This is a genomic window from Caproicibacter fermentans, assembly GCF_009746625.1.
Taxonomy (GTDB): Bacteria; Bacillota; Clostridia; order Oscillospirales; family Acutalibacteraceae; genus Caproicibacter; species Caproicibacter fermentans.
This window is the reverse complement of record NZ_VWXL01000081.1, coordinates 1-49271: the sequence shown is the minus strand read 5'-3', so window position 1 is coordinate 49271 and position 49271 is coordinate 1. Positions and strand designations below refer to the sequence as shown.

Genomic DNA, 49271 nt, shown 5'->3' with positions numbered 1-49271 from the left:
CTTCTTTCTGCAGCTATATTCGATATCCGTAAAAGTTTGTTGCTTTTTCATTTCTCTGCACCGCCTGTGAATTGATAGTTCTATTTTACCAGAGTTCTCCTCTCTTCGGTAGAGGGGCGGATTAAATAAGAGGTTCCCTAATGTACAGGCCACCGCCCACAAGCAATGCCAACATGGGCCATCCCCACAGAAAGTTTGCCAGGTATGTAAGTACCGAAGATATATGATCCAATTCAATCTCCTCCCTGTTTTTTCTCCATGACAAGAGTTTACAATAAACAAAACTCACAATCAGGACATTAACCTTTTAATTTTTAGTACTTTGAATTCAATCAAATAAAGGATGGACCGCAAAAATATACAGTTAGACATAAATATAAAATCATAATCCCGTATAAACTGTATAAAAGGTGCTATGACTATTTCATAAAAAAGATCTTTAAATACAATAAATTATAATCAAAATGTCCTATTATCAACTTTTGAATCAATTATATTTAAAAGGAAAGGGTTTGATCATAAATTAACAAAATGGAAAACGATCGTTACAGCGAAGAATAACAGTACAAAATTCAATTTAACCGCGTACTGTTTTGCGGAGAGGAGTTTTACGTGCCGGAAATAGTGGAAATGCAAACGCCTTACTGCTCAAATCTGGACAAACGCAAACTATGCAGTTTCGACCTGGAAGTAATTGAAGGTCCAACCAAACCCTTGCTCCATGAGGCCTCCCGCTTTCTTTTAATTAACAAAGGCAAGGGAAAAATTCGGATTCAAAACACAGAATATGATCTGGAGCCCGGTTCGTTTGTAGCAATACTTCCGTGGGAAATTAGTGAAGTCCCAGAAGTCAGCGAGACGCTGCAATATTACATTCTTGTCTATCGGTTTGACATGATCAATGAAATTATTAAATCCTTCTATAATTCAGATAATCAGCCGATGGACGTGATCCATATGATTTGCGAGAACCAGGTTGTGCATTGCGATAAAGAGCAAATGGCGGAAGTACAAAATATTTTTTCCATCATTCGCAACGAAGTCGGCGTTGAGTCAACCATAGAACCCATTCATCCCAAAGCACTAAGCAATATTTATATCAATAATCAACTCGTCAATTTGATTGTATTGTTTATACGAATAGGAGAAAAAGACCAACTTTTCAGCCAAAGGGAAGCACAGAATCTCAATATAGATCGCTGCGGCATTTTTCGTTACATATACACTCATCTCAATAAGAAACTGAATTTAAAAACACTTTCCAAAACTTTTTACCTCAGTGAATCGTCCATCAGTCTGTATGTCAAACAGGTTACCGGCCTTTCTTTTTCCAATCTAATTGATGAAATGCGAGTTGCGAAAACCATCAATTATCTGTTGTATACTGACTTTACACTGGAAGAACTGGCGGGAATTCTTGGCTATGTTGACGCTTCCCATGTATCCAAAGTATTCGCAGCGCGAATCGGCATGAAAGCCAATGAGTACCGAAAAACCTATCAAAAAGTAAGTGATATTTGCAAAGTGCGGGAAAGTCAAAAAGCATATGCGATTGTAGCCTATATTTATCGGAATTCCAGGGATGAGCTGACAGCAAAAAGTGTCGCGAAAAATTTTCATATCAGCGTGATCGATCTTCATCAGATCTTAATGTATGAGGTGGAAAAAAACTTTGAGGATTTTTTAAATTACATCAGAGTTAACCAGTCCTGTAAACTCCTGCTTCAGAGCAATAAAAGCATTATTGATGTCGCAATCGAAGTGGGTTATAACACAGAAAAAACATTTACACGAAATTTTTTAAAATTTAAAATGATGACACCTGGAATTTTTCGCAATAATGTTACTTATCAGCAGACGGGACTTTCTGTCGACGCCGAAAAGATTTTGACCGAAAGGGGGCGCGGACAAAAACCTGGACTTACAATAGAACGGGGGTAGTCCATGTATTCGTATTAAGATCGCTCGAAAGCAGTTCATTTCCATGAGGTTGGGATACCCATCAACGTAACATGCTGCGGCAATACTACAAAAACTAAACTTTAGCCCCGACTTGCATTTCGTCAAGTCGGGGCCTCTCTCTGTTATCAAGGGACTGCCAGGTTGGACGCTTACGTCTTTTAAAAGATACTATCTGCTGTAGGTTTAACTATAAAGCTTACCATTGAATTCGCTCAATCCTCAATTTATAATAAAGATGACGGAAAGATTGAGAAAAATTTAGGGAAAGGTGGGATTATATGGATCGGATCATGTTGATTGAGGATGATTCTGTAATTCGAGAGGAACTCTCCATTCTCCTGCAGAGCAATGGATATGAGATTGTTCTTCCAGATAGTTTTACAGCAATTTTTGAAGCTGTTAGGCGATATATTCCTCATTTGATTCTGCTGGATATTAACCTACCAGGTCAGGATGGTTTTCAGGTATGCTCAAAGATTAGGACCTTCTCCGCTGTACCGATTATCTTTGTCACAGCGCGAAATACTGATATGGATGAATTGAACGGTATCATGTTGGGAGGCGATGACTTTATCACAAAGCCCTACAATACCTCTATCCTGTTGGCCCGCATCGCTTCTCTATTCAAGCGTGCTTACCCATCCAAGGAGAAGGATGTCATGGCATATCGGGGAGTTATTTTGCATTTGGAAAGTAGCCGGGTAGAATATCAGGCCCAGTTGACCGAACTAACAAAAAATGAGCTCAAAATTCTGGCTTTTCTCTTCCGGAATGCGGGTAGAATCGTTCCCCGCGCTGACTTAGTGGAGTATCTTTGGGACAATCAGCTTTACATTGATGACAACGCACTCAGCGTGAACATGACCAGACTTCGTGAAAAGCTTAGGCAGATCGGTTTAACGGATTTTATCCAGACAAAACACCGCCAGGGGTATATGATATGAGATATGTGGATTATGTTAAGGACCAGATTCCCTGCATACTCACCCACATCATTTCCATGCTTGGCTGCTTAGCCTTTCTTTCTGCGGCAAGGGTAAATAATGGGATCATAGAAATTTTAATTGCCGTGTGGTTTCTGGTTGCCTTCGTTTATCTAAATACTCGGTATTTTTTCCGCAACCGTTATTTCAAGCGCCTCTTGTCTATGCTGGACCATCTGGATCAGAAGTATTTGCTTTCGGAGGTCATGGATTGCCCTGCGCGTGCAGATGATCAAATTTATTATGCAATCTTGAAAGCTTCAAATAAGTCAATGCTTGAACGGGTCTCTCAATCAGGGCGAGAGAAGAAGGAATACAGGGAATACATAGAACAATGGATTCACGACATTAAAACACCGATTGCCGCAATGCAGTTGATCTATGAAAACAACAAGTCAGGTTTAACAAAAAAGTTGCTGATTGAACTGGAAAAAATTCGTAATTATACAGAACAGGCACTCTACTATGCGCGGAGCGATACTGTAGAAAAAGACTATCTTGTGAAAGAAATCGTACTGTCGGATGCCATTCATAAGGCAATTGCGGAAAACAAACAGCTTCTACTGCAAAGCCATGCTGCCGTTCAGATGGAAAACTGCGAACGAATCGTCTATACGGATGAAAAATGGATTAGCTTTATTATTAGTCAGATAATCTCAAACGCGGTAAAGTACAGTGAAGAAGTCCCTTCTCTCTCGTTTCAGGCCTATTCGGAACGTAGCAGGGTTACTCTTTGCATTCAGGATAACGGGATTGGAATATCGGAAAGCGATCTTCCGCGAATTTTTGATAAAGGCTTTACCGGTAAGAACGGCAGGGACAGTCAAAACTCCACCGGCATAGGGCTGTACCTGTGTAATCGCCTGTGCGAAAAGCTCGGTATCGGAATTACCGTGACCTCAAAGTGCGGACAAGGAACATCAGTTGGACTGGATTTTCCAAAAGGTGATTTTTTTGAGGTGCGGGAGTAATTTCCACCTGCTTTTCATCCATCTGAGATCTTACAAAACTGTAAGGCCTTTGTAAGAAAAATTGATACATTTTTCTTCTTTCACTCATTAGAATTAAGAGGAGGTGAAAAGAATGGAACCGCTTTTGAAAATCGAGCATGTCGAAAAATACTATGGAAACAAGGGGAATATCACCAAGGCTATTGATGATATCGACTTCGAAGTCCAGAACGGAGAATTCATTGCAATTATGGGTCCATCCGGTTCAGGGAAAACCACCTTACTTAATTGTATTTCCACAATTGACACTGTCAGTGCCGGTCATATTCTTCTGGGCGGAGCTGATATTACGGAAATCGAAGACAGAGAATCAGCTCGGTTCCGCAGGGAGAATCTCGGTTTTATTTTTCAGGATTTCAACCTGTTGGATACGTTGACAATTCGAGAAAATATCGCAATGACTTTGACGATCAATAAAACGCCGCCCAAGGAGATTGACCGACGAGTGGAACAAATGGCCGAAAAGCTTGATATTCTTTCTATTATGAATCAGTTTCCTTACCAGGTCTCTGGCGGACAAAAACAGCGTTGCGCTTGCGCTAGAGCTTTAATCCATCACCCAAAGCTGATTCTGGCCGACGAACCAACGGGGGCGCTGGACAGTCATTCTTCTCAGATGCTTCTGACGACCATGCAGACAATGAATCAGGAACTTGAAGCGACTATTTTGGTGGTCACTCATGATGCATTTACCGCCAGCCATGCAAAGCGAATCCTGTTTCTTAAGGATGGCCATATCTTCACTGAGATCCTCCGGGGAGGTCAATCCCGCAAGCAACTGTTCGGGAAGATTCTTGATGTTATGACCTTGTTGGGAGGGGATCTTTCCGATGTACGCTAAAATGGCATTTCGAAATGCAAAACGCTCTGCAAGAGATTATCTGATTTATTTGTTAACATTAGTTCTTTCTGTGGGCCTGTTCTATGGCTTTTTATCCATCACCAGCCCGTCCTATAACAATAGGTTGCCGATCCAGATGGATTTGGAGTATTTTTCGAGTAAAATGAGAATTATCATTCCCTTGATTGCCTTGCTGCTTGTATTTTTGATTTCTTATGTCAATCGCTACATGATCCGGCGTCGGAAAAAGGAGTTCGCTCTTCAAATTATTCTTGGTATGGAACAGAGGACTGTTGCTTATCTGTTCTTTCTTGAAACGCTCCTGATGGGACTGATTGCTGTCATTTTTGGGATCCTGCTCGGTACCCTTCTGTCACAGTTCGTCAGTGTGATCATCATGGCATCCTTCGGAGAACCGTACCGATTATATTTCTCAGTTTTTTCAGATACTGTTCTTTGGACTTTTCTTTTTTTTACAGCTTTATTTGCGGTGATTGGCCTTGGAAACGTTCATGTAATCCGCCGGCAAAAGATCATAGACATGCTTCATGAAGAACAGCAAACCGAGAGTACGGTTACCGTAAAGGATATGCTGTTGAAAAGCCTGATTGCCGCTTCGCTCTCAGATGTGGGAATCCTGCTCTTGACTTTGTGCGGTGTCCTGCCCTTTTGGAACAAACTTAACCAAGCGGGAATTGAGGCAGTAGTCCCTTGTATCCTCAGCGCTCTGCTCTTTTTGGTGCTGGCGGGATTTTTTCTGCTGGAAACCTGTGTCTGGAAGCATAATGGAAGCCTGACCGCCGCAATACTCTCCGTCGCAAGCCTGGCAGCCGGAGTTTTTCTTTTACGGATGACGGATCTTTTTACTGAGTTGGTCAGAGAAGGCATATTGATGGAACTTTACACCACGATCCCTTCTATCCTTGGGGTAATTATGATATTATTCAGTATTGTATCAATTTTCAGCAGTCTATCATGGTTGCTGCTTGTTGCAAAGAAAAACTCTGCACGGTTCCATTACACTCATTTATTTCTGTTGGGTCAGATCGTTTCAAAACTGAAAACCGCTTCCCACACCATGGCTATCCTGACGTGTGTATTATTGAGTTCCCTAGTGCTGCTCGCTTGGCTACCAATTTTAACGGGAGAGGTAGATGGCTATCTAACGGTGCGATCTATTTTTGACGTACAGATATTTTCTCAATATCAAACCGTAAAACGAGTGGAGGACCTGCCTAAGTCTGCTTTGGACTATTCGTATATTGATAACTATCTAAAACGTGGGGGCTATAAGGTTACAAATTCTGCAAATGTGGAGGCTTATTTTTTACAAAAAAATGACTTTGACCGAAGAATAAAAAAGAATCTGCCGATTCTAGGCGTTTCTCTGAGCGATTATAATGCCTTACTGCGGCTATCAGGGCATCCGGAAATTGTCTTGCCGGAAAGTGGTTTTGCTGTGGCATGGGGAAATACGGCACTACCTGATGATATTTCTCATTTTGATAACACGCATCAGAGCATTACGGCTGGAAATTATACGCTAAAAAAGGCTCCTGACGCAGATTATCAAGTAAACGTTGGGATGGGAATGTTTACGAGCGGCATGGAAATGGCTTATATTCTGCCTGATGATGTTTGTGAGACACTTACGCTGGCAACCACGTCTTATGCCGCCAATACAACAAGTCCATTAGACTATCACTTCGCTTTAGCTCTGTCAAAAGATATAACGCAATGGATGAATCATATTGGAACGATTCCAGAAAACAGTGGATTCGTACGTTTAAAGACGCTGCAACTTAATGAAGGAATCTCAAATTCTCTGATGCTTCGTCTTGGAGGTACATACGCAAGTCTCATTTTGATTGTCATTTGCCTCACAATTCTTTCCCTGCAGCAATTAATGGATGCAACTGAACATAAACAGCGGTTTCAAATTATTGAAAATTTAGGAATAGATCATAAATGGATCGGAAAAATTATCCGCCAACAAATGCTATTGTGGTTTGGACTTCCTGTCATCATTGCTTTTTTAGGCTCAGGAATCGTCCTTACATATTTATCAATAAAGAACTATCGAGAATATATTCCATATGTTACAATAAGCCAAGTTTATACAAATATAGCCGAGGTTTGCGGTGCGTTTCTGTTGGTACTGATTTGCTATTTTACTGCTACCTATACTCTGTTCAGAAGGTATATCGCGGAATTATAAGTGGGATTACTTCCGTATAACAGATCAGCCAAAACCTCCAGCTTAGTGAACTGGTCAATAGAAAGTAGACAGAAAAAACAATTTTTATGTTCCCCTGTCCAAACGAAGCTGGACAGGGGTTTTGTAATTCAGTTTAGATACTATAAATGCTAATCTGAAAGTATACCGGAAAGCGAAAAAACGCTAATCAGAAAGATAGCCACTTGAAATACAGTGACGGCGCGGCGGTGCCGTGGGAGCGAAAAACGCCGGAACGAGCGCCGGTGATCATGGCCGAATAAATAGTACTCTTCATCCGGGAATGTCTGGCAGCATACCGCCAAGCGAATTTACAAAGTATGATTGCGGAAAGCCCGAGGGGAATCCATCGTGCGCGCAAAGATGTGCGAATTGAAAGAAACGGCGTCGAAGCTTTCATTCCGATTTCGTTCTCACCCGGAGATGCCATGCAGAGACTGGGTATCTCCGAAATTACTCCCGTTATGTGCTCCTACGATTACGATATGGCCGGACTCGGCGGCAGTGTCTTCAACCGGCGGCACACTCTGGCGCGTGGCGGTCTATGCCGCGACTGCCACTATCAAAAGAAGAAAGGTTTTGCCCGCAGATAAGCGCGGCAGAACCTTCCTTCTCTTTACGAAATTTTTATTCTTTCCCATCAGGGTATTTTTGCTTTTCCAGGTCCGCATGGCGGCATATTGCTTCAAAAGTTTTTTCGCTGAGGTCATGCTCCACCTTGCAGGCATCCTCTCGGGCGGTCTTTTCATCCACACCCAGCCTCATAAAGAATTCGGTCAGCAGCTTGTGGCGATTCCAGGTGCGGGAGGCGACTTCCATCCCCAAATCGGTCAGCGTGATGAGGCCGTCCTTATTCATTGTAATATATCCATTTTCCCGCAGGCGCTTTGTCGTATAGGTGACACTCGGCTTGGTCACACCCAACGCCTCGGCGACGTCAATGGAGCGAATATAGCCGTGCTTCTCCTTCATCATCAACATAGCCTCCAGGTAATCCTCGAACGCTCTGAATATTTTCATGGCATTTTAACCGACTTTCATTTGATATTGATTTCAGGTTAACACACTCTAACCAGATAATCAAGATAGGCAAAAAATCTATTGACAAATTTAGTTAGAGCTATTAAACTATTATTGGTTAGCAAAGACTAACCAATAATTTGAGTCGTCGGTTAGATTCCTCTAATTAAAGATACCTCGAGGATGCTGTGATCCGGAAAGTCGGTGGAAAAGCCGATGTGGAGGATCTCGGCTTTGTCGCCGAAGGCAGCGTTACGGTCATTTTCATGAGGGAAGACAATGTTATCGTTAATATCAAAGAGTCCCCATTGCCATCAGAAGAGAGATGGCAAGCAAAATCATGATATGAAGGAGGAATGATTTATAAAAACGCTCAGGGATGTAAAGATCGGCGGGACGGTAAAAGTCGGAAATGATCGAGGTCGGATATATCATGGGGCCCCTATTTATTTATGCCGATTGGTTAAAGTACTCTAACCACAGAAAGGAAGGATATAGAAAGTGGAGATCAAAATTGCCTTGGCAGGCAACCCGAACAGCGGTAAGACAACGCTGTTCAATGCGCTGACCGGCTCCAACCAGTTTGTCGGAAACTGGCCGGGCGTAACGGTAGAGAAAAAAGAGGGCAAGCTTAAGAATCATAAAGATGTCCTCATTATGGACCTGCCGGGTATCTATTCCCTTTCCCCATACACCTTGGAGGAAGTTGTGGCGAGAAACTACCTGATCAGTGAGCGGCCTGACGCGATTCTCAATATCGTGGACGGCACCAACCTCGAGAGGAACCTTTACCTCACAACGCAGCTTACGGAACTCGGCATTCCTGTAGTGATCGCCGTAAACATGATGGATGTAGTGAGAAAAAACGGGGATCAGATCAAGATCAGCGAGCTGTCCCGTGAACTCGGCTGCAAAATTGTTGAGATCTCAGCGCTGAAGGTCACAGGGATTATGGAAGCGGCGGAGGCCGCAATTGAAGCCGCCAAATCCACAAAGACAATCCCGATGCACACCTTTAGCGGCGCCGTGGAACATGCAATTGCCCATATTGAGAAAGCCGCCGTGCACAACATGCCGCCTGAGCGGCAGCGCTGGTATGCCATCAAGATCTTCGAGCGCGATGGAAAAGTTCTGACTCCGCTGAAGTTGAGTCAACCGGTGCGCGATCACATCGAGGAGGATATCAAAGCCGCGGAGACGGAGCTTGATGACGACGCCGAGAGTATTATCACAAACGAGAGATATCTCTACATAGCTTCCGTCATCAAGAGCTGTTACAAAAAGAAAAAGGCCGGGAGACTCTCGGCATCGGATAAAATTGACCGTGTGGTGACAAACCGCTGGGCCGCGCTGCCCATTTTCGCAGTGGTCATGTTCATCGTATACTTCATTTCTGTCTCGACGGTGGGCTCATGGGCGACCGACTGGGCCAACGTCGGCGTGTTCGGCGACGGCTGGCATCTGTTCGGCATCGGCTCCTCCGCTTACTCTGAAGCAGTAGATGCATATACCGAACCCGGCGCGATCAAAGGCGCTTTTGAATCCGCCGCGGAAGAAGCTGGCGTCGATCCCGCAAAAGCTGCCGCGCTTACCGCGACCGCTTATCTCTACGACGACGTCGGAAACGTGGAAGAGGAAATCCCCGTGACGTACGACAGCTATCTGGCGGTCGCCGATAAGGAGGAACCCGATCCCGCCGACTACGGCGTGTGGGTGCCGGGCATTCCCGTCTTATTGCAGAACGGACTGGACAGTATTCACTGCGCGGACTGGCTGGAAGGCCTGATCCTCGACGGCATCGTGGCCGGCGTGGGCGCGGTGCTTGGCTTTGTCCCTCAGCTGCTAGTTTTGTTCCTGTTCCTCGCTTTTCTTGAATCCTGCGGCTATATGTCGCGCGTCGCCTTTGTCATGGACCGCATCTTCCGAAAATTCGGACTCTCCGGAAAGTCGTTTATCCCGATGCTGATCGGCACAGGCTGCAGCGTTCCGGGCATCATGGCTTCGCGTACCATCGAAAACGACCGGGACCGCAAGATGACCATTATGACGACTTCCTTTATTCCTTGCGGCGCGAAGCTTCCAATCATCGCCCTGATTGCCGGCGCGCTGTTCGGCGGCGCGTGGTGGGTCGCCCCCAGCGCCTATTTTCTCGGCATCTGCGCCATTGTTATATCCGGCATCATGCTGAAAAAGAGTAAGATGTTCGCGGGAGACCCAGCCCCGTTCGTCATGGAGCTTCCCGCTTACCACTGGCCGACGGTTTCCAATCTGCTTCGTTCCATGTGGGAACGCGCATCCTCGTTCATCCGGAAAGCCGGCACCGTCATCCTGTTGGCGGCGATCTTGATTTGGTTCCTGTCGAGCTTTGGCGTTGAAGACGGTTCCTTCGGGATGGTCGGCGATATGGAAAACAGCATTCTGGCCGCCGTCGGCTCCGCGATCGCCTGGATCTTTATTCCGCTCGGCTGGGGCCACTGGCAGGGTGCGGTCGCTTCCATCACCGGCCTGATTGCCAAAGAGAACGTCGTCGGAACATTTGGCGTCCTGTTCGGGGGCTTCGACGAGGTGGCGGAGAACGGCTGGCAGGTATGGAACAACATGCGCGCCGTCTTCACCCCGCTTTCCGCTTACTCCTTCCTGATCTTCAACTTGCTCTGCGCCCCCTGCTTCGCAGCCATGGGCGCCATCAAGCGTGAGATGAACAACTCCAAGTGGACCTGGTTCGCCATCGGATATCAGTGCGTCTTTGCTTATGCCGTCGCGCTGACCGTCTATCAGCTCGGCATGCTGTTTTCTGGCAACGGAAACGTCATCGGTTCTATCGTTGCTTTCCTCAACGTCGCTTTCATCGTTACCATGCTGTTCAGACCATATAAAGAGTCCGAAACGCTGAAATCCAATGTAAAAATAGGCGCGAAATCCGGAATATAACAAAAAAACGAAGAGAGGAGGACAATAAAACGCTTATGTGGTTGACTGAAAACCTTGCGACCATGATCATCTGCGTTATTCTGGCCGCTGTGGTGACGCTGGTTATTATCAGCATGGTCGGAAGAAAAAAGAAGGGCAGGTCCTCCTGCAACTGCGCGGGCTGCCCCATGAGCGGCAGCTGCCATCATGGAAAATAGTCCTGAGGGAAGGATGTATGAGAATGCAGACACTGTCCGCATCATCCATCCGATATCTGATCACCATGCATTCGCTCAGCGGTGAACGCGGAATGCGATGCGTCGACATTGCCCGAGCGCTCCATGTCACAAAACCAAGCGTATACAGAATGATGGAAGCACTCAGCGACAAAGCGCTGGTTCAAAAGGAGAAATACGGCATGGTATTTCTCACGGAGAATGGCCGTGAGCTGGCTGTGCGTTATTCCGCATATTACGAGATTATCTTTCGGTTCCTCTGTCGAGAGTTCGCATTACCACCGGAAGATGCCGGAAACGCCGTATTTGCGCTTCTTGCCGGGATATCCGATGAGCGTATCGGGAGCATGTGCGAAATTATGCGGGATATGTCCTGACTGTTTACCAAAAGGGTTATGAAGATTGAAAGAACCGCCAAAAATGAAAGTGGATGCTGACGCGATGCTTTCTTTCGCGTACGGGCTTACTGCCATGCTGACCATAAGTTGCGTCTGGGCGTTGCTGCAGGCAATCGGAAGGTATGCGGTTAAAATAAACATTGCGAAAAAACGGCACTGGCTGATCAGCGGAATATCGGACTGACGAGCGTGAGCCGTCTTGTCTATGGGTTAAAAGCGCCGAGAGGCGCTAAAAAACAGAGCATTGGTTAAAGTACTCTAACTCAGTATTAAGGAGGAAGGCCATGAGCGTTGTCATTGTCGGCGGAAGCCGCTGCATGCAGCGGCTTTATGTCGATACCTGCGAAACATATGGCTGTAAGGCAAAGGTTTATGTGATAACTAAGGGAAACTTGAAACGAAAGATTGGTTCACCCGATCTGATTAAACTGTTTGCAAATACGGGTTCGCATAAGATGAAGGAAATTGCGGTATTGGAATCAGCACGGTGTAACGCAAGCATTGAACAATCCCATCTCAGCAGTCTGAACGCCCTGCGGGCCATTATAAAGAATCATTGCGAATGCCCCGGAAGGAGAGGAACATGAGGCGATCGTTTGAATCGGTTTTCGTGGAGCAATGCGCTCCAACGCTGGCCGGCGTAAAGCCGTCGAATCTGTTCAGCTTCCAATCGTTTGACGAAGACATTGTAAAAAAAGCGGTTTCGGGACAGGATTTGGAACTGCATGCATACGGACTCTCTGTTTGCCTCTTGAAGCAATGCAAAACAGGCTTCTTTCTAATCTATATCTATCGCATGGAATGGATTAACCGAATTCTATCCGAGCAGGCAAACCGTGATTTTCTAGAGCGATCGGGATATGCGATTTCAAATGGGTTTACAGGTATTCTTCGGCAGTTATCAGATCGTTTTCGCCTTGAGCGGCAGTTTCCGCATGAGATTGGCCTGTTCCTTGGCTATCCGCTTCATGACGTCGTCGGTTTCATTGAAAACAACGGCCGAAACTTTACATGCAGCGGATATTGGAAATCCTACGAAGATACCCTCTTAACTCCCTCAGGGTTCTCGGCTGATAAACTGCCTGGATATGATGCCGTGGCATTTGGCTGCCCCGCGATGGGAACCGAAGAGTTGGATGATACGGAGTTCGGACCTATGTTCTCTGCCCTGGAAAACTCGCTGAGCGGCAAAAAAATCGCTCTGTTCGGCTCCTTCGGCTGGGGTGACGGTCAGAAAAACAAGAATACATGAAGCAGCCCGCGATATGGAGGCGGAAAAACTGCTCGGACGCAGTATCTTCAATCTGTCCGGCGGTGAAAAACAAAAGGTCGCATGCGCTTCGGTATCCGCCGCGCATCCCGATGTTTTTGTCTTGGATGAGCCGACCTCCAACCTGGATATGGATGCGATAGAAAGCCTCAGGCGTACCATTCTTTTATGGAAGTCGCGCGGCAAAACTGTCGTGATCGCCGAACACAGGCTCCACTGGCTGAAAGATATCTGCAACAGGGTGATTTATATGAGCGGCGGCAGAATCAGCCTTGATCTTCCAATGAACGAGTTTGCGGCTCTGCCGCCCGAAAAACTGCGAAGGCTTGGCCTCCGTCCGCTGTCGCTTACAAATCTGAAGAACGAATCTCCTCCCGCAGTTCCGGGAGACACCTTGGAGCTTCATGATTTTTGCTGCTCCTATGACGGCAAAAAACAAGCTCTTGATATGAGGTCACTGTTCTGCATATGGAAAACGGAGTGGCCGGCGAATTCTACCCGCTTGACAACAGCGGCGGTCAACGGTTAATTAATTTTTTTTATACACAATTCAAAGGAGGAAAAAGCCATTGAAAAAACAGTCTGACCTATTGAAGCTTTTTGATTATGCCGGAAACTTCCGATATCTGACGATATTCTCGTGGATTCTGTCCGCGATCAGCGCGCTTGTCGCGCTTTTGCCATTCGTATACATATGGAAAATGATGGAAGAGGTACTTGAAGTCGCGCCGGATTTCGGCGCGGCACACAATCTGGCGCATAACGGCTGGATGGCCGTTCTGTTTGCGGTCGTATCGATGCTCATTTATATCGGTGCTCTGATGTGTTCGCATATCGCTGCGTTCAGGGTCGCATCCAATATCAGGAGTCAGGCAATGCATCATATCGTTACACTTCCGCTCGGGTTCATGGACAGCTTCGGAAGCGGCAAGCTGAGAAAGATCGTCAACGAGTCCAGCGCAGCTACGGAGACCTACCTGGCTCATCAACTGCCGGACCGTGCCGGAGCGATCACGACTCCGGTCGGCATGCTGGCGCTTCGGCATTTACGTTGATGGCAACAATGACCGGCGCTAAAATGCGTACGAAAATGAAGGAATACCAGGATGCTCTGGGACAAATGTCCAATGAAGCCGTTGAATACGTCCGCGGAATACCTGTCGTCAAGACCTTCGGGCAGTCGGTATTCTCGTTTAAAAGGTTCAAGGCGTCCATCGACAATTACGAAAAATGGGTCATTGCTTACACGAAGCAGCTGCGTTTGCCGATGATGTTTTACACGACGGCGATCAACGCCGTGTTTGCCGTCCTCATCGCGGCGGCACTTTTCATGACACAAAACGGCGTCGGCAATGCGTTCCTGCTGAATCTGCTTTTTTATATTATATTTACGCCGATTATAACCGTTACACTGACAAAGATCATGTTTTCCAGTGAAAATCAAATGATTGTCGCCGATGCGCTGGAGCGGATCGACAGCGTGATGGCGCTCACGCCCATGCCAGAGCCCATACGGCCTTTGTGTCCAAAAGACAATTCCGTCGTGCTGGACGACGTTTCGTTTCGGTACCAAAACACGAAAGCAAACGCGCTGGATCGCATTTCCCTGCAGATTAAACCCGGTGAGCATGTCGCCCTCGTCGGTCCGTCCGGCGGCGGCAAAACGACACTTGCCAGCGTCATCGCGCGTTTCTGGGATGTCAGCCGCGGCAGAATCATAATCGGCGGCGTAGACGTCAAGGAGATCCCGAAAAAGCAGCTGATGGACACGGTATCCTTTGTCTTTCAGGACAGCAGGCTGCTGAAAACATCTATTTTAGAAAACGTCCGTATGGCAAAACCGGACGCCACACGCGAGGAGGTTATAAAAGCCCTGGAAGCGGGCAGTGCGGCGATATTCTTTCAAAAATGCCGAACGGGATAGACACCGTGATTGGGACGAAAGGCGTTTATCTTTCAGGCGGCGAACAGCAGCGGATTACCATTGCCCGCGTCATGCTGAAGAATACGCCGATTATTATTCTGGATGAGGCTACGGCCTTCGCCGACCCGGACAATGAATTTAAGGTGCAGGCGGCATTCAAAGCGCTTTCGAAGGATAAAACCGTTATCATGATTGCCCACCGACTGTCCGCCGTTGCAGGAGTCGACAAGATATTCGTATTGGAAGATGGACATATCGAAGAATGCGGCAATCATGAAGAACTTCTTCAGGGAGAGGGCCTTTACACACGCATGTGGCAAGAATACAGCCGTGCCGCGAAATGGAAGGTAGGTGCCAAAAATGAACTTGCTTAAAACCGTCCAACATAAATACGCGCTCTCCGAACAGGGGGCGAAAGATCTTGTCAAAAGCTGTGCCGCATGTGCGGCGGCGGATTTCGTCCTTATGGTTCCGGTAGGGCTTCTCTATTACCTCGTAGGTGATCTTATGAACGGCGGCGTGCCCGGAAGCCGAATCAGCTTCTATATCATAGGGTGCGCGATATGCCTTCTTCTGATTTTCCTGACTTCGCGGATTCAGTATAACGCCTGCTACCTTGCTACCTATGTGGAAAGCGGTGTCCGACGGATTACGCTTGCGGAAAAGCTCAGAAAACTCCCGTTATCTTTTTTCGGAAAGAAAGATCTATCCGACCTGACCAGTACGATCATGGCGGACTGCTCATCACTTGAAACTGCTTTCTCTCACTATATCCCGGAACTGATCGGCGCGGTGACCTCAACATTTCTTGTCGCCGTCAGTCTGTTCTTTTTCAATTGGCGTATGGCGCTCGCAGCGATCTGGGTGCTTCCCGTCTCATTCTGCGTCGTGCTGTTTTCCTCAAAAGTTCAAAACGCGCTTGGACGAAAGCAGATGACGGTAAAGATGGCCTGTACCGACGGGATCCAGGAGTGCCTTGAATCTGTCCGGGATCTGAAAGCGAACAATGCCGAGAGAGACTATCTTACGGGACTCGATAAAAAAATAAAGGCCGTAGAGAAACGCGCCATTTTAACTGAGCTCGGTACCGCTTTATTTGTCGCTTCCGCGCAGATGATTCTGAAACTGGGTATCGCAACGGTTGCGCTGACCGGAGGAGTCCTGCTTATCAACGGAAACCTCAACATTTTGACGTTTTTTATGTTCCTGCTTGTGGTTTCGCGCATGTATGACCCGATGCAGGCCGCACTTCAAAACCTCGCCGCCATTATAGCGGCCAACGTCCAGACCGGGCGAATGAACGAAATCCTTGATCACCCTGTTCAGAGCGGCGGGTCTATTCTGAAAAATGAGGGCTGTGACATCCGGTTCAATCACGTTGGTTTTGCTTATAACGGAAAAGATAACGTTCTGCGCGACGTATCCTTTACCGCCAGGCAGGGTGAAGTGACCGCACTGATCGGCCCGTCCGGAGGCGGAAAGACGACCGCATCGCGGCTTGCCGCGCGGTTCTGGGACATAAGCTGCGGGAAAATCACCGTGGGAGGAACGAATATTTCAAAAATCGATCCGGAGACGCTCCTTTCGCTGTACTCGATTGTTTTTCAGGATGTTACGCTGTTTAATAATACAATAAAGGAAAATATCCGTGTCGGCCGGAAGGAGGCTACCGATGAGGAAGTTCTGACAGCGGCCCGATACGCGCATTGCGATGAATTTGCCGAGAAGCTTCCGGACGGCTTCGATAGCATGATCGGCGAAAACGGTTCGGAGCTGTCCGGGGGTGAACGCCAGCGCATTTCCATCGCGCGCGCATTTTTGAAAGATGCTCCAATCATTCTTCTGGATGAAGCGACAGCTTCTCTTGATGTGGAAAACGAGACCTTCATTCAGTCCGCAATCTCTCAGCTCATCCGGGACAAAACCGTGCTAGTCATTGCACACCGTATGAGGACCGTTGCCGATGCGGACAAGATTGTAGTGCTCGATAACGGTTGCGTTTCCCAGCAGGGTTCTCCCCAAGAGCTGCTACAGCAGGGCGGCCTATTCAAACACATGGTTGAACTGCAGAATAAGGCGGCGGGCTGGACGCTGTGACCGGCCTCATATTTTGCAGCGGCACAGCGAATATCAGCAGCTTGGTGTAGTCGCCGTCCACCTCGCTTTTTCAAGCTCCCGGTTGATTTGGTTATCCGTCAGGGAATAGTTTTCCCGATGCGGGCAGGAAGCTCCAGCAGGCTAGGCTCATTTATATATCGTATTCAGAACTGCCGTTACACTCTCCAGCAGAGCTTGGTCTGTGTCTTGAGGCCATTTTCCTCAAACTCCACCACTATACCGAGGACTTTCAATTCCAGAACGTAGGTCAAAAACCTTTTAGGTGTTAGCACGCCTACACATATAACATAGAAAAGCCCTCCAAACTTCACGGGTTTGGAAGGTTTCAAACGGCATTTAAGCATGTAAAGTATCCCGCCAAACTACCGCTTTTTTATATGGCGGGTAATTCACCCCAAAATTCGATTTAGACAAAGGAGCAAATCATCTTATTGTAAAAAATTTAAAAACAATGCCAGAATAATGATTCCAATTACGATCAATATCAAGACGACACATATTATTGTAGAGATGATATTCAAAACACTACGGCTTTCGCTACTTTTCACGCAGACAATGGAAAGACAAAGCCCTGCCAAAATAGAAAGAATATTGGCCCCAGCCCAAAGGTTACGTATTTCGTCCGATATCGTGATTTTCAACAAAATAGGAATAAAGGTTGCGAGCGGCAATACGCTAACAATCAGTGCAGCAATGCTTGTTTTTTGATGTTTCTTGTTTTCCATCTTTTTACCTCATTTCTTTCTTTCCAAATTGTGTTACGGCCACGGTAAGCACCAATGCAAAGATCAGGACGGCACAGGGCAGGAACGGAAACAGCTCAAAGGCTATCCCTGAGGTATTCGTTGTAAACTCGTGCAGCGAGCAGGACACCAGATAACCACTGTAGCAATATGGATAGACAATCCAGAGCGGCGTATTGGCGGCCAAGACGCCGGGAATGACAAGAAGCAGATTCAGGCCGACGGACAGCAGCGGTTTTTCAAACAACACAGTAACAGCCCACATGGTTGCCACGCTGGGCAGCATCGTAAGAAACAGCCCCGCACACCACTTGAGCAGGTAAAGGACAGGCAGTGTTTCGGTGACTCCCATCGTGTTTGTGGCAACCCATCCGGCAACGATAAATACTGCGAGGAACACAACCATTTCCATGAACAAATAGAACATCAGTACACAGAACTTTGCCAGAGAAAGGGCATGCCGGCTGACCGGCAGAGCCAGCATCTTTAAGACGCCGTTGTGCTGTGTTTCCCTTCCTGCAATCATAACGCAAACAACGACCATGCTCAGCGGAAGCAGATAATAGGCATAGACCAGTGCACTTTGAATGAACATAGCAGGCCAAGCATTCGTATATTCCGGTGTGAAATAGCTGCTCAAATTCGCAATCCCGGATGCTACCACCAATAACGGGGCAACAAAAATCAATGGAATGATTTTTGAGCGCTTCACTTTCATAAACTCAATTTTCAGCAGTTCTAAAAAACTCATTTTAATTCCCCTTATTCATAGCGCAGATGCTTTGCCATCCACAGCCCTGCCCCAAGGAATAGGATCGTTTCCACCAAAGAAACAAGGATCACCGTGCTATCCGGCTGTGCGCTCATAGCAACGGCGGGTTTCAGCATCATAACAAAGGGGTGAATCATCAGCAAAGCAACTTTCGAGTTTGCCAAGGCCATCCCGCTTAAAAATCCCGCAACTCCGATCCCGAGAGGAACCCACATGTTTTCAAAACGGGAGGAAAGTAAGATCATGAAGGACAGCACCGGCATGGCAGTAATAAACGAATAAGCGGCAAACCGCACCAGCGTTCCCAATTCAAAGGTACCTTGCGGCAGTTCGGTCGTGCCGATTTTCATCAGTGCGAGATTTTGAATCGCTACCGCTGCCAGCAGCAGGACAGTCAAAATCAGAAATTTGCAAAGGTACATCCCCGGAACGCTCATGGGCAGCATATACATCTTCTTGACCGCATTCCCCTTGAACTCCATGTTGTAGACCATGCAGGCGGCGACTACAATACCAAACATATTTAAGATCATGATCATGCCGTAGAGCTGGGTCAAAAGAACATCCATCGGGGCCAGCGGCAGGTTCAGCAGAGTGTCCTTTCGCAACATGAAGTTGACAAAGGCGTATGCCGCTCCCAAAACGCCGACAACCAGCAGCACGGGAATTACGCCTGTCCGCTTTTCTTTTCGCAGTTCGATGGCAAGTGCGTTCATAACTGTGCCCTCTGCTTTCTGGCTGCATTGTCCTTTTCTATCAGGGAAAGGAACATTTCTTCCAAATTATCCGAGGAAAAACCGGCCTGCAGCGCACTCTGCCGCAGCTCGTCCAAGCTGCCCTCAAACAGCAGGCGGCCATGGTTCAGAATGCCGATATCATCCGCCATCAGCTCGATTTCCGACAGCATGTGGGAAGAAATCAGTACGGTGCAATCATAGAGCTCCGGCAGGGATTTGATCAGATTGCGGATTTCGTGGATGCCGGAGGGATCAAGGCCGTTGGTCGGTTCGTCCAGAATGAGGATGGGCGGTCTGCCCAGCAGCGCCCCCGCAAGCCCCAGCCGCTGTTTCATGCCCAGCGAATAATTCTTTGCCAGCCGACCGCCAAACTCTGTGAGGCCAACCAGTTCCAACGCATCCTCTACCGAGCTTTCCGGCAGCTTTAAAATTCGTCGGATGATATCGAGGTTTTCACGTCCGGTCAGGTTGGCATAGAACGAGGGGGATTCGATAAAGGAGCCGATCTCCCTCAGAACGGCCATCCGGTCATTTGGAAAGTGCTTCCCATCGATGATAAAACTGCCCTTTGTGGGGGCCGTCAATCCCAGCAGCATTTTCATGGTGGTAGATTTCCCGGCACCGTTCGGCCCAAGAAAGCCATAGATGCTGCCTTTCCGGATATGAAGCGAAACACTGTTGACAGATGTGAAATTCTTATATTTTTTTGTCAATTGTTCCGTTGTAATCATGGTATCCATAAGAACATCTCCTTTCGATGCTCTTATGGTACAGCGTCAACCTGACATCCACATTCTCCTATCCTTACTTTTACCTTACTTTTTGCCGATCACCACACAAAACGGACATGCTTTGGTATAATAGATCCTATTGGAGGTGAAGGAATGGATCAGGCATTTTTACACACAAAAAAGCTCCTGCTTGTGGATGACGAGCCGGAGCTGCTTAAAATGGTAACCGCCATTTTAAAGGATGACGGTTTTGAAAACATTATCTTGGCCGCTTCTGTAAAAGAAGGCACCGCAGCTGCCGAAATTGAAAAGCCTGATTTAGCAATTTTAGATGTGATGCTGCCGGATGGAGACGGCTTTTCCCTTATGGAGCAATTGCGCTCTTTTACCGATGTGCCGATCATTTTTTTGACGGCGAAGGACGAGGCTGCGGATAAATTGGCCGGTCTTGGTCTGGGGGCCGATGATTATATCGTAAAACCTTTTATGGGACAGGAACTGCTGCTGCGTGTTTATGCTGTTTTGCGCCGTTGCTACAAAATGGATAGGAAACTCCTGAAGCTGGACGGATGCACGGTTGATTTCAGCCGCGCCGAAGTTCATAAAGCAGGCAAGGTACTTCCTCTGACGGCAAAAGAACACACCCTGCTGGAAACCCTTGCGCGGAATGAGGGAAAAATTGTTTCCATAGATTCGCTTTGCGAAGCCCTTTGGGGCGACAATCCGTTCGGGTATGAGAACAGCCTGAACGCCCATGTGCGGCGCATTCGGGAAAAAATTGAAACAGATCCGTCAAAACCGGTTTCCCTGATTACAATCAAAGGGCTGGGCTATAAGCTGAACATAAGGAAGTGACGCCATGAAAGCATTCGGAAAATATATCTCAAAACATCTGGCATCCTTTGCCGCTTTTAACCTTGTGTTGGCGCTGCTCAATGTACTGGCCTTTGGTATTACGTTTCAGAGCGTTATTAGAAACGACTACGGAGATACCTCACCGCAAACCATGTTGGAGGAAATTGCCGCTGCCTCGACGGTAGAGGGTGTATCGGACGATGCTCGCCAAAAACTGGAGAGTGCTCATATTTGGGCCATGTTCCTGAACCAGGGCGGGAATCGTATATGGGCCGTTAATATACCCAAAGACATTCCCGGAGATTATACTATTCAGGATGTTGCCCTCTTTTCCAAAGGATATTTAAAGGATTATCCCGTTTTTGTCTGGAACACGGAAGATGGCCTGCTGGTATTGGGCTATCCGAAAGACAGCTATACCAAGCTGACCAGCAACTATTTCTCGATCCATGCGATTCAAACGCTTCCGCTCTATATGACCGGAATGCTGACCGCCGACTTCTTATTTTTGTTTTTAGCCTATTACTTCTCCAGACGGAAAATTATCCGAAGTACGGAACCGATCATTGATGCGATTGAGACGCTTTCCGACGGTAAGCCGGTATCGCTGGCTATCGGCGGTGATTTATCAGAGGTTGCGGGAAGTATCAATAAAGCATCTCGCATTTTGAGCAAACAGAACGAAGCAAGAGCGAACTGGATCAGCGGTGTTTCCCATGATATACGGACGCCGCTGTCCATGATTCTGGGATACGCCGGACGCATTGCAGATAATAAAACCATAAACAGCTCTGTAAAGGATCAGGCTGAAATTGTGAGACAGCAAAGCATTAAAATAAAGGAACTGGTACAGGATTTGAATTTGGTGTCACATCTGGAATATGAAATGCAGCCACTCCATAAGGAACCGGTGCGCTTATCTAAACTTCTGCGATCCTATGCGGTGGAACTGCTGAATGGCGGGCTTTCTGAATCCTATCCGGTGGAGGTTGGGATTAAACCTGCCGCTGAAAATGTCATACTGGAATGTGATTCCCGTTTAATTATGCGTGCAATCAATAATTTGGTGCAAAACAGCTTCCGTCACAATCCGCAAGGCTGTGAAATTTCGCTAACTCTTGATTACTCCGAAGCAGCGATTACTCTTACGGTTGCAGACAACGGTGTGGGGCTTTCAGCTGAAAAGCTGCGGGAGCTTAAAGAAAGTACCCACTACATGGAAAGCACGGACGAGCGGCTAAACCTGCGCCACGGCTTAGGGCTTCTATTGGTTCGGCAGATTGTGGAAGCACACTGTGGCACCATGACCATTGAGAGTGAGCCGGGGCAGGGGTATCAAACGGTGCTCTGCTTTCAGGTACAAGCCAGTCAAGGCTAATGGTTTTCGGATTTCTTTATCAAGTGGTCTTGCTGTTGAACTTACCTCAAATAAAATAGGCATAAATGAAACTGTTAGTTATTCGTTATCAAAGTACAGTTTACAAGAGACTGCACAGGGTAACGGTCTGACGGGTGATGTGTTGCCCATCAGATTTTCCATGTAATGAGTTAATATTTAAAAAGGAGGCAGAGCGATGAAGAAATAAGCCGCTAAAACAACGGTTCACATACACGTTGTTTTAGCGGCTCGAGACCGTCCCGAAAGTGCCAACAACATTTTTGTACGTAGCCTATCTTATTATTTTTTCAAATCATACAGCCAATTTCAATAGAATTGTTGTGGAATGCCGCCTTTACGTTGTGAAATGTTGAGTTACTCGTTTTATTGTATCTAATGGTAAAACATGTCGGTTTCCCCGTCTTGTTCATCTTGAAGCGGTTGTTCAATTTTACTTCTCTTATTCATATGGCCTCCTACATATGGTTGTCATAATAAAAGCATGTAAAAATCTCCGTAAACATAGAAACAGCATATGCAAATGCAAGTCCAACTCCCATACTTATAAACAAATTCTCTCCTGATACTTTCCCCATGACGAGGAATACGAGCATTAATCCAAAACAAATGCCCTGTGTCAAGCGAAAAGATTTACTCTTTGTTTTCAATTCAATAAGTTGGTTGCGTTCATCCAAACCTTCTAACTGATCTTCTCTTGACAAATTGTACGAAAGACTGCGTGCTAACAATACAACCCCGAAAAGCAAGAGGGCCAAAATGAGAATGATACCGCTCACGTCAAATCCAGTCCAAAAGCTGGCGATCAGATTTAACAAGCTTAAGGCCATACAGACTAAGCCGGAGCCAAATTTCTTTTTGTCATAGATTTTCATATTGCTTATCCTCCAATTCTTTATTTTCTTTCAAGCAGCACAGTTCTTCAACAGTTACTCCGAACACTTCCGCGATCCGATAAGCCAGCATAAGAGAAGGGCTGTACTGTTCTTTTTCAATAGAAATGATTGTCCGTGAAGAAACATGAACCAAATCGGCCAACTGCTGTTGCGTCATTTTGGTCGTCATTCGCAATTCTTTGACTTTTGTTTTCATAATCCCCCTCTTTCCCAAAATATGAAGTTGGTTTCATGTTATCATGCTTCTAAATCAATGTCAATTAGAAATAAAAAGCGGGCACATGCCATGGATTGTTAACAATCTACATCTGTTTTTTCCTGTATTTTGTGCAGCCACCCTGCACATCGCCAATTCGAACCGGCCGAGGTGTTGACAATCTTGAGAAGTAGTGATAGCATAAACGTGTTGTACGACTGACGGAAGTGGATTTAACCACAGGGAGTACAGCGTTTTGGAAGCCGACCGTCTGGGCGTAATGCTTGGATTGGTGGGTCTTTTTTTATTTCGTTCTGATTGTCAAATTTAAAATCATGAGCAGAGTAGAATTTTGTGCGTAAATCATTGATTTACAGTGCCTTCTGAACGGGGAGTTGTCAGAGGGACGAAAAGCTTTAACAGGCTTACGGTACAAGGTTCGCATCCCGCTGCTGCATATTGGGGTAATCCCCCCTTTATGTGGCATGGAATTTTGCCACATAAAGGGGGGATTTTCATACCGGAAAACGAATCGGAATACGGGGCTCCGGCTTTTGCTCCGTCGGTTGTCAGCCAGATTGGCAGAAAGGGAAATGACAGTGTCAATAGATAAAACGAAAATAGAAGAACACATACGCGGGCTTTTATTGGCTTTGGGAGAGAACCCGGAACGCGAGGGACTGCTGGAGACTCCCGCCCGTGTGGCTAAGATGTGCGAAGAAAGATTCGAGGGAATCAACTACACAAATGATGAGATCGCCGGGATGTTTCACAAGACCTTCGAAGACGATCTGTATACGCCGGAAAACAACAACGACCTGGTAGTGGTGAGGGATATTGAAATCTTCAGCTGCTGCGAACACCATCTTGCTCTGATGTACAACATGATGGCGACAGTGGCATACATACCCAACGGTAAAGTCCTGGGGTTGAGCAAAATCGTAAGAATCGCGGATATGGTCAGCAAAAGGCTGCAGCTTCAGGAACGGATCGGGTCGGATATTGCGGAGATTATGCAGAAGGCCGCGCAGACAGAGGACGTTGCCGTCATCATCGAGGGTCAGCATGCCTGTATGGCGACCAGAGGGATTAAAAATACGAATGCGCTTACCGTGACGACGGCTTTGCGGGGAAGATTCAACAGCGATCAAAACCTGATGAACAAACTCCTGATACTTTGTAATAAACATGAGACATTCGTTACCGGTTTTAACGGAAGGAGTGTTTCTGATGAAGATGGTAAATGAGCTTCTCAAACATCCGCAGTATATCAGGGATATGGAACTGAATGTCGAAGCGGAAAAAGACAGACTGTTTTGCAGGCATGATTTGCAGCATTCTTTTGACGTGGCGAGAGTGGCCTATATCATGTGCCTGGAGAGGAAATTTCCAATTTCAAGAGAGATTATATACGCGGCCGCGCTTCTTCATGATATCGCAAAATGGAAGCAATACAGGGATGGATCGGACCATGCACTGGAAGGCGCTGTTCTGGCAAAGGAAATTCTGGAGGATATCGGCGTTAGCGGTAAAGACACCGAAGAAATAACGGACGCCATAAAAACTCATCGCAGAAAAGATACCCGGAAATCTCTTTTGGGTACCGTGCTCTATGAAAGCGATAAGGCTTGCAGACCCTGCATTTTTTGCAAAAGCATAGACGTATGCAATCGGTTTACGGACGGAAAAAATCCTGAGTTAACGTATTGAAATCTGCTTTGAAAAGGAGAATCTTGATTATGACAGATCAGTTAAATATTGCAGACAGGATTTGGAAATGGGGAAATCGGACCTATATCATGGGCATATTGAACGTAACGCCGGATTCGTTTTCGGACGGCGGAAATTATTTTGATATGGACTCCGCCTTGAAGCATGCCGCACAAATGGAGGAAGAAGGCGCAGATATCATTGACGTGGGGGGAGAATCCACAAGGCCGGGGGTCACCGTTCCGGTGTCGGCCGAGGAAGAGATTCGTAGAGTCATTCCCGTCATCAAGAGGCTTTCCAAAGAGAGCGCTCTGCCGATCTCCGTCGATACCTATAAGGCCAAGACAGCAGCACTTGCGGTTGAAGCCGGCGCTCATATGATTAATGACATATGGGGCCTCAAAAAAGATCCAGAGATGGCCGATGTTGCGGCTTCATGTAAAGTACCGGTCTGTATCATGCATAACAGAACCAACACGGGCTACGACAACCTGATGGAAGACATTCTGTCCGAATTGGGGGAAAGCATTGAGCTTGCCGTCAAGGCAGGAGTAAAGGATGAAAATATCATTCTGGACCCGGGAATCGGATTCGGAAAGACATGGGAGCAGAATTTAACGGTCATGCGGAATCTTAATCTGCTGAAAGAACTGGGATACCCCATCCTTCTTGCCGCGTCAAGGAAAAGCTTCATCGGCAAAACCCTTGGGTTGGAGGTAAATGACAGGTTGGAAGGTACATTGGCCGTTACGTCAGTCGGCATACTGAAAGGGGCAGATATCGTTAGAGTACATGATGTGCTGCAAAACGTAAGGGTCGCGGCAATGACGGACAGTATGGTGAGGTGATTGCGAATGGACAGGATCATCATCGAGGATTTGCAGGTGTACGCTTATCACGGGGTTGCACAGGAAGAAAGAACAATCGGACAGATGTTTTTCGTCTCCCTTCGGATCGGATCGAATCTGGAAAGAGCGGCGGCAAGCGACGACGTGAACGACACGCTCAACTACGCCGACCTGTGCAATGATGTACAAACCGTAATGCAGTCTGGTAAATGCAATCTGATTGAGGCCGCAGCCATGAACATCATCCAGCATCTGTTTCGAAAATATTCGGACATTGCGGAAATAAGCATCACGCTGAAAAAGCCATGGGCCCCAATGGGACATCATCTAAAATATGCGGCGGTTGAGTTGGAACGGAAACGGGGTGACAAAGATGAGTGGTAGTCTCGTTACCGCGTATATCGGGTTGGGTTCAAACCTTGGCGACAGAGAGGCGCATCTCAACCGGGCGGTCGAGATGCTCGAAAATACCTCCGGAGTCAGAGTTATCAAGGTCTCCGCATATTTCAATACTGCTCCCGTGGGCTATACGGAACAGCCGGATTTCCTGAATGCGGTCGCTGAGATCGAAACGTCACTTACCGCGTATGAGCTGTTAGGCATCTGCTGCGGCATAGAGAAAACATTAAAAAGGGAACGAATCGTTCATTGGGGACCGCGCACCATCGATTTGGATATCCTGCTATTTGGGAATCTGGTTTTGAACGATGCGTCGTTAACCATTCCGCATCCGAGAATGCTGGAACGGGAATTTGTGCTGAAGCCTTTGAATGAAATAGCTCCGGAAAGGATACATCCCGTATGCAGCAAGAGCATTCGGGAACTGTATCATGAATTTTTACTGACAGTACAATCCGGGCCTGTCTCATTAAAACAGATGCATCTGATCGTAGCAGCTGACCAAAATTGGGCAATCGGGAAAAAAAATGAACTGCTCATCAAGATCCCGGAGGATCAGGCCTTTTTCCGCGAAAAGACTATAGGAAAGGTAGTCGTCATGGGAAGAAAGACACTGGACAGTTTTCCGGGAGGAATGCCTTTGAAGAGCAGAACCAATATTGTGCTGACAAAAAACAAAAACTTTCAGGTGGAGAACGCGATAGCGGTTCATTCCCTGAAAGAGCTGATGGAAGAACTTAAAAATTACGGCGGCAGAAATATGTATGTTATCGGAGGAGGAAGTATCTACCAGCTCCTGCTGCCCTATTGCGATACGGCTTATGTCACAAAAATATTTCATTCCTATGACGCCGATACGTATTTTACGAATCTGGATCAATTGAATGAATGGAAAATGGTTTCCCGCAGCGCAGAAAAAACACAATCAGGCTTAAACTATGTGTTTATGAAATATAAAAAGCAGGGTGGTAATAGGCTATGACCTACGAGGAAGCTTTAGAATTTATCTGTAATACACAAAAATTCGGAATGAAACCCGGGCTCCATACGATATCGGAATTGCTGGAGCGCATGGATAACCCGCAAAAGAAGCTTCGGTATATCCATATAGCCGGTACAAACGGAAAAGGCTCGACGGCAGCGTTTATCAGCAGTATCCTGATGGAATCCGGCTATAAGACCGGTATCTTTACTTCTCCGCATATTCAAAGGGTGACAGAGCGGATCAAAGTAAACAACGCTGAGATAGAACAATCCCGGTTTGCAGGATTGACCGAATTGATTCAAAGCAAGATTAAAATCATGCTGGAACACGGCGGGTGTCATCCCACGGAATTCGAAATTCTTACCGCAATGGCATTTCAATATTTTTACGAACAGGGCTGTAATGTTGTTGTCCTTGAGGTGGGGCTTGGTGGAAGGCTTGATTCGACCAATGTGATCGACACGCCGGACCTGGGCGTAATAACAGCGGTCAGCTATGACCACATGAACATACTCGGGAACACAATACAGGAGATTGCCGCAGAAAAGGCGGGCATTATCAAACGCGGCGGGGATATTGTGGCATATTCGAATCCTCCTTCCGTCACAGCGATCATAGAAAAAGCCTGTAGAGAAAAAGGTGCTAAGCTTCATAGGACAGATTTTTCAGGGATAAAAATCATAGAGCAAAATATGGAAGGACAAACTTTCAGCTATAAACAGTATACGGCTCTTAAAATATCCCTGCTGGGAGAACATCAGGTTAAAAACGCTGCCGTAGCGGTTCACGTGGCAGAGGTGCTAAAAAACAAGGGGTATAATATCACGGAAAAAGCGATTCGAAAAGGACTTTTAAAGGCGAGATGGCCCGGACGGCTCGAGGTACTAAGTAAGAATCCGTTTTTTTTGATAGACGGTGCGCATAACGCGGAAGGTGTGGCAGCCTTGAAGAAAAGCCTGGATTCCCTATTCCCGGGCCAAGCGCTGACGTTTATTATGGGAGTGCTGGGCGACAAGGATTACCAGTCCATGCTTGCAGAGATTCTGCCGGGCTGCGCAAAGCTGTTCACGGTTACTCCAAACAGTGGCAGGGCGCTCTCCGCTGCCGATTTGGCGAAAGCAGCGAAGGAATATTGCAAAAATATTCAAATCTGCGACACAGTTGGAACCGCGGTGAAAAAAAGCCTCGTCGAGACGCCAAAAGGCGGTGCAATATGTGCCTTTGGATCGCTTTTTTATATCGGAGAAGTAAGGAGTATTTTGAAATGATCGGATGGAAAAGATTGGGATGAATGAATATGGAACACTCACAATTTTAAATGAAAATATTCACACGGTCGTAGAAATCATTACATTTGCCTCCTGAAATTAATCCAAGAGTTTTGGTAAAAAACTGGAACCGTTTTCGGGCGGATGCTCCCCGAAATAATCGGTCGCTGTCGCTCCAACATCGGACAGGGTGCCTCGGATGCCGAGGTTCCCCGGACGGATTCCGCGCCCGTAGATCATCAGCGGAACATGCTCCCGGGTGTGGTGCGGATGTCCAATGGTCGGGTCGTTCCCGTGGTCCGCCATCACAACCAGCAGGTCTTCGTCTCCCATGCTGTCCATCAGTTGGCCGAGCAGAGGATCGGCAATTTCCAGAATATGCGCATATTTCTCCACGCTCTCCTGGTGCCCGGCCAGGTCGGTTTCCTGCACATTACAGCAGAAGAAACCGCATTCCGTTTCTTTCGACAGTTCAATCAATTTTCCAAGGACTTTTGAGGTCTCAACTATGGAGCAGCTCTTTCCGAACGGATTTTGGATGACGTCGGCCGCTTTCCCGAGCAGGGTGACGCCGTATCCGGCACGGCCCAGAATTGTGGGAACCTGTACTTCCGGGTCCACTCCGTAGCCGAGGTGGATGCAGTGGTAATCACGGTTGTAAACACCGGACTTTGGGGCATTTACGCCGATATAGCCGCCGTCATGCTCTTCCACCGCAGCGAGAATATCCTGAATGGTCACTCCCCGGCCGCCGAAGGTGATGACGCGCGGCACCTTGGAAACGGAACGCACAAGCTTGCCGATTTTCAAAACTTCGTCGAAATCGAGTGTGTCGATCGCGGCCGTGACGTTAAACGCCTGACCCGGGTCGCACTCCACATTGTCGGCAACCGTCAAGGCGTTTTCCACCACAAGCATCCGCTCGGATTCTCCCTGATAGTACTCCGCGTGATATCCGTTTTGAACCAGCGTGTCGTGAATGAGTTCAATCCGGTTTTTAATCGGTTCCCCAAACGGTTTCTGCGGCTTGGTACCGACGATTTCCTGATGACCGAAGAAAGTATCGGCTCCGGAATGCATCAGTCCGGCTTTGCCGAAGGTTGCCGTGGAACTGAACTTCATCCGGGATGATTCTGTCCCAATAATATTCATCAGACCCAGCTTTTCCAACACGGGTAGCCTGAGCTCCGGTTTATTTTCCAGAATATGCAGCCAGGTATTGGCTCCTGTATCCTGAGGCCGCGCCTGGGGAACATCCTCCATCTGGCCGACCCCGAAGCCGTCCAGCACGACAATAATAAATTTCTTCAATGAATCTCTCCTTCCTGTCTATTGAATCCTCATTCCCTCGGAGGTATAAATGCCGAGAACCTGAGGTTTTCCTTCCGATATCCCGCCAATCAGCGCCACATGGCTTCGCGTGACAAAGATCTGCGTGCGGAATGCCATTACGACACTTTCCGAGATCCGCACGGGGCCGTTCAGGCCGAAATGGTAATCAATGCTTTCGTCGGTGGGAGGAATCACGTCCAGAAACCTGTGTTCTTCCGGGGAGCCGACCAGCGCCTGCTTCACATGGGAACGCCGGTAGTGTCCTCCGCCGTAGCAGTAAGAGGTGTCACCGCACAGGTGGGAGACTTCACTCAGGTAGACGATCGCCGGAATCTCTTCACAGTTGCTTACCGCGTGCAGCGGCGTCGTCCCGGTCAGTCCGTGGCCCGGTTCCCCGTGGGTTCCGCCTGCCTGTCGGATCAGCGGAAGACTGGCGCAGCAGGTTGCGCTCGGCATGTTCATCTGGTCAATGGAAAATCCCATTGCTGTCAGGAGCTCTTTCGCTTTTTGCAGGGTCCCGATATTGGGCGTGGGCTCCACCTTCCCCGAGTTCTCGTCAAACAGAAAGCAGGGGAAAGAGGTCAGGCCGGCCACGCGTATGTGCCCGAGCTTTTTGAATTCCCGCGCCGCGCCTTCCAGCCCCGAAAGAGGAAAGCCGCCGTACTGGCCGGAATACAGAAGATCCGTTTCCCCCAGAACGCGGAGCATCAGTTTCTGCTCCAAACTTAGTTCCGCGCATACGGCGTCAATTTCACATGCCTTTTCCAGGGAATAAACCGTCACGTAATCGGGTTTCGCGCTCAGAATTTTTTTTAAAGCCGCTTTCGGAATCTGTACCAGATGACCGACGTTCCCAATCGGAATTCCCGAATCGATCATTGTCTCCGCTTCGCGGAAGTCCACCACGACAGCCCCGTCGTAGCCCAGACGCATCAGTTCCTGGGCAATGGCCGGGTTCCTGCCGAGCTGCTTGAGCATAAAGTACAAGTGGAGTCCGTTATGATCCGCTGTTTCCCGAATGCGGGAAGCGTTCTGCCGCAGCGTATCCACATCGATGAGATAAGTGTCCGGCCATAGGACACCCGATTTATGAAAGGAAACCGCTGCTTCAATCAGCGGGTAATTTCTTTCCCACGTTTTTTCTAAAAACATTTCTGTTTCACCTTTCGTTTTTCACTTCCTGCAAAGATTTTTTCAGGATGCGCATGACGGTTTCCGCGCCGCCCCGCATCGGATTGATGCGGATCATGCGCTTCTCCAAAGAGGGGTCCTGCCGGCGAAAGGTTCCCGAAATGCGGTAGATCATCGGGACAAACTCGAATTTGGATTCACACCCTACGGGGTAAGCCGCGGCTCCGTTTTTCGCCGTGAATTCGAGCACCCGGTCCGCAATCTCATCCCAGAATTCCACCAGTAGCACCTTGGACTGCGCGTTTGCAAGAAAGGCATTTTTTACCTCGGGAATCTCTCCCGAGCAAAGCCGCTGAACCAGTTCTTCGCCGACCTGCGCCTGAACGGCGAGGGCCATTGGCGCGTAAATCAGCCCGCGCAGAACCGCCATTGCCTCGTAACCCTGAACCTGACTGCCGCCCGAATAGTTGCAGTCGGAAATCGCTCGGATCAGGCTTCCTTTTCCGGCCAGTGCCCCCACTCCGGCGGGTCCCAGCAGCTTGAAACAGGAAAAACTAGACAGGTCGGCTCCGCACTGGGCTCCGATGTTCGGAACCTTCAGCACGGCGTAATTGTCATCCGTTAAAATCTGCACGGACGGTCTTATGGACCGGATCGTCCGAATTACTTCGTTACAGCGGTAACGGTCGTCTGGTTTCTGCCGCGTCAGCTGGATCAGAACCGCTGTGACGTCCGGATTCTGATCCAATACGCGAACAATATCTTCCTGATTGTTAAAGTCCGCCCGAAGCGGTTTCACACGCATTGTGTCCAAAGTGACCTGCGTGGTGGGATACACCGGCGCGGAATGCACCAAAAGTTTTCCGTCGCCTTTCAGAATGGATGTCAATCCCCAGCGGATTGCCCCCGTTCCGGCACCCCGGACTAAAGTTGCGTCTTCCGTCTGAAACAGGTCCGCGAGAACCCGCTCCACTTTCCTTGTGTAGGAGGGTTTGTTCTTTCCCTTCACAACGCCCAAATCGCCTTCCGATAATACCTCGTAGCCGTCAAAATAACGTGTGGTGAGATCGACAATGCGAAACTGCAGCTCTTTGGCCTGTTCCAAAGACAGGGAAGGCAGAGGATACGTGATCATGAACATCTACTCCTTCTGATTTGTTGCCGGAGTTCACCGGTCCAGAATCCTCGCAGGATTTTCCACTAGGAGTTTGTGAAGCTGTTCCTCTGGAACGCGTTTTGAACGCAGAAGCGGAAGAAAACTTCCCAAAACAGCAGTATATCCCTTTCCGCCACAGCGGATCAGGTAGGACTGCTTGGAAACGTCCTCCGAGAGAAGCAGATGGTCTTCCCAGCCGCCCTCCAGCAGTTTGATCAGTACCTCCGCACGCGTTTCGTCCGAAAGATAGTTGCTTTTCCCAATCGTGTCAAAGGCCAGGTTTACTCCAAATTTCAGCATTTTGATTTGGTAGTCCGCATCGGCGGTAAGGTCGGTGTGGCCGATGACGAGTTTATCCGGCGTCATTCCCTGCCCCAGCATCAGAGAAATCTGTTCCAGACCGAGACGGCCCATGTCACAGTGGGTAAACACCGCCGTGCCGGTCCGCTTGGATGCCCTGGACGCCGCCGTCAGAACCTTTTCTTCGCTCGGGTAGATTTTCTCGGAGGAAGCAACTTCTCCGATTGCTCCGGATTTGATATCGGTTCCATCTATGCCAACATTGACTTCTTTCACAAAAAACTCTTCCACATCGTCAACCGTTGCCTTTTGCAAACGGCCGCTGTGGTATTCCTTCAGATAGAAGCCGGTCGACGCAACGATGTTCAGTCCCGTCATTCCGGACAGTTTCCGAAGTCCTGTCACATCCCGTCCCATATCGACGGTTGTGACTTCAACAATTGAACGGCACCCAAGTTTCACGGCCGGCTTTAGTTCTTCTGAAATCATATCGAGATCATTCAGAACGGAGGCCTCGTCGTGACGGACTCTTCTCAGGTCCGCAAGCAGGTGCTCATGGCTCAGTGTGACGCCCAAAGCATCTTTTGGGACCGCACCGCATACTGTTTGTATCATTTTCATGCCCTTTCTGCAACACAACCCGGCGAAACAGCGGGGAATCCCGCGGTTCCGCCCAGGCCGGTTCTGCTGGATATTCCGAAATAAGACCCGCTTTATTTTACTGGGACAAACAGCCCTACGTAATAGAGAATGTTCAAAATTACGCCGGTTGCAATCGCCGCAACCGGGCCGATCGCCATCTTCATGATGCGCTTGCCCGTCATTTCGTTGATGAAATAGATCATGGCAGCGATAAAGAATCCGGTGTAGCCGCCCATTTTAACCACTGCGTTGATGGAGCCGATAATCAGGGCAAATTCCATCACAGTTGTCATTGCCGTACGGATGTTGTCGGAAGCGTCGCGGATAGACGGGAATTTACCGAGGAATTTGCCGACCAGACCCAGTAGCAGAACTTCCACAAGGATGACCGCCGCACCGCCGATCGCGGCAAAAACCGGATTCGGCATCAGATAGCCGACGCAGTAGACGAAGGTAAAGCCGGCCACGCCGTAGACACCTGTTGTAATAGCGGTCGTCGCAATCAGCGGAATAAAGCCGAGAGCCCTCATGAACTCCGCGAGGGCGGCCTGATGAATCAGCCCGGAAGCGGTTGCGGCGTCGGTCGATGTATATGCTTTTGCCAGGGTGTAGATGGAAACCTCGGACCCACCGAAAACGTGAATGTTACATGCCACAGCGATGAGCGCTCCGCCGATCATCAGGAATACAACGTTCTTGCGGATGCGTGCGGTACGCTCGGAGAAAACGTTTTGTTCATCTTCATCCATGGTTTTGCCGCGTTTTCTGTCTTCCGCCACGGCAAAGGCCACCAGGAAAACGATGCCGACAAACATTTCCATGGCGTCTGCCGAAAGAGTGGTGAACCGAACCAGCAAAATGCGGATCGCAAAGGTGACGATTGTTGCGGCAATTCCCTTTTTCGCATGGAATTGCATGAAAATCGCGACCAGCGGGAACAGCGCAAAGCAGGAGACCACCGGGTTGCTGATTTCACCCATGGCTCCGATGAAATTCACCGGAAGGCCGGTCAGCACGGTATTAATCAGGCCGAGCGCCGAAAGTGTCAGGGCGCCCCAGATGCCGCCCAGAATGGGGGCCACCCACTTTTTGGGGGAGATTACGCCCAGAATGTCCGTGGTCAGGAACAACAGCCACGGGTTCAAAAGACCGGTTGCGACCGTGTGCGCGATACCGACGGATGCTATGAAGCCAACACTGAGGCCAAAGGCGATGGTTCCAAGTTCGGAGCGTTTCATCCTGCCTTCAATGTATTCCGGGACAACGGGCCGCAGGCCGTCGTGGAACACCGCCATGCCCATGTGGGAAAGGAAAGCTGTAAAAGCACATAGAACAATGACTACTGCATAATTGAGTACGGATAAATCTCCCGTCATAATGCTTCCTCCTTAATCTTATACCTCTCAGTTTGCGTTTTTCTCAAGCAGAGCTTCGACTAATAACGGCACCGTTTTTTCAATGCTTTCCACAGACATCCCAAACGCGATTTTACCCTCGTTGACAAACTTCTCAACGTTTTCCTTTTTCACAGTTTGTCCGTTTTTCGTGACCGTGCAGCAATTGGAGTAGCCGATCATTCCGATCAGAATCGAAATGGCCGCGCCGCCGCCGCTTTCGCACGCGCCGAAGTAATAATCCACCTCCTTTTTCTTAAGCAGGGATACCGCGCCGATGTCTGTTGTGACAACTGTTTCAATCTTCCCTCCGGAAGCCTTTTCCACTGCGGCTGCCACCACGTTTTTACTGAGGCCGCCAATCGCGATTTTCATTCTGACCATCCTTTCTTTTTGTTAGTTGGAACCGTTGGGATTGGTTTCGAGGGTGTTGCAGATATGCACCAGCAGAAACTCCTCTTCCGCAGAGGGAAGCCTTCTTGCAATCTTTTCCCGGATTCTGTCCAGAATCTTCTGTGCGGTGGGGTAGACCGACTCTTCCGCTGCCTGGCTCAGAACCTCCCGGTCCAGAGGATTAACTTTTTCGCCGGCTTTCAGGCGCTTGATCGCCGCGCCGATATGGGTAATCATGACACCGCCGTTTTCTTCGGTCAGGTCAAACCGAAAATCTTCCCGAAATACTTTCACAATGCTTACAAGGTCGGCGTATGCCGCATCGTCAACGAGCGAGCATTCTTTCATCAGGTTGATCCGATCCATAATATCCATCGCTACAAATCCTTTGTTCAGTATTTTGGCAGTACTTTCCCGTCAATGACGTCCTTCTGAATCTCCAGGACACGGTCCTTCTCCAGAAGCTCCTGGATAATTTGTGAAATCCTCAGATTATCTTTTTTACAGACAAGAACCGCCTCCGTATCGACAATGTTGATCCCTTTTTCGTCCAGGGGCTCATAACGTAAATGATTCCCCGCGAGGTCGATGTCGTCGAGATTCCATACAGCGGCATCTATTTTCCCAATGGAAAGAAACGGAACGATCTGGCTGTAGATCAGCGGAACATATTCCACATTTTTTTCCGCGAAGAACTGTTGTGTCAGAGTCTTCTGGTCCACCGAGGAATGGTCGATTCCCACACGGCAGTTTTCGTAATCCCCCTGAAAGTCATCCCGCAGCAGCAGGACATGCTTTCCGACATAGGTGTACCGGCCGAAGTTTTCCAGAATTTCTATCGGCTCTCCCCTGTCAATGTAATATTTTGCCGTCAAAAAGGACATTACCGCAAAATCATAACGATCCTCCAGAAGACCGTTTAGCCGGTAATTGGAACCGTGCATGAAGGCCAGCGCCGCACTCAGACCCTTTTCCTGCAGCGCGGTATACAGACCGGTCGCCAGCCCCTCATACTTTTTGGAGTAGGGGAGCGGCATGACGCCCACCACAGTTTTAATTCCGGAAAGCTCCAGAAGCTTCGGCCGATTGATCGCTTTTACAAAGGTTCCCATGTGTCCCCGAGGCTGAAAGGATATCGCACGGTCTTCCTGCAGAAGCGTCAGCGCCGTTTGAATAGTTCCTCTTGAAACCTCGTATTCCCGGGTAAACTCTTCCACCGTGGGAATGCGTTCGCCGATCTGCACGGAAATGAACCTGCCGGCAAGGATTTGTACGATGATGCCAACTTTTTGCATCAGCTTTCCAGGCAGCAAACTCTTTTCCTCCTTTCCACAGGGTATCAATTTGAAAGGTCATTAAATGTACGAAATTTCGTACATTGATGACATTCTAGCATGAGCTTAAAAAAATATCTATTGACAAAGAACAGAAAAAAGGACGCTGTTTTTGTGCATTATTTTTAAATTATTGTAAGATTACCATCTAAATTTGTCACTTTAAATGTTTTTAATCAAGACTTTTTAAATAACAAAATATTTTATTTCGTACGTTGGAGTACGTTAAAACAGGATGGCAATTCAATTTTTTCGTTGTATACAAAATTTTCGTATATTCAAGAAGAGTCTGCCGAACCATGAAAACGATGCTTTTCGCTGCTGCGAAATTCTCTCTGTAATGCGGAAAAAACAGATCAATTATTTTGCAAAATCAATTTAAAAAAATGGCTGCACAAAGGCAGGCACTGGATAATCTCACCTTCGGTGATCAAATTCCAGACCGACCATTTTATCTGTGGCAACACGTTCCGCTGCGTGTGGGCGCTTCGTGAGTACCCAACGTCGTAGTTATAGACGATGAAAAAAGCAATGGGAAGCTGACACAGTACATCAGTTTCCCATTTTGCTTAATTTGTGACTTTCATCTCGCTATCGAAATAAAAGTTCTTCTCCTTCATTTTGATTATTTTCCTAGAAGATAAATTTCTACGGCATTAACAGTTTCTGTAAGTAGCCTCTTACGGTTAATTTTGTTTTTTGAAAAGGCAATCTGGTCGACGACCGAGTTAATCAATGAAAAGGTAATTGCCGCAGCCGCCTCAAGGTCTTGTACCTGCAATTGGTCTCTGTATTTTTCAAAGTAACGAAATACCGTGACTTCTGTTTGTTCCTGCTGTTTTTCCAATAAAGCTGCAACAGCAGGATCTGAAAGACTTAAAATTTGAATCTCCCGGTTAAGTTCGCGTGAATTCTCATGATTTTTTATGATCATTTCCATCAATCCGCGCAGGAAATGCTTGAGGTCTTTGCTCGAATTTTCAGCGTCGCGTAAAAAGCCCTCATGAATCTTCAGAAAGGACTGATGGTATCGATCCAGAATTTCCAGGAAAATCGTTTCTTTGTTCGGAAAATAAAAATAGAGGTTACCGATTGAGATATTGGCTGCGCGTGCAATTTCATTCGTACTGACTTGGTAGTAGCCCTTTTTACAAAACAGTTCCCGCGAAGTATCTACAATTTTTTCCCGAGTCAGCGCGCTTCTTTTTTGCTTGGGCTCATGAATGGATTGATCCTGTTTCACTTATATCACTCCACCTATTATTTTAAAATAAAGAACCGGGGGATACAAGCAATTATTTTTCCTCTTTACGAACCAGAATCTTTTCAATCCAGTTAAATATCCGGTCATTCGCATAAACTCGGCACCCTGCCTGACAATGCGCACCCGCACCTTCCTTATTGGTAAAATACATATATTCTTTTGGACATTTTAAGGCATCGTATAGAAGAACCGCCTGATTGCGCCAATTCTTTTTATCATCTTCGTTACCAATCACAAGAACTGGGCATGTTATTTTTGAGGTAACCACCTTTTAGATAAAATGGCTCGTATTTCAGCATATATTCAGACGGAGTATCAACGCCAAACGTCAAAAAGCCGTGCCTGCATCTCCAATCAAAGGCGACACTCATTTTCATGAATAACCGAGCCAAACGATTGAAAACTGCCGCATGTTTCCGTATGCCTTGAAGAATAGAATCACGTTTTTCCGGATTCAAACTCAGGCAGTCGTATAAACCGCCGTTTGCCACACACGCGGATATCCTGTTCTCAAAAGCGGCTGCCCGAGGCGCAAAATAACCGCCGAGGCTTTCGCCCCAAAGGATAATTTTATCAGGATCGACGGAAGGGTCGTGAAGGGCAAAATCAACTGCCAGAGAAACCGCTGTTTCATAATCATATCGAAACGGGATATTGCGTTGGCGAATTGTTTCACCCTGACCCGGCCCATCAAAAGCAAGGCAATTCATTCCGCGCTTGATGGCGCCGATTCCAATTGCATATAGTTCCTCTTTTGTCCCATCGTTGCCCGATATTGCTATGATGGTGGGAGCTGCTTTCCCTGTATCGGCATAATAAAAATGCCCCGGAAGAGATACGCCTTCAAACGGAATCTCAACTGGTTTAATATGAAACAGTCCATATTGAATTGCAAGATTAAACACTTCGTACTTAGTCTTACGTCCTCGACATGAACGGCGATTCCTACCGTCTCGACCAGACCCTGAAGGCACATCATTCTTAAACAGGTGGCCTACTTTCTGGTTGGCGGTAGGTGGTATACTTTTAAGTCAGCGCCCGGTCTACTTTCTGGTTGACAAACACAGTTATTCAATCAAAAGCAGAATTGTTCCCTACTTTTAAGGCAAAAAACTTCTGCTTCGCGATGTAGCGCCAAAGGATATTCAGGAATTTTATCAACATGAGTTGAATGTTGATGGGATTTCGGCTAACACGGTTATTCACCATCATGCCAATGTCCGGAAAGCCTTGCAGTATGCGTTCATAACAGGCTTGATTCCTTCCAATCCCGCCGACCGTGTTCAGCGCCCTAAGAAGCAGCCTTTCGAAGGAAGTATCTATAACGAAGAGGAATTGGAAAGACTTTTTCAGGTTGTAAAAGGGACACCGATTGAACTGGCGGTATTGTTAGGCGCATTCTACGGCTTGTGCAGGAGCGAAATTGTAGGGCTGAAATGGGACTCCATTGATTTCTTTCAAAAAACCTTTACAATTCGTCATACTGTCACGCAGGTGTGTATTGACGGTAAAGAATTAACAGTGGCACGCGACCGAACCAAAACGAAATCCAGTTGCAGAACGCTCCCGCTTGTTGCTCCTTTTGAGAAAGTGCTTCTTGATTTGAAACAACGGCAGGAAGAAAATCGAAGGCTATGTGGCAACTCGTACTGCAAAAAATACCTGGACTACATTTATGTGAATGAGATAGGAGAACGGATCAAGCCGAATTACATTTCATCGCATTTCCCTCTCGTTTTGGAACACAATCACCTGCGTAAGATTCGTTTTCACGATCTTCGGCACAGTTGCGCAAGCCTGCTGTTTGCTCACGGAGTGAGCCTCAAAGAGATGCAGGAGTGGTTGGGACACAGTGACATCAGTACAACCAGCAATATTTATACGCACCTGAGTTTTAATTCAAAGGTTTCCTCCGCCAACGCAATCCTGAATGTTTTTCCGACAGCTTCTCATGCATCTGATTCATCGCAAAGTTTTAAATCAATTGGCCCATGTAATAAAAATCCCAGCGAAAATAAAAAGAATCCCCAAATCCGCTAAAAAAACGGATCTGAGGAGTCTTTAAAATGGTGCCGGTGGTCGGAAGCCATTGGTATGTACGACTTTCATGTACCACACAGCAACCTGATTTTTAAACTTTCCTAGGCATTTGATATTAAAAGCGGAACCAGCTGCGTGATTCACCAGATCCGCAATTCTACGAAATATGTCTCCTACAAAGACCTGAAAGCGCTGATGGTTGATTTGAAGGCAGTCTATGCCGCCGTAGATGAACCATCCGCTCTGGAAGCCCTGAATGTTTTTTCCGGCGCTGGGACAAGAAGTATCCCAAGATTGCGCCTCCTGGCAGGAAAACTGGCCGAATCTGAGTCCATATTTCAAGTATCCTCAGGAAGTACGCCGACTGATTTACACAACAAACGCCATTGAGGGTTTCAATCGCCAGCTCCGTAAGGTGACGAAGGCAAAGTCGGTTTTTCCAACGGACAACAGTCTGCTGAAAATGCTGTATCTCGCGATGATCGACATCACGAAAAAATGGACCGGTCGAAGGCAAGACTGGAGCATTATCCACGCACAGTTAGCTGTGTTCTTTGCTGATCGGATGCTCGATTAACATCATTTGCACAGGACGTCAAGAGTAAAAAATGGCTTTACCGCCCTTGACTCCCATGTGCCTGCTGTTATATTGCAGATATGGCAGCATCGGACTAAGCCGCTGCCGCCACACTTATTTTTGCTCCATTTTACGCCAGAGTTTGAACTTTACATAGAATTTGGGATATACCCATTTTTCTGCATTTTTATGTTCTTATTGGAACACCGCTCATTTAATTGCCTATCCGATTGACCATGGTCCCTTACTGCTTCTATTTTGCTCTGTAGACTTCCCGTACAGCAGCCTCCGCAGGTTTTCCACAGAACTGGTAGCTTCCATCTGTAACCGCCTTTTCATCCGCACAAGGATACGCAGGCCAGTCCCAAAGGCCCCAGCCACGAATCCACGGGCAGCGAAGCGTCTCGCGGAACATCTCGCGATACCAGCACCCCTGTTCCTCCGGGTCCGCTGGGCCAGCCAGAGACCAGTCGTTTGGAGTACCCCCCGAACCGTGCACAGACATACACCCAGTTTCCGCAAAGAAAAACGGTTTTTTGTAATGTTCCACGACTTTCCGAATACGGGCAAGCTGCTCCTTCCACGAGCCGAAAGGGTAGTAGCCACTGGAGGAAATGACGTCTACACAGTCCCACCACGTGACGTTCTCCTCCTGATACTTGTCGGTATTGTACGACACAGGACCGGAGAACACCGACTTGACCTTGCCAATAAGGTTACGCCATTCCATTTCTCGGCGTTGGGCCATCACCATCTCACAGCCGGTAATAAACATTGTACAGCCGATCTTTTCTGCCAATTCCGCATAGTGAAGCTGAAACCTTTCATGAGAGGCAAACCAGTTACTCCATTTTGGTTCGCCGGGGACTTCGTTGTCAAAAAAGTTGATGTGCGCACGCCAAACGCCGTTTTCACAGTTGACCGTCGGCTTTAAGATCACCCGAAGGCCCAGGGATTGCGCGTAAACGATCAGCTCAGATAGTTCCTCATCGGAGACCGTACCTTCCCCGGTAAAGTCGATGTTCTCCGACTGCGGCGTCTTTTGCAGACCGCACGGGACCAAAATGATGTGGGTGGCCCCGGTACGTTCCTTCATTTTACGCAGACTCTCCTGTACCGATGGGTTCCGAAAGGTTCCACGATGGGCAAAGGGGGCGAACGTAACACCAAAGATAGTTTCCAAGAACAGTTTCTCCTTCCTGCCGCTACACAAAATTAGAATTTCTGCTCCTGCTTAAGAAGTTCAAGGTTACGGGAAATTAGTTTGCAGCGCTGTTTGACACAGTCCGGCGAGCGAAGCGCGTCCTTCGGCGTATGGAACACATAGTCCAGCAAGCGGTCGATCGTAGTGGAGGCCACATGCAGGCGGGTATCCGCGGAGGCATAGTAGATATAGACTTCTCCGTTGTCACGGGCGATAGCTCCGTTAGTAAAGACGACATTCGAGACGTCCCCGACGCGCTCTTCTCCGAACGGGGCAATCAGGTATCCGCCCGGCTCTGCGACCACCCTCCACGGTTCGTCCCGGTCCGTCGCAAACGCATAGATCACATAGCGTAAACCGGCGGCCGTGTTGCGCACACCGTGCGCAATGTGGAGCCAACCCTTTTCTGTGTAAATCGGTGTTGCGCCAGCGCCGTTTTTTTCCTCGGTGATTGTGTGAAAGCGACGGGCACTCGTGACGGTTTCCTCATCAACGACAGCGTGACGGATGTCGTCACAAAGGCCGAACCCGATACCGCCACCCGAGCCGGTGCTGAGAAATCCATCCATCGGGCGGGTGAAAAACGCGTACTTCCCATTGACAAACTTAGGAAGGAGTACGACGTTGCGCTGCTGGGTTGACTGCTTCGTCACCAGATTATTCAGTCGCTCCCAGGTTTTCAGGTCCTTCGTACGGACGATTCCTGCCGCCGCGACGGCGGAGGAGAGGTCACCGACGGATTTATCTTTGCTCTCGGAACAGAAGACACCATAGATCCAGCCGTCCTCGTGCTTCGTGACACGCATGTCATACACGTCCACTTCATCCGGGCACGTGTCCGGCAACTGCACTGGGTAATCCCAAAAATGGAAACCCTGCACGGGGGAATCGCTCTCCGCCACACCAAAGAAGGATTTGCGGTCGTTCCCCTCGATGCGGGCGATTAGATAGTACTTGTCGTTCATCTCCAGCGCGCCGGAATTAAACGTCGAGTTGGCCCCGAGACGCTCCATGAAATATGGGTTGGTTTCCGCATCCAGATCATATTTCCATAAAAGCGGGATATGCTCGCGCGTCAACACCGGGTTGCACCACCGGGTAAAGATCCCGTTGTAAAACTCCTGCGGATGATTGTGTTTCAGCAGCAGTTCTTCCTGCTGTCGAAGGCGGCGGAAATATTCAGCATTCAGCATTGATGCTCCTCCTGATGATTTCAAAACACATGCGCCCGTTGTGATAGGGGCACTTCCAAGGCTCTACAAACGGCTTGTTCGGGTCGGGATTGCCGTCGTCATCCAATTGCCAGAACCACTCCGAGCCGGGTCGTGGATCAGCCATCTTCGTTTTGATGTAGTCCCAGGCCTCCGTAACGGCCTTGAAATACTCCGGATGCTCCGGATGTTTCTGATACTCGTTCAGAAAGCCGAGAACCGTTTCGGCCTGCACCCACCACACACGCGTCTTATCAGGGACTCCGTCCACAGCTTCACTCCACAGCGAATGTTTGTGATAGGCTGTCCGATAGATACTTTCCGCCAACTCAGAATTAATGGTAGAAATTTTCCCTGTAAGCTCCGGATCTTTCAACAAGCCACAACCCCAGTCCATTAGCCACGAGGCCTCGATATCGTGCCCGTAGGAGTGCAGGTCGATTAGAGAATTCATATTCCGATCGAAAAAAACCTCCTGTCGTTTTTTCTCCGGGTTATAGACCTTTTCGGCGAAGATGTGGAGGATACGACGCATGTCGTTCCCCACCGCCTCGTCGTGCGAAGCCTCATAAAGCCCGGAATAACCCTCGAATACGTGAAGGAGTGTATTCATCGTCTTTTCCGCATTCAGACCGTGCTCGCTGAGTTTCTCATTCAAAACCGGCCGGAATTCTCGGTCGAACGCCTCGAGGTATCCCACCTCGTCGGTGCACTTTTCTTCGATCAGGCGGTAGATTCCGCGGGCCAACTCCAATGGCTCCGGGTCGCCGGTCAGGCGGTGGTATGCAGAGAGCGCGTAAATAGCAAACGCCTGGTTATAGGTATGCTTGGTGGAATCCGCCACCGCCCCGTCGTAATTCACCGACCAGTAGACACCGCCGTGTTCGCGATCCAGGCAGGCACTTTTCAAAAAGGCATAGGCATGGTCTGCCTCCTCCCGGAGGTCACTCCGCTTCAGCAGCATGGAGCCGGTGGAGAAAAACCACAGAATGCGACTGTTCAAGATGCAACCCTTGACGGCTTTTTTGCTGACCCCAAGATCGTAATCTACCCAGCCGTAATAACCGCCGTTTTCGTCGTCCCGAAGTTTCTTCCAAAATGGGATTATAGTTTCCGTCAGCATTTGCCTTACTTCGCCCTGCAACAAGGAAAATCCCCTCGCTTTCGTCGCCATATTGATCACCGTAGGCCAATCTCTGTGTCATCCTGTGTGACCACGCTGTTTTGTATAATGTAGTGAATCAGTTCTTCTGCTCGAGCAAACGCAAGGCTTACGTAGCTGTCCGCGGAACCGTAGTACACGGCGATGCGTCCGGTCGTCGCGTCTGCCAGAGCCGCGCAAGGAAAGGTGACATTCGGCACGAAGCCACGCTCTTCATACCACTCCTCCGGTGTAAGCAAGTGGGTCGGGCAGCGGTATTTCACAACGGATGGATTGTCGCGGTCTAGAATCGCTGCCCCGATGCTGTAGACATAACCATTACAGGTTCCGGAAACGCCATGATAGAAGAGCAGCCATCCCTCGCTGGTTTCAATCGGGGCAGCACCTCCCCCGATTTTTAGGGACTCCCACCACTCGTTGCCGCGGCTCATCACATGGCGGTGTCGGCCCCAAAATACAAGATCCGGGCTCTCGCTGACGAAAATGTCACCGAAAGGCGTGTGGCCACTGTCGCTCGGGCGGGATAGCATCAAGTAATTCCCGTTGATTTTTCGCGGAAACAGAACGGCGTTGCGGTTAAATGGCAAAAACGGATTTTCCAGTCGGGTGAAGGTCTTAAAATTCTTTGTCTTCGCAAGCCCAATGGACGCACCGTAAAAGTCCTGGCACCACATGATGTAATAGGTATCTTCGATTTTAACAAGGCGTGGATCGTAGGCGTAGCGCGGCATAAAAGGATTTCCCTTTTCGTCAGTAAACAGAATCGGCTCGCGGTTAAAATTCCAATGGAAAGCGTCCTTACTGCGGCCCAGATAAATGGAGGGGACTCCGTTTGTTTTGTCCCCACGGAATACGCCGATAAAGCCGTCCTCATAGGGAAGAACGCTGCTGTTGAAAATGCGGGCTACATTCGGAATTGGGTTCCGGCCAATGATGGGGTTATCCTGGTATCTCCAAAGGGGTAGGTCCGCAGCCTCTCCCTCGGGTTCCTGCCATGGGAGGTTTGGGATGTCGCTGCCGATAATTTTAATTTCGCTCATATGATAAAATTCCTTCCGGTAATATTCTGAAAATAGGATTGTCAACCCTTGACAGAACCGCTTGTAAGACCACTGTAAATCTGCTTCTGGAAGAAGATAAAGATGATCAGTGCAGGGATCATGGTGATGACAACGCCGGCGCAGATATAATTGTACTGACTTCCGATTGGCCCAGTGAAAATGAGCAGAGCGGTGGAAACCACGCCTAGATTGTTTTTGTCCTGCAGGTAAAGGCTGGCCATGTAGTATTCGTTGTAGGTCGCCACACCTTTCAGAATCATGCAGGTCACGACGGCCGGTTTCAGCAACGGCAATAGTATTTTGAAATACACGCCGAAGTAGGTACAGCCGTCAAGAATGGCTGACTCGTCGAGGGAAACGGGAAGATTGTCAAAAAATTGGAGAAAAATATAGATGGAAATGACGTCCGTGCCCATCATCAGAATCATATAGCCTGGCAGGCTGTTGATCAGGTGCAGCGTATACATGATCTGGTAAACAGTAACCTGCATTGCGACACCTGGAATTAGACTGGAGACGAGGAACAGGTTGCGAATGAAGCTGTTCCCCCGAAATTTGAAGCGGTTCAGCACATAGGCAAGCATGGAACTGAACAGGATGGAACCGATCAGTACCACCACAAGGATCATGAGGGAATTGAGAAACGCTTTTCCCATGGACGCCTGCTGCCATGCCTTCTTGAAATTATCAAAATTAAACCAGGAACTCGGTAAGGTCATCACATTAGTATTACGATACTCATCCGGTGTTTTGAAGGCAGTGACCACGCAGGAGTAGAGCGGGAGAAGCGATGCGAAAGCACCCAGGCAGAGGACAAAATACTTTAATACGGTCCAAATTACCTTTCTCGTAACATGGACACCGTCGAGACCTTTGAAACCCATCACTATTTTCCCCCTTTACTGCTTGCCGTTACCGCAATCCGCCGCGTGCTTCTGCGGCGCTCACGGAAGGTCATGCCTTTTTCGTCTTCATCGAGGAACAAGCGGAAGACCAGTCTCTGTATAACGGTGACGACGATGATGATTCCAAGCAGGACAATCGCCATGGCCGACGCAAGACCGACCTTCTGGTCCAGATGCGCGATCTGGTCCATCAAAACGAAATAGGTTGCAGTGCCGAATGATCCGCCCGTAATAACATAAGGTGGCTCGAAGGCACTGATGGAGCCGGAGACGGAGAGGATAATGTTCAGAACAACAATGGTTTTGATGCTTGGGAGAATAACATGGAAGAACTTATTGACTCCATTCGCGCCGTCGATTTCCGCCGCCTCATAGAGATTCGGGTCCACGGACATAATAGCTCCGATGAACAACACCATATTTTGCCCTGTGTAGCGCCAAATGGAACTCCCGGCCAACGAGAAATTGTTGATGTTCGTGTTCAGGAGCCACATGGGCAGGATTCCATGCGGCACGCCGATGGCGGTGAGCACCGTGTCAAGGACGAAGCCGTGCGTGAAGAAAAATTTAAAGATAAAGCCCATCGCGATTCCGCAGACCAGATACGGAAAGAAGAGTGTGCCCTTGAAGAAAGAGCCGAGTCGCGTTTTAAAGCTCAGCACGCTCGCGAAAAGCAAGGCGAGGCCAAGCTGGATCACGGAGGCGCCCAGATAGTAAAGTGCCAGCTTCAGCGAGCTGAGAATATCGCTCCGCGTGAAAACGGATTTGTAGTTATCCAGCCCGACGAATGTTCTGCTTCCAATATACCGCATATCAAAAAAACTGAACTGAACCATCTTCAGGAATGGAAGGCAGGTAAATATAAAGAACAGTAAAAGCGGGACCAGCAGGAAGGTGATGGTTACCAGCATTTGCTGACCACGCAGGCCGCGGGCCCATTGCCAAAAAGGGAGAGCGTTTTGGCGTCCATCCGTTCTATTTGCCTTTTTCATGGTGACCTCCTTAAAAATCGAGCCAGTGCTTAGCACTGGCTCATCAAATCGAAGAAAACTGAATTTATTTCAATGCTCCGTATTTCTGCTGAGCTGCCGTCCACTTTTTGTTCCAGTCGTCCATAATGCCGTCCAGAGATTCGCTGGCGCCTTCCGCAGCCTCCACGATTTTCGCCACATGCGTATAGTTGCTGTTGAGAGACAGTTCGGAATCCGTGTTGATGTTTCCGTATAGAGCCTCCTCGCCAGCCTTTGCGGGTGTATCCTCCAGCAATGTCACATTCTTGAAGGATTCTTGCAAAATGGTCGGAAGCGGGTCGTCTTTTACGGTAGAAATCAGACCGTTCGAAGCCGCAAAGCCCGATTTCTCCACCAACCACTTGACATAGAGCATCGCCGCAATTTTATTATCATTAGAGGAAGTCACATTGATGCCGTAGTTATAATCTCCAGCCACCGTGGCATACTGCTTGCCGTTCACCGTAATTGGGAAAGGCATATATCCGATGTCGGCGGAGTTGCTTCCCGCAGTCTGGACCTGGCTAATTGCCCAGCTGCCCAGCGCCATCGTTCCGATCTGCCCCTTGTTCATCATCGGCTTGCTTCCCTCCCAGTCGGTTGTGGTCGGGTCGGCCTCAATCAAATGGCGCTTTGTCGCTTCATACAAGGTGTAATACACGGCGTAGGGGCCGGTCATATCTTTCTTCTTTGAGAACGGGTTTTTCTCATGCGGAAGCGTGATGTTCATGTAGTCCGGCGAACCGGTTGCGTTAATGCCTATGTAAGCGTCCCAAGCCGTCATGGTCCACTGTGCCGCAAAGTTTGTATACATCGGAACTACCTTTCCACCGGAGAAATCTTTAATCTTCTGAAGATCCGTGAGGAATTCATCCGGGGTCTTCGGTAGCGTCATGATGCCGGCGTTCTGATAGACTTTCTTGTTGTAAACCATGCCCTGAATGTTGCCGTTGGAAGCAATGCCGTAAGTCTTGCCCTGATACATCCACATATTGGTGTAGTTATATGTGTTCGCGAGGGTCTTCTGATCACCGAGTGGGATAAAGTAGGTCGGCAGGTCCGCCTTGTTGGTGATAAAGGCGGGGACCATGCAGATGTCGCCCCAGTCTTTCGTGGTGATGCGGTTGGACATCTCTTTCTCGTAATCTGTGATGCCCTCGTAAGTGATGTTGATGTTCGGGTAAAGCTTTTGGAACTGCTGGACGTAATCCTTGAAGGTCGTATTTACCAGATCAGTTTTGTGAGTAAGGAATTTCAGATTTGCTTTGATATTCTTATAATCGGTACCAAGATGAAGGGAATCAAAGGCCGGCAGATTAGCCGTCGAAGATTTGCTGCCCGTCTCCACCGAACTGCCGCCTCCCGCACTACATGCGGTCATCGCCACAATCATCGCTGAAGCCAAAAGGACGCTGATGGCTCTTTTCAATTGCATATTGTTACCTCCCTAATAGCAAGTTTAAAATGAATTGAAGTAATTTATTAATTAATTACTTCAATTACATAATAACAATTTACCCTGTATTTGTCACTGCATTATCTTGTCTTAATAATATTATCTTGACGTTTTATTGCTTTTTCTCCGGATAGTTAAAATATTTATGAAATATTATAGATATTATCACTGTTAGTTTGTGTGATTCCAAAAGACCATTTAAGTAAATTAAGCTAAAAACATTTACGCTAAATGCTTTTAGCTTTTCTTTTTCTCCCTATTTCAACATATAATAGAAGAAAATCCATTAAAAGGGGCGGGATTAGTTTTGGAACATCTCCGGGAATTGAAGGAACCGGCAAAATCTGAGTATCATCTGCTGGGGAGGGTAGACAGCGTTGTCTTAGGTTCCATCTATCCCGACGCACCACGGCAAAAGTCATTTCTGCTTCTTTTCATCCGCAGTGGGGCCGGAGAGCTAAGCCGGGAAGGAAGAAACTGGAACGCTGTGCCAGGAAGCTTTTTTTTGCTGCGTTTCGGCATTTCCTACTTGTTGCAGTCGAAAAGCGATCCGCTCCGTATCACCGGTTTTTTGATCAGCGGAACTCCCAACCGACTTCCTTTTTTCTGCCATACTCGGGCAGATTCCGACGTGAGAAAATTGCTCGACACTCTCGCAGGGTCGCAGCCATGTTCTGATGCCAACTCTCCCGTACTGGACCGGCTGATTGCCCTTCTTCAGGCAGACTACGCCTACGGGAAGCGTCCGGTTCTGTTCTACCTTGACCAGCTGAAGAACATTCTCGATGACCGGTACGCCGAGCGGCTTAGCTTAAGCCAGTTCGCCGAAGAAATCCACGTGAACAAATTCCGGCTTGCTAAGGAATTCAAAGCGAATTTCGGCCTTTCGCCCATCGAGTACCTTATTAACCGACGGGTTCAGGAAGCTTGCCGCATGTTGCTGCAGACAAACGTCAGCGTGGCCGACATTGGTAACGCCGTCGGCATGGAAAACACCCCCTATTTTATTCGCACATTCAAGCGAAAAGTCGGGTGCACCCCAGGCAATTTTCGCAGCGCCCCGCGACAATTTACAGAGAGATTTTCAACCGTTAGGAACGGTCTCCTAAATAAAAACTGAAAGGGGGTGTTGCAAAACGGCACGAAAAAAAAGTCGGAGCAACCATACGAAAAGGTATTGGCAGCTCCGGCTTTTTGCTTTAAAATTTAGTTGTGAAAAAAAATAAAAAGCTCTTAGAGCATAACAGATTTGAGC

47 protein-coding genes, 3 pseudogenes and 2 riboswitches are annotated in these 49271 nt (G+C 48.1%); of the genes and pseudogenes, 26 read left to right on the top strand and 24 right to left on the bottom strand.

The annotated features are described in order from the left end of the window. Nucleotides 1–612: 612 nt before the first annotated feature. The 6 genes from CAFE_RS14085 (at nt 613) to CAFE_RS20150 (ending at nt 7625) form a co-directional block, all read left to right on the top strand. The gene (locus CAFE_RS14085; RefSeq protein WP_066648435.1) at nt 613–1941 is read left to right on the top strand and encodes a helix-turn-helix transcriptional regulator; all 1329 of its coding nucleotides are present in this window, start codon (nt 613–615) and stop codon (nt 1939–1941) included. A gap of 299 nt (nt 1942–2240) precedes the next feature. Further along, on the top strand, nt 2241–2906 hold the full coding sequence (locus CAFE_RS14080; RefSeq protein WP_156990985.1) for a response regulator transcription factor: 666 nt from the start codon (nt 2241–2243) through the stop codon (nt 2904–2906). After that, nucleotides 2903–3916, top strand: coding sequence for a sensor histidine kinase (locus CAFE_RS14075; RefSeq protein ID WP_156990984.1), 1014 nt, complete (start codon nt 2903–2905; stop codon nt 3914–3916). The genes CAFE_RS14080 and CAFE_RS14075 overlap by 4 nt, the downstream gene beginning before the upstream one ends. 112 nt (nt 3917–4028) lie before the next feature. After that, on the top strand, nt 4029–4796 hold the full coding sequence (locus tag CAFE_RS14070; protein ID WP_066648440.1) for an ABC transporter ATP-binding protein: 768 nt from the start codon (nt 4029–4031) through the stop codon (nt 4794–4796). Beyond that, nucleotides 4786–7014, top strand: coding sequence for an FtsX-like permease family protein (locus CAFE_RS14065; RefSeq protein ID WP_066648443.1), 2229 nt, complete (start codon nt 4786–4788; stop codon nt 7012–7014). The genes CAFE_RS14070 and CAFE_RS14065 overlap by 11 nt, the downstream gene beginning before the upstream one ends. 446 nt (nt 7015–7460) lie before the next feature. Then, complete coding sequence (locus CAFE_RS20150; protein ID WP_233452825.1) at nt 7461–7625, top strand: L-2-amino-thiazoline-4-carboxylic acid hydrolase; 165 nt, start codon at nt 7461–7463, stop codon at nt 7623–7625. 34 nt (nt 7626–7659) lie between these two features. Here the strand turns inward: CAFE_RS20150 and CAFE_RS14055 are convergent, their stop codons facing one another. Next, nucleotides 7660–8052 (bottom strand): metal-dependent transcriptional regulator, encoded by a 393-nt coding sequence (locus tag CAFE_RS14055; RefSeq protein WP_066648449.1) that lies wholly within the window; start codon nt 8050–8052, stop codon nt 7660–7662. Between the two features lie 501 nt (nt 8053–8553). Here CAFE_RS14055 and feoB point away from each other — a divergent pair. The 9 genes and pseudogenes from feoB to CAFE_RS14010 all read left to right on the top strand — a co-directional run bounded on the left by feoB (nt 8554) and on the right by CAFE_RS14010 (nt 16887). Next, on the top strand, nt 8554–10983 hold the full coding sequence (feoB, locus tag CAFE_RS14050; RefSeq protein ID WP_330594018.1) for a ferrous iron transport protein B: 2430 nt from the start codon (nt 8554–8556) through the stop codon (nt 10981–10983). Nucleotides 10984–11018: 35 nt separating this feature from the next. After that, nucleotides 11019–11180: a FeoB-associated Cys-rich membrane protein gene (locus CAFE_RS14045; protein ID WP_083209925.1), complete on the top strand. Its 162-nt coding sequence runs from the start codon at nt 11019–11021 to the stop codon at nt 11178–11180. A gap of 23 nt (nt 11181–11203) precedes the next feature. Continuing rightward, nucleotides 11204–11575, top strand: coding sequence for a metal-dependent transcriptional regulator (locus CAFE_RS14040; RefSeq protein ID WP_066643012.1), 372 nt, complete (start codon nt 11204–11206; stop codon nt 11573–11575). Nucleotides 11576–11618: 43 nt separating this feature from the next. Beyond that, nucleotides 11619–11780 (top strand): hypothetical protein, encoded by a 162-nt coding sequence (locus CAFE_RS14035; protein ID WP_156990983.1) that lies wholly within the window; start codon nt 11619–11621, stop codon nt 11778–11780. Nucleotides 11781–11880: 100 nt separating this feature from the next. Beyond that, nucleotides 11881–12183, top strand: a complete 303-nt coding sequence (locus CAFE_RS14030) for a DUF2325 domain-containing protein (RefSeq protein ID WP_156990982.1) — start codon at nt 11881–11883, stop codon at nt 12181–12183. Next, a complete protein-coding gene (locus CAFE_RS14025; protein WP_166525148.1) occupies nt 12180–12848 on the top strand; it encodes a DUF3793 family protein in 669 nt (222 codons plus the stop codon). Before CAFE_RS14030 ends, CAFE_RS14025 begins: the two co-directional genes overlap by 4 nt. A gap of 13 nt (nt 12849–12861) precedes the next feature. After that, on the top strand, nt 12862–13395 hold the full coding sequence (locus tag CAFE_RS14020) for an ATP-binding cassette domain-containing protein (RefSeq protein WP_156990980.1): 534 nt from the start codon (nt 12862–12864) through the stop codon (nt 13393–13395). Between the two features lie 40 nt (nt 13396–13435). Then, nucleotides 13436–15164, top strand: a pseudogene (locus tag CAFE_RS14015) (ABC transporter ATP-binding protein). Further along, the gene (locus tag CAFE_RS14010) at nt 15157–16887 is read left to right on the top strand and encodes an ABC transporter ATP-binding protein (RefSeq protein ID WP_156990989.1); all 1731 of its coding nucleotides are present in this window, start codon (nt 15157–15159) and stop codon (nt 16885–16887) included. The pseudogene CAFE_RS14015 and the gene CAFE_RS14010 overlap by 8 nt, the downstream one beginning before the upstream one ends. A gap of 449 nt (nt 16888–17336) precedes the next feature. Here CAFE_RS14010 and CAFE_RS14005 read toward each other — a convergent pair whose 3' ends face one another. From CAFE_RS14005 to CAFE_RS13990, 4 genes are read right to left on the bottom strand one after another with little or no spacing between them, the layout of a single operon-like run. After that, entirely contained in the window at nt 17337–17633 is a 297-nt protein-coding gene (locus CAFE_RS14005) for a hypothetical protein (protein WP_066643032.1), read from the bottom strand. 4 nt (nt 17634–17637) lie between these two features. Continuing rightward, the gene (locus CAFE_RS14000; protein WP_066643034.1) at nt 17638–18402 is read right to left on the bottom strand and encodes an ABC transporter permease; all 765 of its coding nucleotides are present in this window, start codon (nt 18400–18402) and stop codon (nt 17638–17640) included. A gap of 11 nt (nt 18403–18413) precedes the next feature. Continuing rightward, nucleotides 18414–19139, bottom strand: a complete 726-nt coding sequence (locus CAFE_RS13995; RefSeq protein ID WP_156990979.1) for an ABC transporter permease — start codon at nt 19137–19139, stop codon at nt 18414–18416. After that, a complete protein-coding gene (locus CAFE_RS13990) occupies nt 19136–19900 on the bottom strand; it encodes an ABC transporter ATP-binding protein (protein WP_066643040.1) in 765 nt (254 codons plus the stop codon). Before CAFE_RS13990 ends, CAFE_RS13995 begins: the two co-directional genes overlap by 4 nt. A gap of 144 nt (nt 19901–20044) precedes the next feature. On the opposite strand from CAFE_RS13990, the gene CAFE_RS13985 reads away from it, so the two are divergent. Both CAFE_RS13985 and CAFE_RS13980 read left to right on the top strand, forming a co-directional pair. Then, nucleotides 20045–20746, top strand: a complete 702-nt coding sequence (locus CAFE_RS13985; protein ID WP_066643043.1) for a response regulator transcription factor — start codon at nt 20045–20047, stop codon at nt 20744–20746. Nucleotides 20747–20750: 4 nt separating this feature from the next. Then, nucleotides 20751–22124: a sensor histidine kinase gene (locus CAFE_RS13980; RefSeq protein ID WP_156990978.1), complete on the top strand. Its 1374-nt coding sequence runs from the start codon at nt 20751–20753 to the stop codon at nt 22122–22124. A 476-nt stretch (nt 22125–22600) separates the two neighbouring features. On the opposite strand, the gene CAFE_RS13975 is transcribed toward CAFE_RS13980, so the two are convergent. Further along, nucleotides 22601–23017 (bottom strand): hypothetical protein, encoded by a 417-nt coding sequence (locus CAFE_RS13975; RefSeq protein ID WP_066643050.1) that lies wholly within the window; start codon nt 23015–23017, stop codon nt 22601–22603. After that, nucleotides 23004–23234, bottom strand: a complete 231-nt coding sequence (locus CAFE_RS13970) for a helix-turn-helix transcriptional regulator (RefSeq protein WP_066643052.1) — start codon at nt 23232–23234, stop codon at nt 23004–23006. Before CAFE_RS13970 ends, CAFE_RS13975 begins: the two co-directional genes overlap by 14 nt. A gap of 204 nt (nt 23235–23438) precedes the next feature. After that, nucleotides 23439–23518, top strand: a riboswitch (ZMP/ZTP riboswitch). Between the two features lie 54 nt (nt 23519–23572). After that, nucleotides 23573–23688, top strand: a riboswitch (THF riboswitch). Nucleotides 23689–23833: 145 nt separating this feature from the next. Between CAFE_RS13970 and folE the strand changes: the two are divergent. The 6 genes and pseudogenes from folE to CAFE_RS13935 form a co-directional block, all read left to right on the top strand. After that, a pseudogene (folE, locus tag CAFE_RS13965) lies at nt 23834–24421 on the top strand (GTP cyclohydrolase I FolE); the annotation flags it as partial. A 43-nt stretch (nt 24422–24464) separates the two neighbouring features. Beyond that, entirely contained in the window at nt 24465–24944 is a 480-nt protein-coding gene (locus CAFE_RS13960; protein ID WP_066643054.1) for an HD domain-containing protein, read from the top strand. Between the two features lie 29 nt (nt 24945–24973). Next, complete coding sequence (gene folP, locus CAFE_RS13955) at nt 24974–25792, top strand: dihydropteroate synthase (protein ID WP_066643056.1); 819 nt, start codon at nt 24974–24976, stop codon at nt 25790–25792. Nucleotides 25793–25798: 6 nt separating this feature from the next. Then, on the top strand, nt 25799–26176 hold the full coding sequence (folB, locus tag CAFE_RS13950) for a dihydroneopterin aldolase (RefSeq protein ID WP_066643058.1): 378 nt from the start codon (nt 25799–25801) through the stop codon (nt 26174–26176). Beyond that, the gene (gene folK / locus CAFE_RS20505; protein WP_330594016.1) at nt 26166–27173 is read left to right on the top strand and encodes a 2-amino-4-hydroxy-6-hydroxymethyldihydropteridine diphosphokinase; all 1008 of its coding nucleotides are present in this window, start codon (nt 26166–26168) and stop codon (nt 27171–27173) included. Before folB ends, folK begins: the two co-directional genes overlap by 11 nt. Continuing rightward, on the top strand, nt 27170–28444 hold the full coding sequence (locus CAFE_RS13935; protein ID WP_156990976.1) for a bifunctional folylpolyglutamate synthase/dihydrofolate synthase: 1275 nt from the start codon (nt 27170–27172) through the stop codon (nt 28442–28444). Before folK ends, CAFE_RS13935 begins: the two co-directional genes overlap by 4 nt. Nucleotides 28445–28543: 99 nt before the next feature. Here CAFE_RS13935 and CAFE_RS13930 read toward each other — a convergent pair whose 3' ends face one another. The 10 genes from CAFE_RS13930 to CAFE_RS20140 all read right to left on the bottom strand — a co-directional run bounded on the left by CAFE_RS13930 (nt 28544) and on the right by CAFE_RS20140 (nt 38295). Beyond that, nucleotides 28544–29755 carry a phosphopentomutase gene (locus CAFE_RS13930; RefSeq protein WP_066643064.1) on the bottom strand — a complete coding sequence of 404 codons (1212 nt, stop codon included), beginning with the start codon at nt 29753–29755 and terminating at the stop codon, nt 28544–28546. Between the two features lie 18 nt (nt 29756–29773). Next, nucleotides 29774–30928 (bottom strand): YhfX family PLP-dependent enzyme, encoded by a 1155-nt coding sequence (locus CAFE_RS13925; protein ID WP_066643067.1) that lies wholly within the window; start codon nt 30926–30928, stop codon nt 29774–29776. A gap of 7 nt (nt 30929–30935) precedes the next feature. Next, entirely contained in the window at nt 30936–32042 is a 1107-nt protein-coding gene (locus CAFE_RS13920; RefSeq protein WP_156990975.1) for an aminotransferase class V-fold PLP-dependent enzyme, read from the bottom strand. A 33-nt stretch (nt 32043–32075) separates the two neighbouring features. Further along, complete coding sequence (locus tag CAFE_RS13915) at nt 32076–32978, bottom strand: phosphotriesterase family protein (protein ID WP_066643254.1); 903 nt, start codon at nt 32976–32978, stop codon at nt 32076–32078. Between the two features lie 98 nt (nt 32979–33076). Continuing rightward, nucleotides 33077–34381, bottom strand: coding sequence for a YhfT family protein (locus CAFE_RS13910; protein ID WP_066643073.1), 1305 nt, complete (start codon nt 34379–34381; stop codon nt 33077–33079). Nucleotides 34382–34408: 27 nt separating this feature from the next. Continuing rightward, complete coding sequence (locus CAFE_RS13905; protein ID WP_066643076.1) at nt 34409–34774, bottom strand: DUF2620 family protein; 366 nt, start codon at nt 34772–34774, stop codon at nt 34409–34411. Nucleotides 34775–34795: 21 nt separating this feature from the next. Beyond that, nucleotides 34796–35167 carry a PRD domain-containing protein gene (locus CAFE_RS13900; RefSeq protein WP_066643078.1) on the bottom strand — a complete coding sequence of 124 codons (372 nt, stop codon included), beginning with the start codon at nt 35165–35167 and terminating at the stop codon, nt 34796–34798. Between the two features lie 17 nt (nt 35168–35184). Further along, nucleotides 35185–36105, bottom strand: a complete 921-nt coding sequence (gene yhfZ, locus CAFE_RS13895; RefSeq protein WP_083209928.1) for a GntR family transcriptional regulator YhfZ — start codon at nt 36103–36105, stop codon at nt 35185–35187. 646 nt (nt 36106–36751) lie between these two features. Continuing rightward, complete coding sequence (locus CAFE_RS13890) at nt 36752–37369, bottom strand: TetR/AcrR family transcriptional regulator (RefSeq protein ID WP_066643080.1); 618 nt, start codon at nt 37367–37369, stop codon at nt 36752–36754. Between the two features lie 245 nt (nt 37370–37614). Further along, nucleotides 37615–38295 (bottom strand): alpha/beta hydrolase family protein, encoded by a 681-nt coding sequence (locus tag CAFE_RS20140; protein WP_330594015.1) that lies wholly within the window; start codon nt 38293–38295, stop codon nt 37615–37617. Between the two features lie 262 nt (nt 38296–38557). Between CAFE_RS20140 and CAFE_RS13880 the strand changes: the two genes are divergently transcribed. Together CAFE_RS13880 and CAFE_RS13875 are read left to right on the top strand one after the other, a co-directional pair. Further along, nucleotides 38558–39430 carry a tyrosine-type recombinase/integrase gene (locus tag CAFE_RS13880; RefSeq protein WP_066643082.1) on the top strand — a complete coding sequence of 291 codons (873 nt, stop codon included), beginning with the start codon at nt 38558–38560 and terminating at the stop codon, nt 39428–39430. Nucleotides 39431–39565: 135 nt separating this feature from the next. After that, a pseudogene (locus tag CAFE_RS13875) lies at nt 39566–40007 on the top strand (transposase). A 253-nt stretch (nt 40008–40260) separates the two neighbouring features. On the opposite strand, the gene CAFE_RS13870 reads toward CAFE_RS13875, so the two are convergent. From CAFE_RS13870 to CAFE_RS13840, 7 genes are all read right to left on the bottom strand, one after another. Next, nucleotides 40261–41190, bottom strand: coding sequence for a glycoside hydrolase family 113 (locus tag CAFE_RS13870; RefSeq protein ID WP_207708890.1), 930 nt, complete (start codon nt 41188–41190; stop codon nt 40261–40263). A 32-nt stretch (nt 41191–41222) separates the two neighbouring features. Continuing rightward, nucleotides 41223–42404, bottom strand: a complete 1182-nt coding sequence (locus CAFE_RS13865; RefSeq protein WP_156990974.1) for a glycoside hydrolase family 130 protein — start codon at nt 42402–42404, stop codon at nt 41223–41225. Then, a complete protein-coding gene (locus tag CAFE_RS13860; RefSeq protein ID WP_233452824.1) occupies nt 42391–43545 on the bottom strand; it encodes an AGE family epimerase/isomerase in 1155 nt (384 codons plus the stop codon). Before CAFE_RS13860 ends, CAFE_RS13865 begins: the two co-directional genes overlap by 14 nt. A 56-nt stretch (nt 43546–43601) precedes the next feature. Next, nucleotides 43602–44624 carry a glycoside hydrolase family 130 protein gene (locus tag CAFE_RS13855; protein WP_156990972.1) on the bottom strand — a complete coding sequence of 341 codons (1023 nt, stop codon included), beginning with the start codon at nt 44622–44624 and terminating at the stop codon, nt 43602–43604. Between the two features lie 41 nt (nt 44625–44665). Continuing rightward, nucleotides 44666–45529, bottom strand: coding sequence for a carbohydrate ABC transporter permease (locus tag CAFE_RS13850; RefSeq protein ID WP_156990971.1), 864 nt, complete (start codon nt 45527–45529; stop codon nt 44666–44668). A gap of 2 nt (nt 45530–45531) precedes the next feature. Next, nucleotides 45532–46542 (bottom strand): carbohydrate ABC transporter permease, encoded by a 1011-nt coding sequence (locus CAFE_RS13845; protein ID WP_156990970.1) that lies wholly within the window; start codon nt 46540–46542, stop codon nt 45532–45534. Nucleotides 46543–46606: 64 nt separating this feature from the next. Then, on the bottom strand, nt 46607–47995 hold the full coding sequence (locus tag CAFE_RS13840; protein WP_156990969.1) for an ABC transporter substrate-binding protein: 1389 nt from the start codon (nt 47993–47995) through the stop codon (nt 46607–46609). Between the two features lie 346 nt (nt 47996–48341). Here CAFE_RS13840 and CAFE_RS13835 point away from each other — a divergent pair, with 346 nt between their 5' ends. Beyond that, nucleotides 48342–49136 (top strand): helix-turn-helix transcriptional regulator, encoded by a 795-nt coding sequence (locus CAFE_RS13835; protein WP_166525147.1) that lies wholly within the window; start codon nt 48342–48344, stop codon nt 49134–49136. Nucleotides 49137–49271 lie beyond the last annotated feature (135 nt).

Bases quoted from the DNA above. Each gene is read 5' to 3' on its own strand.
- CAFE_RS14080 (WP_156990985.1), top strand. From the start codon at position 2,241: ATGGATCGGATCATGTTGATTGAGGATGATTCTGTAATTCGAGAGGAA.
- CAFE_RS14075 (WP_156990984.1), top strand. From the start codon at position 2,903: ATGAGATATGTGGATTATGTTAAGGACCAGATTCCCTGCATACTCACC.
- CAFE_RS14070 (WP_066648440.1), top strand. From the start codon at position 4,029: ATGGAACCGCTTTTGAAAATCGAGCATGTCGAAAAATACTATGGAAAC.
- CAFE_RS14065 (WP_066648443.1), top strand. From the start codon at position 4,786: ATGTACGCTAAAATGGCATTTCGAAATGCAAAACGCTCTGCAAGAGAT.
- CAFE_RS20150 (WP_233452825.1), top strand. From the start codon at position 7,461: ATGCAGAGACTGGGTATCTCCGAAATTACTCCCGTTATGTGCTCCTAC.
- CAFE_RS14055 (WP_066648449.1), bottom strand. From the start codon at position 8,052: ATGAAAATATTCAGAGCGTTCGAGGATTACCTGGAGGCTATGTTGATG.
- CAFE_RS14045 (WP_083209925.1), top strand. From the start codon at position 11,019: ATGTGGTTGACTGAAAACCTTGCGACCATGATCATCTGCGTTATTCTG.
- CAFE_RS14040 (WP_066643012.1), top strand. From the start codon at position 11,204: ATGCAGACACTGTCCGCATCATCCATCCGATATCTGATCACCATGCAT.
- CAFE_RS14035 (WP_156990983.1), top strand. From the start codon at position 11,619: ATGAAAGTGGATGCTGACGCGATGCTTTCTTTCGCGTACGGGCTTACT.
- CAFE_RS14030 (WP_156990982.1), top strand. From the start codon at position 11,881: ATGAGCGTTGTCATTGTCGGCGGAAGCCGCTGCATGCAGCGGCTTTAT.
- CAFE_RS14025 (WP_166525148.1), top strand. From the start codon at position 12,180: ATGAGGCGATCGTTTGAATCGGTTTTCGTGGAGCAATGCGCTCCAACG.
- CAFE_RS14020 (WP_156990980.1), top strand. From the start codon at position 12,862: ATGGAGGCGGAAAAACTGCTCGGACGCAGTATCTTCAATCTGTCCGGC.
- CAFE_RS14005 (WP_066643032.1), bottom strand. From the start codon at position 17,633: ATGGAAAACAAGAAACATCAAAAAACAAGCATTGCTGCACTGATTGTT.
- CAFE_RS14000 (WP_066643034.1), bottom strand. From the start codon at position 18,402: ATGAGTTTTTTAGAACTGCTGAAAATTGAGTTTATGAAAGTGAAGCGC.
- CAFE_RS13995 (WP_156990979.1), bottom strand. From the start codon at position 19,139: ATGAACGCACTTGCCATCGAACTGCGAAAAGAAAAGCGGACAGGCGTA.
- CAFE_RS13990 (WP_066643040.1), bottom strand. From the start codon at position 19,900: ATGGATACCATGATTACAACGGAACAATTGACAAAAAAATATAAGAAT.
- CAFE_RS13985 (WP_066643043.1), top strand. From the start codon at position 20,045: ATGGATCAGGCATTTTTACACACAAAAAAGCTCCTGCTTGTGGATGAC.
- CAFE_RS13980 (WP_156990978.1), top strand. From the start codon at position 20,751: ATGAAAGCATTCGGAAAATATATCTCAAAACATCTGGCATCCTTTGCC.
- CAFE_RS13975 (WP_066643050.1), bottom strand. From the start codon at position 23,017: ATGAAAATCTATGACAAAAAGAAATTTGGCTCCGGCTTAGTCTGTATG.
- CAFE_RS13970 (WP_066643052.1), bottom strand. From the start codon at position 23,234: ATGAAAACAAAAGTCAAAGAATTGCGAATGACGACCAAAATGACGCAA.
- CAFE_RS13960 (WP_066643054.1), top strand. From the start codon at position 24,465: ATGAAGATGGTAAATGAGCTTCTCAAACATCCGCAGTATATCAGGGAT.
- folP (WP_066643056.1), top strand. From the start codon at position 24,974: ATGACAGATCAGTTAAATATTGCAGACAGGATTTGGAAATGGGGAAAT.
- folB (WP_066643058.1), top strand. From the start codon at position 25,799: ATGGACAGGATCATCATCGAGGATTTGCAGGTGTACGCTTATCACGGG.
- folK (WP_330594016.1), top strand. From the start codon at position 26,166: ATGAGTGGTAGTCTCGTTACCGCGTATATCGGGTTGGGTTCAAACCTT.
- CAFE_RS13935 (WP_156990976.1), top strand. From the start codon at position 27,170: ATGACCTACGAGGAAGCTTTAGAATTTATCTGTAATACACAAAAATTC.
- CAFE_RS13925 (WP_066643067.1), bottom strand. From the start codon at position 30,928: ATGTTTTTAGAAAAAACGTGGGAAAGAAATTACCCGCTGATTGAAGCA.
- CAFE_RS13920 (WP_156990975.1), bottom strand. From the start codon at position 32,042: ATGATCACGTATCCTCTGCCTTCCCTGTCTTTGGAACAGGCCAAAGAG.
- CAFE_RS13915 (WP_066643254.1), bottom strand. From the start codon at position 32,978: ATGATACAAACAGTATGCGGTGCGGTCCCAAAAGATGCTTTGGGCGTC.
- CAFE_RS13910 (WP_066643073.1), bottom strand. From the start codon at position 34,381: ATGACGGGAGATTTATCCGTACTCAATTATGCAGTAGTCATTGTTCTA.
- CAFE_RS13905 (WP_066643076.1), bottom strand. From the start codon at position 34,774: ATGAAAATCGCGATTGGCGGCCTCAGTAAAAACGTGGTGGCAGCCGCA.
- CAFE_RS13900 (WP_066643078.1), bottom strand. From the start codon at position 35,167: ATGGATATTATGGATCGGATCAACCTGATGAAAGAATGCTCGCTCGTT.
- CAFE_RS13865 (WP_156990974.1), bottom strand. From the start codon at position 42,404: ATGCTGAATGCTGAATATTTCCGCCGCCTTCGACAGCAGGAAGAACTG.
- CAFE_RS13860 (WP_233452824.1), bottom strand. From the start codon at position 43,545: ATGCTGACGGAAACTATAATCCCATTTTGGAAGAAACTTCGGGACGAC.
- CAFE_RS13855 (WP_156990972.1), bottom strand. From the start codon at position 44,624: ATGAGCGAAATTAAAATTATCGGCAGCGACATCCCAAACCTCCCATGG.
- CAFE_RS13850 (WP_156990971.1), bottom strand. From the start codon at position 45,529: ATGGGTTTCAAAGGTCTCGACGGTGTCCATGTTACGAGAAAGGTAATT.
- CAFE_RS13845 (WP_156990970.1), bottom strand. From the start codon at position 46,542: ATGAAAAAGGCAAATAGAACGGATGGACGCCAAAACGCTCTCCCTTTT.
- CAFE_RS13840 (WP_156990969.1), bottom strand. From the start codon at position 47,995: ATGCAATTGAAAAGAGCCATCAGCGTCCTTTTGGCTTCAGCGATGATT.